This is a genomic window from Novosphingobium resinovorum, from assembly GCF_027922145.1.
Taxonomy (GTDB): domain Bacteria; phylum Pseudomonadota; class Alphaproteobacteria; order Sphingomonadales; family Sphingomonadaceae; genus Novosphingobium; species Novosphingobium resinovorum.
In genome coordinates, this window is the sequence record NZ_BSFC01000002.1 from 55,318 (window position 1) to 110,719 (window position 55,402).

Below are 55,402 nucleotides of genomic sequence, written 5' to 3' on the forward strand. Positions count from 1 at the left end.
AGCGCGGTGAAGCTGGGGCGCATCACGTAGGCGCCGTGGCCGATGGCGATGGCCGCCTCGCCGCGCAGGGGGTTGGGCGTCATGCCGGGACCACCTCGCCCGAGCTTTCGAGCTGGAGCGTGTAGTTGCGCTCGCCGTTGAAATCGCCCGCGTAGTCGAGGCGCTGGACGAGGAACTTGCCGCGCAGCCGTTCGCCGTCCTCGAAGCTGAGTTCGTAGTCGGCGAGCGTGCCCGCCATGGCGTTGGCGCGCACCTGTGCCTCCGCGGCGCTGCCGAGGAAGATCCCCGCCGCGCTCACCGAGACCGAGCGCACGCCTGCTCCGGACAGCAGTTCGCGCCAGCCGCCGCTGTCCTTGGAAGTGACGACGACGGCGTCGCCGGTGACCGACATCTGCGTGGTGCGCAGCCCGGCGACGGTCTGGTAGGCGGCGGGGACGCTGCCGTTGGAGATCTTGAGGAGGAAGGCGCTGCCTTTCTGGGCGGGCATGGTGAGGCTCCTTTGGTGAAAGAGAGGGGCGCGCCCAGAGATTCCAGTGCCACGTCCATTCGCGGCGATGCTCCGGATCGAGCGCGGCGATATGCTCCTCGATCTCGGCTTCGGTCGCCTCGCGCAGCCAGTCGTAATCAGCCATTCGCGGCGTCCTTCGTCTCCGCGCTGCGGCGGGCGACGACCTGGCGGCGCAGCTGTTCCAGCTTGGCGTCGATGGCGGCGCGCACGACCGCGACGTCTTCGTTTTCACGCATTGCCCTTTCGCGCGCCACGTTCTCGCGGTGGAGGCCGAGCAGGCGCAGGGCATTGGCGTTGTCGAACTTGACCGCGCCATCCTTGGCCTCGCCGAAGCGCAGGCGGTAGAGCACTTCGAGTTCGAGGTTCTGGTAGCCTTCGAGCAGCGCGGTCTGCCACTTGCGGGCGAACTCCGGGTCCAGCCGGCGCACCTTGTAGGCACGGCTGGGGTGAGCACCGGCGATGGCGGCCGCGGCGGTGACGTTCGAGGTTTCGGCCAGCGCGGCAAGGAAATACTTGCGCCAGTGCTTGTTGAGGTCGCCCTCTTCCTCTTCCATTAATGCGGCGCTGATCTTGGTTCGCGGACGGCGCGTCTTCGCGCCGGGCGAAGCCTGCTTCGGCTCGACCATGGGGGGGATCCTGTACTGGAGAGGCGGGCACGTCCGCGAACCGGAGAGAGCGGCGGGACGACTCGGGGGTGTCTGCGTTGTTCCTGTTATGTACCCAAATGGTGGAACAATGTCAACAAAAATAACCAAATTGGTTTTCGTGTTGATGCTTGCCGCGATGCAGCGCGGCTTCTAGATCACGATAACTTTACCGCGAACTCGTCATTGCGAGCGAAGCGAAGCAATCAAGGGCGTTCTGCACTGCCCTTGATTGCTTCGCTTCGCTCGCAATGACGAGGGGTGGTTGGATCCTATCATCGCGCCCTGACCAGGGTGCCGACTGTCTCCCGGGGGGAATTCTCGAATGCTGCGCGGCCTCTACGAATGGACCATGGCCAAGGCCTCGCACCGCCATGCCGGCTGGTGGCTGGCCGCTTTCGCCTTCATGGAGGCGAGCTTTTTCCCCGTCCCGCCGCACCCGCTGCTGGGCCTGATGTGCCTGGCCGAGCCGAAGAAGGCGATTCGCTATGCCGCGATCGCCACGGTGGCATCGGTGGCGGGCGGATTGCTGGGCTATGCGATCGGCCACTTCGCCTATGCCGCTTTCGGCGAAGCGCTGCTGCACGCGCTGCACTTGTCGGAGAGCTTCCCCAAGGCCGCCTGCTATCTGCGCGACTACGGCGCCGAGATCATCATCGTGAAGGGCGCGACGCCGATCCCGTTCAAGCTGCTGACGATCACGGCGGGCTTCATCGGCATGAACCTGCTGGTGTTCGTGGGCGCCTCGATCGTCTCGCGCTCGATCAGTTTCATGATCGTGGGCGTGCTGTTCCGCCTATTCGGTGCGCCGATCAAGGCGGTGATCGACAAGCATCTGGGCAAGGTGACGGTGGGTTTCGTGGTGCTGATCATCGCCGGGTTCCTCGCCGTCTCGCTGCTCGGCGGCGGATCGAAGCAGACCGACGAGAAGTGCGCTTCGGCGGTGGTGCAGACGGTCTGAGAGGCACACGACGCCGGCGGCCCATCATCTACGGAATTTTCCGCCCTTCGCAGTGACTTGACGGCTGTAACCATTGTGTCATCCTCTCCGTGCTGCACCGCAAGGTAGCGGTGCCGGAAGGAGGGCTATGGCTGGTCTACCGGTTGGAGCATCGTCGGATTTCCGCGCTTCCGCGGATTTCCTCAGGCAGCTTGAGGGCTATGGCCTTACGACTGTCGAGATCCACTATTTCCTGCCCGACCATCCCCGGTTCCTGCAGCTCTTCGCTTTCCAGCAATACGACGTGGCGCCGCGCTTCCCGGTGCTGCGCGATTTCCTCGACTACTGGACGCGCGAGATCGAGGGGCCGCTCCATTCGGTGCGGATCGCCCACAATCATCTGATCGGGCCGCAGGAATGGCGCGCGGTGGACGGGATCATCTCGATTCACTGACAGACCGGCCACTGACGGGGTCTTGCTCCTGACATGCTGCGGGTGGATACCCGGCGCATCCGCAAGAGGAGACAGCCATGTCCAAGATCGCCGTCGTCGTCGGCAGCCTGCGCGCCGAATCGTTCAACCGCAAGCTGGCCGAGGCGCTGATCCGCCTGCCCGCCGCCGAGGGGCATGACTTCACGTTCGCCGACATCGGCGCGCTGCCGCTCTACGATCAGGACGACGATGGCGATCAGGCGGAGAGCGTCAAGGCGCTGAAGGCGCTGATTTCGGGTTCGGACGGGGTGATGTTCGTGACGCCCGAATACAATCGCTCGATGCCGGGCGTACTCAAGAACGCGATCGACAATGCCTCGCGGCCTTATGGGCAGAGCGCCTGGGCGGGCAAGCCGGCGGGGGTGATCGGCGTATCGGTGGGCGCGATCGGGACGGCGCTGGCGCAGCAGCACTTGCGCAACGTGCTGGCCTATCTCGACATGCCGACGCTCGGCGCGCCCGAGGCGTTCCTGCAGTGGAAGGACGGGCTATTGAACGAGGACGGCACCGTGGGCGCGCAGTCGGCCGATTTCCTCGGCGGCTGGATGACGGCTTTCCTGAACTACGTGGCCATCCATAGCTGACGTAGTTCCTCCCCGAGCTTGCTCGGGGAGGAATGCGAGGTCAGATGATCCCCACCGCAGTCCCGGCGCGGGTGAACATGCCGATGATCTGCTGGACCTGCTCTGCCGAATGCTCGGCGCAGAGCGAGCAGCGCAGCAGCGTCATGTTCGCAGGCGTCGCCGGCGGGCGCGCGAGGTTCACGTAGAGGCCCTCGTGCAGCAGCGCTTCCCACATCATCGCGCCGCGTTCCAGATCGGGCATGATGACCGAGATGATCGCGCTCTGCGGTTCGGTGGTGCCGAGCTGGAAGCCCGCGTCGGTCAGGCCCTTGTGCAGCGTGCGCGAGCTGTCCCACAGATGCGCGCGCTTCTCGCCCGCGTTCATCAGCTTGCGGATCGAGGTGGTCGCGGTGGCGACGACGCTCGGCGGCAGGCTGGCGGTGAACACGTAGGGGCGGCAGACCAGGCGCATGATCTCGAACTTGGGATGGTTCGAGACGCAGAAGCCGCCGACGGTGCCGACCGACTTGGAGAACGTGCCGATCACGAAGTCGACGTCGTCGAGGCAGCCCTGCTCTTCGGCCACGCCGCGCCCGTTGGGGCCAATGAAGCCCATCGAGTGCGCCTCGTCGACCAGCACCATGGCGCCGTACTTCTTGGCGACCGCGATCATTTCCTTGAGCGGGGCGATGTCGCCCAGCATCGAGTAGACGCCCTCGAGGATCACCAGCTTGCCGGCGCCCTCGGGAATGCGCTTGAGGCGCTTTTCCATCGCCTCGATGTCGTTGTGCTTGAAGGGCACGACTTCGGCGTCGCCCATCTTGCAGCCGTCCCAGATCGAGGCGTGGCTGTCGATGTCGAGGACGATGTAATCGCCCTTGCCGGCGATGGTCGAGATGATCCCGAGGTTGGCCTGGTAGCCGGTCGAGAACACCATGGCGTGGTCCATGGCGTAGAAGTCGCAAAGCGCCTCTTCTACCGCCTTGTGGCCCGCGTAGGTGCCGTTGAGTACCCGGCTGCCGGTGGTGCCCGAGCCGAAGTCGTCGAGCGCCTGCTTGCCCGCCGCGATCACGTCGGGGTCGAAGGTCATGCCCATGTAGTTGTAAGTGCCCAGCAAAATCGTCTCGCGCCCGTTGCACAGGGCGACGGTGGGCGAGATCACCTTCTCCATGACCAGCCCGAACGGATCGGTCACGCCGGTGGCCAGAAGGTCGCTCCGCATCTTGATGAGCGGATCGAACTTGCTGAAAAGATCAGTAGTATCAGACATTTGCAATCAGCCCTTGAGCTTGACCACGGCATCGACGAGCTGGCCGTAGTTCTCGATCTCGGCCTGGGCATTCATCGAAATGATGATGTCGAACTCGTCCTCGATCGCGGCGACGAAGTCCATCACCGTCAGGCTGTCGAACTCCAGGTCGTCGGTGAAACGGGTGGCATCGGTCACTTCGACGCCCTTCTTGTTGAAGGGCTCGATCAGCGCGGCGATGCGGGCCGAAGTCTCTGCGCGGTCCATGGGTATCTAACTCCGAAAGCGTCGGGCGGCTCTCTGGCCGGGAATTGCGGCGCAAAAGCGGCGCGGGTGTAACATGTCAAGGGCGCGCTTACAGCAGCGCCCGTACCGCCTGCATGAACGGGCCGATCGAAACCGGCTTCGCCAGATAGCCTTCGGCGCCTGCCTCGCGGATGCGTTCCTCGTCGCCCTTGCCGGCGTAAGCGGTCACCGCGAGTACGGGAATCGTGCGCAGGACGGGGTCCTTCTTCGCCGCCTCGATCAGGTCCAGCCCCGAGACATTGGGCAGCTGGATGTCCATGATGACGAGATTCGGCACGAATTGCCGCGCCTTGTCGAGCGCATCGAGGCCATCGGCGCACGGCTCCACCGCGTAGCCCTGACTGCGAAGCACGTCGCAAAACAGCTTCCGGTTGAGATCGTTGTCCTCGACAATGAGGATTCGCTTTGCCATTCGACGCCCTGATGACCATCTGGGGTAATATACCCCGTCTATTCCGTCCGAGTGAGACTGACAATTCTTCGAGAGCCCTCATCCCCATCCGATCCGCAGGCGCTGGCCCTGAATGCCCTCGGCTGGGTCCTGAGCGATCAGGACCGTGCCGAGCGTTTCCTCTCGCTCACCGGCCTGATGCCGGAGGAACTGCGCGCCTCGCTGGGTGAACCCTCCACGCTGGGTGCGGTGATGGATTTCCTGTGCGCGCACGAGCCGGACCTGCTGGGCGCGGCCGATGCGCTGGGCGTCCAGCCCGAGGTGCTGGTTGCCGCACAAAGGAAGCTGGGCGCATGACGAAACCGCTGCTCATCACCGACTGCGATGAAGTGCTGCTCCACATGATCAAGCACTTCCGCGACTGGCTGGCCGAGGAAGAAGGCGTCCACTTCGACATCGAGAACGGCGAGTTCTACAAGTCGATGCGCCGGATCGGCAGCGACACGCCGCTGGAACAGGCGGAGATGTGGACGCTGCTCAACGGCTTCTTCGATTCGCAGATGCACCGCCAGACGCCGATCGAAGGCGCCGTCGATGCGATCGCCGCGATCCGCGAGCACGCCGACGTGGTGGTCCTCACCAACCTCATGGATTTCCGCCGCGAGGCGCGCGAGGCGCAGCTGATCGAACACGGCATGCCGCTGCGCGTCTTCACCAACCAGGGGCCGAAAGGCCCGGCGCTCCAGGCGATCCTCGACGAGTACCGGCCCAGCCGTGCGGTCTTCATCGACGACCTGTCGCAGCATCACGGGTCGGTCTTCGAGGTTTCCCCCCAAGTTCGCCGACTGCACTTGTGCGGTGAACCGAAGATCGCCCCCAACATCAAGTGCGCTCTCCAGCTCGGCCACGCCCACGCGCGGATCGATGACTGGAAGACCGCGCTCCCCTGGCTGCTGACCAATCTTACGGCCCCCAGCCTGACCCGCGAAGAAGAGGAATTCCATGAGCAAGATTGATGACCGTCTCGCCGAACTCGGCCTGACCCTGCCTGCGGCGGCGGCCCCGGTTGCCGCGTACGTTGCCGTGGTCGAGGCGGGTGGCCTGGCCCACGTTTCCGGCCAGTTGCCCTTCGTGGACGGCAAGCTCGTCACCGGCCGTCTGGGCGAGGACGTCTCGATCGAGGCGGGAACCGAGGCGGCGCAGGCCTGCGGCGTGATGATCCTGGCGCAGCTCAAGGCCGCGCTCGGCTCGCTCGACCGGGTGGAGCGGATCGTCAAGCTGGGCGGCTTCGTCAATTCCACCGGTGATTTCACCGACCAGCCCAAGGTCATCAACGGCGCCTCCGAGCTAATGGTCGCGGTATTCGGCGATGCGGGCAAGCATGCGCGCAGCGCGGTCGGCGTGCCGGTGCTGCCGCTGGGCGCCGCCGTCGAAGTGGACGCCATCGTTGCCGTTCGCCCTGCTTGATCGCTGGCGTGCACCTGCACCCGATCCGCGCAAGGTCGCGTGGATCGGGGCGCAGGACTATGCCCATCGCGGGCTACACGGTTCGGGCGTGCCGGAGAACTCGCGGGCGGCCTTTGCCAGGGCCATCGCGGCAGGCAACGGCATCGAACTGGACGTGCAGCGTTCCGGTGATGGGCAACCGGTCGTCTTCCATGACGATACGCTCGACCGCCTGACCGGCGAGAGCGGCCCCACCGAGCGCCGCAGCGCCGCGCAGCTGGGCACGATAACTCTGTCGGGCACGGCAGAGACCATTCCGACCCTGCGGCAGGTTCTGGCGCAAGTCGGCGGCAGGGTGCCGGTGCTCATCGAGATCAAGTCCGACCGCAAGGCGCGCATCGCCGCGCTGTGTCTGGCGGTGCGCCGGGTGCTGGAGGGCTATACCGGCAACCATGCCGTCATGAGTTTCGACCCGCGCGTATCGCGCTGGTACTGGCGCCATTCGCCCCACACCGTGCGCGGCCTCATCATTTCCGAGGGTGAGGATCGCGCGTTGGCGGGCAAGATCCGTCGCCGTCTGTGGCTCTGGCATGCGCGGCCGGATTTTCTCGCCTACGACGTGCGCGATCTGCCGAGCCGCTTCGCCGCCACCCAGCGCCGCCGGGGCCTGCCGGTCGCGACCTGGACGGTGCGCGCGCCCGAGCACGACGAGCGCGCCGCCGCTTACGCCGATGCGGCCATTTTCGAGATTCGCGAAGGGGACGCGTGAGCGAGGGCGCCTTCACCGCCCGCCTGCTCGGCGCCGTGGGCGATCTGCCCGCCGATCAGTGGGATGCGTTGACTGATGGGGCGAATCCCTTCGTCGCTCACGCCTTCCTCACTGCGATGGAGGAATCGGGCAGCGTCGGCGGCCGCAGCGGCTGGACGCCATTACCGCTGGTGATCGACGGTCCTGACGGCAGCCTCGCCGCCGCGCTTCCGGCCTACCTGAAGGAGCACTCGCAGGGCGAGTACGTCTTCGACCATGCCTGGGCCGATGCCTGGCACCGGGCCGGCGGCTCGTACTATCCCAAGCTGCAGATTGCGGTACCTTTCACCCCGGCCACCGGCCCGCGCCTGCTGACACCGCATCCCGAACTCATGCTGCCGCTACTGCGCGCGGCGGAGACGCTGTGCCGTGACAATGGCCTCTCCTCCGCCCACGCGACCTTCATCGAACCGGCGCAGGTCCCCGTGTTCCAGAACGCCGGGTGGCTGCTGCGCGAGGACATTCAGTTTCATTGGGAGAATCGCGGCTACGCGACTTTCGACGATTTCCTCGGGCAACTGTCGTCGCGCAAGCGCAAGGATCTGCGCAAGGAACGGGAGAAAGCGCAGGAGGGCGTCGAGATTCGCGCTCTGTCAGGCGAGGAGATCACCGAGGCGCACTGGGAAGCGTTCTGGGATTTCTACCAGGACACAGGCGCGCACAAATGGGGACGCCCCTATCTTACGCGCGAGGCGTTCAGCCTGCTGGGCGAGACGATGGCCGATCGCATCCTGATGGTGCTGGCCTTCCTAGACGGGCACCCGGTGGCGGGCGCGCTGAACTTCATCGGCGAGGAGGCGCTGTACGGACGCTATTGGGGCGCCGTCGTCGACAAGCCGTTCCTGCACTTCGAACTGTGCTACTATCAGGCGATCGATGTCGCGATCCGGCTGGGCCTAGGCCGTGTCGAAGCGGGCGCGCAGGGCGGGCACAAGCTGGCGCGAGGATACGAGCCGGTGCGCACGATCTCAGCGCACTACATCGTCCACGACGGCCTGCGATCCGCGATTGCCGAATATCTCGAGCAGGAGCGGGCAGGGATCGCCACCGACCAGCTCCGGCTTGGCGGGCATTCGCCCTTCCGCAAGGCCTAGCTCAGGCAGCCTTGCGGACCGTCGCGCCCAGCCACTGGCGCGCGCGGCGCTGGGCTTCGGCGATTTCACGGGCCGTCATGTCGTCGGCGACTTCAGCGCGGCAGACGGTAGCTTCCTCGTGCCCGCCCACGGCGGCGAGGTTGAACCACTTGTGCGCTTCGATGAGGTCGCAGGGGGCGCCGTGGCTGCCGGTCGAGAAGGCGACACCGAGATCGAAATAAGCCGAGGCATCGCCCTGCGCGGCGGCGGACAGCGCCTCGGCGATGAGCATGTCGCCTGCGAAGTCGTTCGCGGCGGCCGGCGTGGCGAGATCCTGGTTAATCCAGACAGTTTCCATCGTAATCCCCGTGCCTTCAAAAAGGGTTGTGACCGCGTGGACCTCAATCGTTTGCAAATGGCCCCTGCGTTCGATTTGGCCAATCTGTCCGACGGCGATCAAGAAATGGTTAACGGCGACTGCGCGCAGGCCCTTCCTGCGGATTAACTCTGTGTCACCCGGAGACGGCGTTAAGAATTTTGTGGATCGCCACGGATATACGCTTGTGCGGTCAAGAGTGCGGAATTATAGGCCGCCTCAACTGCGGATCGTTGTACGGTTACCGGAAAAAATTCGGGGCTGCAGGGCGTTGGCGATCTGTGGAAGCACTGCGGAGTTTCTCTGGATGGCAACGGCCCTAGCTGACGAAATCGATGTACTCGCCAAGGCAAAGCGTGCAATTGGCGGCGCCTACATTTCCGAACCTGACGAAGAATACATGAATGAGGCACAGCAGGATTATTTCCGGCGGCTGCTTCTGGCATGGAAAAAGTCGATCCTCGATGCGGCAGCGGGCACGCTGCAGCAGTTGCAGGACGGCCCGATTCGCGAACCCGACCTCAACGATCGCGCCTCGAGCGAGACCGACTGGGGTATCGAACTGCGCACCCGCGACCGCCAGCGCAAGCTGATCGCCAAGATCGATTCGGCCATGCGCCGCATCGAGGAAGGCGAATACGGCTACTGCGAGGTCACCGGCGAGCCGATCGGCCTCGGTCGTCTCGAAGCCCGTCCGATCGCGACGATGACCGTCGAGGCGCAGGAAGCGCACGAGCGTCGCGAAAAAGTCTCGCGCGACGACTGATTGTTGGAATCGCGGCACCGGTTTGGGCCGGTGGCGCAATTCCGCACGATCAGGTCAAGACCCGGCTCCGATCCTGTCCGGAGCCGGGACATTAAGCCTTTGTTTGCCATTGGCGGCTAGGATTATAGGCCAAAGCACGGTAGTTTGCCGCGCAATGGCGGCACGATCGTGACGTGCATTTCGAAACGCCCGGACGAAGATCGCATGAACCAAGGTGAAAATCGGCAGATCGCGCGCGACAGCCTGTTCCTCATGGCTGACCTTCGCGTGGACGGTCTCGACGGCGATTTCCGGATCAAGGTGCGCAACCTCTCGGCCGGCGGCATGATGGGCGAAGGCAACGTGCGCGTCGTGCGCGGTACCGTCGTCTCGGTCAACATCCGCAATATCGGCTGGGTCGAAGGCTCGGTCGCCTGGGTGCAGGAAAGCCGCTTCGGCGTCGCTTTCCGCGAGGACATCGATCCGCGCCTCGCCCGCGCTCAGGCCCGCCAGGCCGGGCAGGTCGAGCATATGACCCCCGATTACTTGCGCAACTACCAGGCCCCGACGACCGACGCGACGCTCCTGCGCAAGATCTGAGAGGGAAAGCGGAAAAATCCCGCGCGCCGGTTGCGAGGCGCGGGAAATCGGCTACTCCCTGTTCCATGCTGTCCAAGCGCCAAGCCTCGCGGGTGCTGGCCGTTGCGGCCGCCTTCATGCTCGTCTCCTGCAGTGGCTACGACAATTCGGCCCTGGGCGTTGCCGTGGTCGGGGAGCCGGATGATCCGTTTTCCGAAAGCGCCGGTCTGTCAGCCGGAGCCGTACTGGTTCGCGCCTCGACGGTGGAGGGGCTGGTTGCCTTCGACGATGCGGGCCGTGTCATCCCCGCCCTTGCGGATCGCTGGATCGTCACGGACGACGGCCAGAGCTACATCTTCCGCCTGCGCGACGGCAACTGGGCGACCGGAGAGCCTATAACCGCCGAATCTGCGCGCCGTGCGATCAATGCTGCACTTAAGGCGCTCGATGACGGGCCGCTGGCGCACGACCTTGCGGGCATCGACGAAGTCCGCGCCATGGCCGGGCGCGTGATTGAGATCCGCCTCACGCGGCCGATGCCTTACCTGCTCCAGCTTCTCGCCCAGCCGGAACTGGGGCTTTACCGCAAGGGGCAGGGCACCGGCCCGATGAGCGTGACCCGATCGGGCAGCATCGCCACGCTCAGCGCGATCGATCCGGCCAAGCTGGGCCTGCCGCCGATCGACAAGTGGGCCGAGCGCACGCGACAGATCCATTTGCACGCGCTGCCGGGCGCGCAGGCCGTGGCCGCGTTCAACGACGGCAGCGTCGATCTCGTGCTCGGCGGACGCATCCAGGATTTCCTGCAGACCCGCTCGGTCGGTATCCTGCGCGGGACGATCCAGCTCGACCCGGTGGTCGGTTTGTTCGGCCTGCACGTGATGAACGACAAGGGCTTCCTGTCCGAGCCCGCCAACCGCGAGGCGCTGGCCATGGCGGTGGACCGGGAGGGGTTGATCTCGCCTTTCGGCCTCGGCGGCTGGTCCGCGACCACGCGTATCGTTACCCCCAGCCTCGATGGCGACCTTGGGACCATCGGCGAACGCTGGGGCGAGCAGACGCTGGATCAGCGCCGCGCGATCGCGGCCGCGCGGGTGAGATCATGGCACGGGCCGGCGGGGACACCGTCCCAGGAGCGTGCGCCGGGCGCTCGACAGTCAGGAGCCCACCACGTCCGCTTGAGGGTCTGGCTTCCCGAGGGGAGTGGAGCCACCGTCCTGTTCAATCGACTGGTTGCCGACTTCGCGACGATCGGCGTCGGTCTCGATCGGGCGAAGGATGCCGATGGTGCCGATCTTGCGCTCGTCGACGACGTCGCCCGCTATCCGCGCGCGGGGTGGTATCTCAATCGCCTTTCGTGCCAGGCGGGCCGGGGGCTCTGCTCGCAAGAGGCCGATGCGCGCGTGGCCGAGGCTGCGAGCGCCGCCACGCCTGCCGAACGCGCCGCCCTGCTGACCGAGGCCGAGGCGGAACTGACCGGTGCCAACGTCTTCATCCCCTTCGGCACGCCGATCCGCTGGTCGCTGGTGCGCGGCAGCGTCGACGGGTTCTCGGTAAACCCGTGGGGCTGGCATCCCTTGATGCCGCTGGCCTGGCTCACCAAATAAGCGAAAGCGGCTCGTGAAGTCGCGGTTCGACAAGAGGCTGGAATACGTGGTCAACCCATCGGCGCGGCGCATGGATTATGAGCTTCCGTTCGGCAACGATCCGGTATCGGTGCGCCGCCGTGTGGAAGCGTTGGAGCGCGTGTTGGAGCGGGCCTTCACGGTGCCGGGCCTCCGCCGCCAGGTCGGTCTGGACGCGGTGGTCGGGCTGGTCCCGGTCGCAGGTGATCTCGTCGCGGCGGCCATGGGCCTCTACCTCGTTTGGGAGGCGCGCAATCTCGGCATGTCGAAATGGCAACTGGCGCGCATGACCGCCAATGTCGGGTTCGATACGCTGGTCGGCGCAATCCCCGTGGCGGGCGATCTGTTCGATTTCCTGTTCCGCTCGAACAGCCGCAATCTCAAGATCATCCGCAAGCATCTCGACAAGCATTACCCGCATACCCGGGTCATCGACGTCTGACGATCGAACGGCTATGGGCGGAAGCATGAGATCCGCCTTGTCCGCCATGGCCCTGCTTGCACTGGCCGCCTGTTCCAAGTCCGACACCGCGCCCGGTCCCGGCGGCGTGACGATGGGCGAGGCGCGCGCGCTCGACGAAGCCGCTGCGATGCTGGACGAGCGGCGGCCGCCTGTAGAGGCTGTCGCACCCTCCGAGGGGCAGGCTACAGAGGCTGCTCGATAGTCAGTCGAAGCTGACTTTGCCGCGCCCGGCCTTGACCGAGCCGCGCAGCTTCTTGCCTTTCAGGCGCTGTTCCTTGCCGACGCGGTTGAGGCGACTCTTGGCGCGTTTTTCAGGCAGCTTGTGGGCCTCGGTGATAAGGTCGGCGAGGCGTTCGCGGGCATCGGCGCGGTTCGCTTCCTGCGTGCGGAAGCGGCGCGCGGTCAGCACCAGTTCGCCGCGCGCTGTCATGCGGCTGCCGGCGAGTTCCTTGAAGCGGGCGAATACCGGCGGAGTGAGGCGCAGGGCGTAGACGTCGAGGCGCAGTTGCACCGCCGTCGCCACCTTGTTGACGTTCTGCCCGCCCGGGCCGGTCGAGGCGATGAAGCTCTCGGTCGCGAGAGCCCAGGCGCGCTCGACGACCTCGTCGCTCATTCGGGGGCTGCTTCCGGGGTTACGTCCTCGAAACCGAGGGCGGCGAAGTCGGCAGGCAGGGGCGCGGCCGCTACGATCGGGGCCTTGTCGCCGCGCGGGACGGTCAGGCCGGCCGCGTGAAGCATGGTGCGCGGGGCGCCGCCCTTGGTGCCGTAGACCGGATCGCCCAGCAGCGGGAAGCCGAGGCCCGAGGCGGCATGGACGCGAATCTGGTGGGTGCGGCCAGTCTCGGGGCGGAATTCCACGAGGGTCAGGCCGTTCCGTACATCCAGCTTGCGCCAGTGCGTGACGGCGGGCTTGCCCTTGCGCGCCGGGATCATGCGCCAGCCGTCCTTCGCGGTGCTGACCTTGGAGAGGTTCAGCGCGATGGTGCCTTCGTCCTCGCTGACCTCGCCCGCAACTACGCCGAGATAGCGCTTTTCGACTGTGCGCTCCTCGAAGGCGGCGGAGAAGCGCTTGAGCGCCTTCGGGTTGCGCGCCAACAGCAGGCAGCCCGATGTGTCGCGGTCGAGGCGGTGGACCGGCGCGGGTTCGCGGTGAAAGCCGAGCTTGAGTTCGTCGAGCCGGTCTTCCAGGCACTGGCCGCCCGCGCGGGGACGGTCGAGCGGAAGGCCCGCAGGCTTGTCGATGACGAGCGCTTCGCCGTCTTCGAAGAGGATTTCGAGTTGCATGGTGCTTTCTTTCATCGTCCCGTAATCTGCAGGACCATTCGCTTGATGCGTCTTTAGCCTAAATGTTCGTCATTGCGAGCGCAGCGAAGCAATCCAGGGCGGTTTGCTCGACTCTGGATTGCTTCGCTGCGCTCGCAATGACGAAGGAAAGGATTATCCCACCGCCTCGGCAATCCGCCTGCAGGCCTCGACCAACTGGGCCTCGTCGGCCGCGAAGCTGATGCGGAAGCCATCCTTCCCGCCGAAAGCCGAGGCCGGGACGATCGCCACGCCGTGGTCCAGCAGGTGCAGCGCCAGCTTCGCGTCGTCGCCGAAGCGCTCCATCAGCGGCGCGGCATCGACCATGCAGTAGAACGCGCCGTCGGGCACCGGCGTCGACAGGCCGGGGATCGCATTGATCGCCGAAACCACCAGGTCGCGCCGGGCGCGGAAGCGTTCGCACCATTCGGCGAGAAATTCCTGCGGTCCCTCGAACGCGGCCACGGCGGCGGCCTGACTGATCGAGCAGGGGTTGCCCGAGGAGTGCGACTGCAGCCGCTCCATCGCCTTGATGAGCCACTCCGGCCCGGCGGCGACGCCGATGCGGAAACCCGTCATCGCGTGGCTCTTGGAGACGCCCGAGACGGTCAGGATACGCTCGGCAAGGTCCGGGCACAGGTTCGCCAGCGTGGCATGCGGGCCGCCCGTATAGTTGATCGGCGCGTAGATATCGTCCGACATCACCAGCACGCGCGGATGATGGCGCAGCACCTCGCCGATGCCGAGCAGCGTTTCCGCGGGCAGGCAGGCGCCGGTCGGGTTGCCGGGGCTGTTGAGCAGCACCCACAAGGTATTCGGCCCGATCTGCGCTTCGAGGTCGGCCGGGGTGAAGCGGAAGTTGTCCTTGGCGTGCGTGTGCAGCGGGACCACCTTGCCACCGGCGAAGCGCACGATTTCCGGATAGCTGACCCACCATGGGGCTGGGACGATCACCTCATCGCCCTCGCTGATCGTGGCGAGCATGGCGTGGAAGATCGCTTGTTTGCCGCCCGCGCTGACAGTCACTTGCGACGTCGGAACCTCGATCCCGAGGTCGCGTGCGAAGTGCAGCGCGGCGGCCTGCTTGAGCCGCGAGGTGCCGCCCACGGGGGTGTACTTGGTCTGCCCGCCGTCGAGCGCGGCCTTGGCGGCTTCCAGCACATGCGGCGGGGTGGCGAAGTCGGGCTCGCCGACCGAGAGCGAGATGATGTCGCGCCCGGCTTCGCGAAGCTGGGTGGCGCGGTCGGTCATCGCCGTGGTCTGCGACGGGGCGATGCGGGAAAGGGCGGTGGACAGGTGCATTGTGGGGCGTCTCTTAGAACAGGAGCCGAGGATCGCAAAGCATCGTCCGGCGGGGGCTTCGACAAGATCAGCCTGAGCGGAATTTAAAGACCTGCTCTCAAAACCGCTCAGGCTGAGCTTGTCGAAGCCCCATCAGGCCATTTACAGCAGCCGCGCGGGGATCAGCCCACGCAGGGCATTGCCGATGAAAAACCCACCCGCCAGATCGTCCAGCGTCAGTTCGGCTTCCACCGCTCGGCCCGCGTCCAGCAGCGAGCGGCGCAGCACGCCCTGCAGTAGGCCCAGCGTCGCGGGCGGGGTCAGCAGCGTGCCGCCGCGCTCGACGAACAGGTTGGTGAAGCAGCCCTCGGTCACCAGGCCATCGTCGCGTAGCAGGATCGCCTCGTCAGCACCGTTCGCGCGCGCCACTTCGAGACCCTTGTCGTAGAAGCCGCGATCGGTGGTCTTGTGGGCGAGGCGCCAGTCGCCGCTGTCCACTGGCAGGCGCAGCACAGCGACGGTCGCGTGCTCGGCGAGAGTGTCGGGCAGATCGGTCAGTTCCAGCGAGAACGCCCCGGTACGACCGACGACGAGGCGCAGCTTCGACGGAGCTTCGGCCTCGAAACACAGCGCCTGGATGGCGTTGCGCACCGCATGCCGGTCGAACCCGAAGCCCAGCGCGGCGGCGCTCGCGGCGATGCGTTCGAGGTGCAGTTCGAGCAGCGCGATGCCCGCCTCGGGCGTGAAACGCATCGTCTCGATCAGATCGAAGCTTGCAGGCGACACAACTTCCCCGGCAACCTGCACTTGCGACTCTCGCACGAAACCCCCTTTGACCAGGCATTCCCGCCATTCGGGAAGCGCTTGCGAATCCGCGACCACGGCGGACCCGACCCCTAGGACAGCGCGACCGTCACGGTCGAGACGCAGAGTGCGGATTGCCACATTGAAAGCCGCATCGCCAGAGGGTTCGATATAGCCGATGGAGCCGCAGTAGACCCCGCGCGGTGTCCGCTCGACCTCGGCGATCAGTTCCATGGCGCGGATCTTGGGCGCGCCAGTGATCGAGCCGCACGGAAACAGCGCGCGCAAGAGGTCGAGCGCGCCGCGCCCCTCGGGCAGGGTGGCGCGCACCGTCGAGACCATCTGGTGGACGGTCGGATAACTTTCTATGGTGAAAGGATTTTCCACCCTTACACTGCCCGCCTCGGCCACGCGCGACAAGTCGTTGCGCATGAGGTCGAGGATCATCAGGTTCTCGGCGCGATCCTTGGTGCTGGCGGCGAGATCGACGGCGAATGCGGCGTCCTCGGCGGCGCTGCGGCCGCGCGGGCGAGTGCCTTTCATCGGCCGCACTTCGACTTCGCGGCCCGAAAGGGTGAAGAACAGTTCCGGCGAAAAGCTGAGATGCCAGCGCGCGCCGTCGTGGATCACCGCGCCGTATCCGGCCGCCGCGCGCGGGCGCAGCGCTGCGTAGAGCGCCAGCGGATCGCCGCTCCATGCCCCGACTAGCGGCAGGGTGAGGTTGGCCTGGTAAATGTCGCCAGCTTGAATCGCACCGTGGATCGCGGCGAAAGCCTGCTCGTAGTCGCCGAGGTCGATCCGGGGCTCGAGAGGGCCGATCGCGGGTCTTCCCGACCCGGCGCGACCGGAAAGCCAGAGCGGCACCTGGGCGGGCGAGAGCGCCTCGTAGCCTTCGAAGGCCCCGAACCATAGCAATGGGCCTCCAGTGTCGCGCTGGCGTCCGGCAAGGCGCGGTTCCAGCGCCAGTCCGGCCTCGTAGGCGAGGTAGCCGGCAAGGTGCAGGCCATCCCGCGAAAGCGCCTGCAGGCGTTCGAGGGCGGGCAGGACGTCGCCGCCGCGCATCGCCACGACGGTTTCGCGAGGCGCGCGGTAGAGCCGGGCTTCGGAGGCGCCTTCGCTGCGGGCGTCATCGAGGAGGACGAAGGGGGCGGTCATGGGATCGGGCGGCGCTTTAGCGGCAGTTTGTCCGCCCGTACACCTCGTCATCCCGGACGACGATATGTTGCTATGCGCTTCCATCGCGCTACACCGATGCTGCGACAGGGCTTGGAGATGACGGGATGAGCGAGATTTTCCTCGGACTTGGCGGCGGCAGCAATGGAGAGGGCGGAGAGCGGCAGGTGCTGCGGCTCGACCGCGCCAACCGGCATGGCCTGATCGCGGGGGCTACCGGCACCGGCAAGACCGTTACCCTGCAGACCATCGCCGAGCAGTTTTCCGCCGCCGGGGTGCCGGTGTTCCTGGCCGACGTGAAGGGTGACCTTTCGGGCGTGTGCATGGCCGGGAGCCCGCAGTTCAAGAACGCCGCCATCCTCGAATCGCGGGCCAGGGAGATCGGTATCGCCGACTATGCCTATGCCGACAACCCCGCGGTTTTCTGGGACATTTACGGCGAGCAGGGCCATCCGGTGCGCACTACCATCTCCGAGATGGGGCCGCTGCTGCTGGCCCGGCTGATGGACCTCAACGAGACGCAGGAGGGTGTGCTCAACATCGTCTTCCGGTTGGCCGACGACGAGGGACTGCTGCTGCTGGACCTCGAAGACCTGCAGGCGATGCTCGCTTACGTGGCACTCAACGGCACTCAACTGGCACTCAAGTACGGCAATGTGTCGAAAGCGAGCGTCGGAACCATCCAGCGCCAGCTCCTTGCGCTGGAAAGTCAGGGCGCGGCGCAGTTCTTCGGTGAGCCCGCGCTGGAGATCGCCGATTTCATCAAGTGCGACGATCAGGGACGCGGCTACATCAACGTGCTCGCCGCCGATAAGCTGATGCGCAGCCCGAAGCTCTACGCCACGTTCCTGCTGTGGCTGCTGTCCGAACTGTTCGAGGTGCTGCCCGAGGTCGGCGATCCCGAGAAGCCCAAGCTGGTGTTCTTCTTCGACGAGGCGCACCTGCTGTTCGACGACGCGCCCAAGGCGCTGCAGGACAAGGTCGAGCAGGTCGTCCGCCTCGTCCGTTCGAAGGGCGTGGGCGTCTACTTCGTGACGCAGAACCCGATCGACATTCCCGAGGAGATCGCCGGGCAGCTGGGCAACCGCGTCCAGCATGCGCTGCGTGCCTTCACTCCGCGTGACAAGCGCGCGATCAAGGCGGCGGCCGAGACCTTCCGCATCAACCCCAAGCTCGACGTCGAGGCGGCGATCACCGAGCTGAAGGTGGGTGAGGCGCTGGTCTCCACGCTGGGCGACGACGGCGCGCCTTCGGTGGTGCAGCGCACGCTGGTGGCGCCGCCGCGCTCGCGGCTGGGGCCGATCACCGACAAGGAGCGCGCGATCGTCCAGTCGATCAGCCCGTTCGAGGGCAAGTACGACACCCGCGTCGACCGCGAGAGCGCGGAGGAAGTGCTCGCCGCCAAGGCCGCCGATGCCGCCGCCACTGCGCAGGAGGTGGAGGAGAAAGGCCGCGACGAGGTCGCCAAGCAGGAGCGCAGGAGCCCCGGCTTGTGGGACGGCATCGGCGGCAAGGTCGCCAAGGCCGCCGCCGGGGCCGCCGCCGCCAGCGCCGGGTCGATCCTCGCGCAGACGATGCAGGGCAAGAAGAGCCGCGCCAGCCCCAAGGCCTCGGCCGCCAGCGCCGCTGCCGGGACGGTGGGTGATGCGCTGGGCAAGGCGATCGGCTTTCCCGGACTTGGCAGGTTCGCGCGCAATCTCATCGGCGGATTGATGCGATAGTGCGAAGGCTCGTCGTCCCGGACTTGATCCGGGACAGGTGGCGGTCTTTGGGCGGAAGCGTGTCGCGCGCGCTGCCCGGCGGGCGGGTCACGGCCAGCGGTCCCGGATCAAGTCCGGGACGACGTATCGTGATGCTGCTTGCCCTTCTGTTCGGCTGCATGACCGTAGCCGCGCAGGCGCAATCGGTCCCGCTCGGGCGGCTCGACGACACCGCCAAACCTGCGGCCTACCGGCTGGACCTCACCATCGATCCGTCCCGCCCGCGCTTTTCCGGGCATGCCGAGATCGACGTCATGCTCGCCGCGCCCGCCTCTTCCATCGTGCTGCACGGGCGCGGGCTCGACGTGTCGCGCGTCATTGCGCGGGCAGAGGGCCGGTCGATTGCCGGGCGCTGGCAGCAGATCGACCCCATCGGCGTCGCGCGAATCGAATTCCCGGAAGACCTGCCCGCCGGGCCGGTCACGCTGGCCTTCGATTACGGCGCCCCCTTTGCCGACGGACCTGCCGGACTTTTCCGCGAGCAGGTCGAAGGCGCATGGCATGTCTGGTCCCATTTCGAGGCGATCGATGCCCGCGCCGCGTTCCCCGGCTTCGACCAGCCCGGCTTCAAAACGCCCTTCACCCTCACCCTGCGGGTGCCCAAGGGCCTGACCGCGATAGGCAATGCGCCCGAAGCCGGGCCGCCGGTCATCGAGAACGGGCTGGAGGTGCACCGCTTCGCGCCCACCGCACCGCTGCCGACATACCTCGTCGCGATGATGGTCGGCCCGTTCGCATCGCTGGCGGGGGAGGCGAAGTCTTTGCCCCTGCGCATCGTCTCGACCCGGCAGAACGCCGACAGGCTGACTTTCGCGCTTGACGGTACGCGCCGCATCACCGGGTTGCTGGAGGATTATTTCGGCACGCCCTTTCCCTTCCCAAAGCTGGACCAGATCACCACGCCGGTCCTGCCCGGCGCCATGGAGAACGCGGGCGCGGCGCTCTATCGCGACGACCTGCTGGTGATGGATGCCGGGGCGCCGGTCACCCGGCAACGCGCCTTCGGCACGATCGTCGCGCACGAACTCGGCCATCAGTGGTTCGGCGATCTCGTCACTCCGGCATGGTGGGACGACTTGTGGCTGAACGAGAGCTTCGCCAACTGGATCGGCTACCGCATCGGTGACGCCTGGCGTCCGGACCTCGGCATCGCCGGAGATGCGCTGGGCACCGGATTCGAGGCGATGGAGACCGATGCTCTGCTCGCGGGTCGGCCGGTGCGCCAGCCCATCACGGACAGCCGCCGGATCGAAACTGCCTTCGATGCGATCACGTACGGCAAGGGCGGCCATGTTGTCGGCATGGTCGCTGCATGGCTGGGTGAAGAGCGGTTCCGCGAGGGCGTGCGCCGGTACATCGCCGCGCATGCGGGGGGCAGCGCCACCAGCGAGGACTTCTTCGCCGCGCTCGCCGAAGTCGCGGGCAATCCCAAGCTGGTGCCGGCGATGCGCAGCTTCGTCGAGCAGCAGGGCGTGCCGCTCCTTGCCATGCGGCGCGACGGGGACCGGGTCATGGTGACGCAATTGCGCTACACCACGGCGGGCGTCGCCCCGCCCGATACACGTTGGACGATCCCGCTGTGCCTGCGACGCCGGGATGGCAAAGGGGGAGAAGTGCGCCGCTGCTTCATCATGGACCAGCGCACGCAGAGCTTCACTCTGCCCGGAGAGGGGCCGGTGTTCCCCAACGCAGGCGGCACCGGCTATTACCGCTTCGAGCTGACTGCCGGGCACTGGCAGGAACTGATCGCCGGGGCCGACCGCCTGCCGGGCGGCGAGGCGCTGGCGCTGGTCGATTCGCTCTGGGCCTCGATCCGCGCCGGGCGCGGCACCATCGGCGAGATGGCGCGGCTGGAGCGCAAGCTCATCCGGCATCCCGATCCGCACGCCGCCGATGCCGCCGACAAGGCTCTGTCGAAGCTGGTGCGCGAGAACATCGTCGGCGCACCGGGACGGCGGGGGTTCCGGTTCCTGCGCGAGAAGCTCTACGGGCCGCTTCTGAAGGAGTATGGCTTCGACCCGCGCGCGGGCGTTTATGCGCGTGAGGGAGCGGCACGCGCGCAGCGGCGGGTGCAGGTGGTCAATGCGCTCGTCGGCACCGGCGCCGGGCGGCAGCTGCGAAAGCAGCTTGGCGCGGCTGCCGTGGCTTATCTGGCGGGTGATGGGGCTGCCCTCGACCCGGCGTGGTTCGACCATGCGTTCGATCTGTACCTCTACGATCGCGATGGAGCGGCGGTGCGCACGCTGGTGGACAAGGCGCTGGCTTCGGAGGACCCGGTATTCCGCCCGGCAGCGCTTGGCGCGGCGGCGCGCACGGGCTTTCCGGCGATGGCGGCGTGGCTGCTTTCGCTCGACGATCCGCGCCTGCGCGAGAGCGAGCGGCGCGATCTGCTCGACGGTATCATGGCGCGCAGTGCCAGCCGGGAATACGGGTATGGCTGGGCGCTGTCCCACGTCGGGGCGTTGCTCGGCGGGGCGGACGGGCAGGCGGTTTCGACGCGGTTGCCGCAGATGCTCGGGCGGTTCTGCTCGGTGGCCTGGGCGGACCGGATCGCGCGGGATTTCAAGGCGGCGTTCGCGGCGACGCCGGGGGCGCTCGAACTGGACCGCGCGGTCGAGCGGGTGCGCAATTGCGGGCTGCTCGACGACATGATGGGCGCGCAGATCGACGCGGAATTCGCGACGTTGCGGTAATTCCTCCCCCGACGGGGGAGGGGGACCATGCGAAGCATGGTGGAGGGGCACGCGGTGGATTGCCGGTCCTCGAAAGCTCGCGCGATCCCGCTTGTGCCCCTCCACCACCCTGCGGGTGGTCCCCCTCCCCGTTCCGGGGAGGAACTCAGCTCAGCGGCAGCTCCAGCCTCACCGTCAGACCCTCGACCTCGCCAGTTGCCGAAACCCGGTTCGCCAGCACCAGAGCGCCGCCGTGCTGGTCGGCGATAGCCCGCGCCAGAGCCAGGCCGAGGCCCGCCCCGCCGGTCGCCTTGTTGCGCGAAGGGTCGCCGCGCACGAAAGGATTGGTCATCGCCTCGATCTCGTCGTCGGGGATGCCGGGGCCGTCGTCCTCGATGCGGATCACGGCGCGATCGCCTTCCTTTTCCAGCCCCACCCGCGCGCCGCCGCCGTAGCGCAGCGCGTTGTCGATGAGGTTGCGCAAGGCGCGCCGCAGCCAGGTCGAGCGCAGTTCGAGGACGGTGCGCTGGGTGTCGCCGAGATCGACCGGCTCGCCCATGTCCTCGTATTCCTCGACGACCGAGGCGACGAGGGCGGACAGCTCGGTGCGTTCGCGCGGGTCGCTCGGGCGGCCGACGCGGGCGAGCGAGAGGATGTCGTCGAGCGTGCGCACGATGTCCTCGATCGTCGCGGCCATGCGGCCGCGCTCGATGTCGTCCTCGACCGATTCGATGCGCACGCGCAGGGCTGCGAGCGGGGTCTTGAGGTCGTGGCCGATGGCGCCCAGCATCACGTCCTTCTCATCCAGCATGGCGACGATGCGCGCTTCCATCGCGTTGTGCGCGACGATCAGGCGCTGCATGTCGTCCGGCCCGCTGGGATCGAGCTGGCCTGCCGAGCCGGGGCTGACCGCGAACTGCTCGACCCGCCGGGTGAGCGCGGCCAGCGGCCGGGTGATGCGCCGCAGGATCAGCGCGACGGCACCGACGAGCACGAGGTAGATGATCACCGTCTGCACGATCAGCGGGCGGATCATGACGCTGAAGGCGCGCGGACTGCGCACGCGGGCGACCATCCAGCTGGCCTTGCCGGGCTGCTTGACGCCGACCACCAGCAGGTGATCGTCCATCATCTCGCTGACTTCCGGCCCGTCGAGCCGTCCATGCGCGGCGCGCTTGTAGGTTTGGGTGCGGGCGAAGGCGTCGCGGCCGACGGTGCGGTGGACGACCACGATCTGCGAGGCGGGGAAGTCCTGTTCGGCCAGCGTGTGCTGCAGGCGGGCTTCCATGTCGTCATCGCGCTTCTCGCCGGTGCGCAGGGGCGAGCCATCGCTGAATTCCAGCGGAAAGCCGCGCAGGGGCGGCCCACCGAACGGCGTGCGATCCCGGTCCCGGTCATTCCCGCGCAGCATCCGGCCGAGCGCACCGCGTCCGCGCGTCTCGGCAATGAGCTTGAAGGCGACGGCATTGCTCATGCCCGCCTCGTAGCCCTCCAACTGGGCGCGGTAGACGAGCAGGGCGCCGATGCCCTGCACCAGCAGCAGCGCCGCCGCCACGGCGAGCAGCATCTGGCCCATCAGGCTGCGGGGCCTGAGCCTGGAAAGAATCGGAAGGTGCATCAGTCCTCTATCGGTACGCGGCGCACGTCCGCCGCCAGCATGTAGCCGCCGCCCCAGACCGTCTGGATGAGCTGGGCGTTGCGGCTGTCCTGCTCGATCTTGCGGCGCAGGCGGCTGACCTGGTTGTCCACCGCGCGGTCGAACAGGTGCGCCTCGCGGCCCTGCACCATGTCGAGCAGGCGGTCGCGGTTGAGCACTTGCCGGGGGTGTTCGAGGAAGGCCATCAGCAGCCGGTATTCCACCGAGGAAATGGCGACGACCGCGCCCTCGGAATCGATCAGGCGGCGCTTGAGCGGATCGAGCCGCCAGCCCTCGAATTCGAAGGCCTCGTTCTCGACCGGGGCGGGCGCAGCGCGCGAGGCGCGGCGCAGGACGCTGCGCACGCGGGCGACCAGTTCGCGCGGCTCGAACGGCTTCACGACATAGTCGTCGGCGCCGATCTCCAGCCCGACGATGCGGTCGGTCGCCTCGCCGCGCGCGGTGAGGAAGATCACCGGCACGTCCTGGGCCTCGACCAGATGGCGGCAGAGCGACAGGCCGTCCTCGCCGGGCATCATGATGTCCAGCAGGACGAGGTCGAATTTGGCGTCACGCAAGCGCGAGCGGGCCTCGGCCGCGCTCGATGCCTGGACGACGGCGAACCCCTGCCGCGACAGGTAGTCGCCCAGGGGTTCGCGAAGGGAAGCCTCGTCGTCGACGAGCAGCAGCTTGGCCGGAGAAGGAGCAGGCGCGGTATCGTTCATCTCTAAATCCATGGCGTTACCGCGCCTTCCTGTCAGTTCGCAGCCTTCTTGTCAGCCTTCTTGGTCTCCCAGCGGGCCTTGCGCTCGTCCATGTGCGCCTTGCGGGCCGCTGCGCGCTCTTCCTTGGTCACCTTGCCGTCGTGATTGGTGTCCTGCGCATCGAAGCGCTTGAGGGCAGCGGCAATGAACTCGGCCTGGGTGACGGCGCCGTCGTTGTTGGCGTCGGCCTGCTTCTCCATCATCATGCCGCCGCGCGGACCGCCGAAGCGACCGGGGCCGCCGCGGCCCATCTTGCCGCCGTGCATACCCCCGTGCATTCCGGCGCGCATGCCGTCATGCTCGCCGCCGGGAGGGGGCGGGGGAGGAGCGCCGTCTTCACCGGCGGGAGGCGGGGGCGGGGGGCCGTCCATGCCGTCAGGACCGGGGCCGCCGGGGCCACGCCCTTCAGGACCGCGATCGGCCATGAACTCGGCCTTGGAGATCGAGCCGTCGCCGTTGGTATCGAGCTTCGCGAACATTTTCTCGCGCATCTGCTGGTGCATCAGTTCGCGGTCGGCCTTGTCGAGCTTGCCGTCCTTGTTGACGTCGAGCTTCGCGAAGAGTTCGGTCGCGCGGGTCTGGGCCTCGGCGCGGGTGATCACGCCGTCGCCGTCGGCGTCCATCTTCGGACGCTCCATGCGGGGCTTTTGCGCGGCAGGGGCGTTGTTGGCAGGGGCCTGGGCGCAGGCCACGCCGCCGATCGTCAGTGCAGCAGCCGAAAGGCCGAGCAGCAGGGTCTTCATCGAGGTCATGTGTCTTGTCCCGTAACAATTGGATGAGAGCCACAGGACAGCAAGGGAAGGGAGGGGGAAAAACTGTCCTGCGGCTCTCTGTGATCCTGTCTAAACGCCGGTTGTCGCGCAGTTGTGCCGGGACATGCGTTTATTGTCGTCAATTGTCACAAGTAGAGCAGGGCGTTCATCTGCAAGCCATTCCTCCCCGAGCTTGTCTCCGGAGAGGGGGAGGATTTAGCGCGGGCGGCCCTGCGTGCCCATGCCCGCCGTCACGAACAGCGCGCTCGCGGGCTGCGAAACATCGGCGGTGTGCCACACGCCCGCCGGGTTCACGATGTACTGCCCCGCCAGCAAGGTCTCGGAATGGAGGCGGCCATCGGGGTATTCCTGGATCAGCGTGATCTCTCCGGACAGGCATACGACGAGTTCGTCGCCCTCCGGGTGCATCTCCCACGAATCCCAGCTGCTCGAGAAATCGTACATGCTGACGAGGCGGCCCTCCTTCCCATCGGCTGCGGTGCGCTCCCCATAGGCCGCGTACCAGTCCATCCCGGTGAAGGCGGGCTGGTCCGCGACCTTCGCGCCAAGGCCGAGGTGGACCGGAAAGGTGCGAAGGTCGCGCGCCGTCATGTCAGAGCGGCTCGCACTGGGCGTGCAGCCAGGTCAGCGCGTCTCCTTCCAGCTGCGGCGCGACGATCTCCAGCACCCGCGCGTGATAGTCGTTCCACCACGTGATTTCGGCTGGAGATAGCAGCGATGTGTCCACCAGGCGCCGCTCGATCGGCACGTGGGTGAGCGTCTCGAAGCCGTAGTATTCGCCGTCCGAGCCCGCGATCTCGCGCTTTTCGACGAGGATCAGGTTCTCGATGCGGATGCCGTATTCGCCGGTCTTGTAGTAGCCCGGCTCGTTCGAGAGGAACATGCCCGGCAGCAGCGGCTGGTCGGTGCCCGCTTGCCCGCCCGAAGACTTGGCGATGCGCTGCGGCCCTTCGTGAACGGCAAGGAAGCTGCCGACGCCGTGGCCGGTGCCGTGGGCATAATCGAGCCCGACCTGCCACAGCGCATGGCGCGCCAGCACGTCGAGCTGGCTGCCCGCCGTGCCCTTGGGGAACACCGCGAGGGCCAGCGCGATGTGGCCCTTGAGCACGCGGGTGAAGCGGTCCTTCACTTCGGCGAAGGGCGCATCAGGCCCGACCCAGACGGTGCGGGTGATGTCGGTGGTGCCGTCCGGATACTGCCCGCCCGAGTCGACGAGATAGACCGAGTTCGGCTCCAGCGTGAGGCTGGTTTCCTCCGACACGCGGTAGTGCGGGCTCGCGCCGTTCGGCCCGGCGCCGGAGATCGTGTCGAACGACAGGTCGCGCAAGGTCGGATCGAGCGCCCGGAAGTCCTGCAGCTTCGCGGCGGCCGACAGTTCGGTGACTTCGCCCTTGGGCGCCTCGACCGCGAGCCAGTGGAGGAAGCGCGTCACGGCGGCGGCATCGCGGCCCTGCGCGGCGCGGTGACCGGCCTGCTCGACCGGGTTCTTGACCGCCTTGGGCAGCACGGTGGGGTCGCGCTCTTCGACCAGCGTAGCGCCGACGCCGCGCAAGGTCTCGAAGATGGCGCTGACGGCCCGCTCGGGATCGATAGCGACGCGCTTGCCTGCCAGTTCACGCAGGCCCTCGACGAACGCGGTGCGCTCGCGGATGGTGACTGCGTTGCCGAGGTGGCGGCGGACTTCGTCGGTCACCTTTTCCCCGGCCATGAACAGGTCGACGGTGCCGTCCTTGCGCGCGATCACGTAGGACAGCGCGACGGGGGTGCGGTCCACGTCGGCGCCGCGGATGTTGAGCAGCCAGGCGATCGAATCGAGTGCGGTGATCACCGTCGCGTCGAGGTTCCGGGTCGCGAGCCATTCGGAAACGGCGGCGCGCTTGGCCTCGCTCGCCTCGCCGGTGAACGTGTCCGGGTGGACCACGGCGGGAGCGGCCGAAGGGGCGGGCTGGTCTTGCCACACGGCATCGATCGGGTTGCCCTCGACCGCGATCAGCGCGCCGCCCTTGGCCGCGAGCGTGGCTTCCACCGCCTGCGCCCACTTCGAGCCGTGAAGCCATGCGTCGTAGCCGATCCGCGCGCCCTTGGGCGTATGCTCGGCGAGCCATGCCGGAACGCTGGTCGTGGGCACGCTTTCGTAGGCATAGAGGCGGCCGTCCACCTGATCGCGCACCTGCAGGGTATAGCGTCCGTCCACGAACATGGCAGCGGCAGGCGAGCGGCCTGCGTCGGTCAGCACAACGGCGGTTCCGGCCGAGCCGCCGAAGCCGGTAAGCCATTCGAGCCGCTGGGCATAGGCGCCGACGTACTCGCTCATGTGCTCGTCGGAGATAGGGATCACGAAGCCATCGAGGCCGCGCGCCTTCAGTTCCTTGCGGAGCGCATCGAGGCGGGCTTCGTGGGTATTCATCAGCATGTCATGGGTTCCGGCTTGCGGGGGGTATTGAGCAATCATAGATGGTGCGCATGGCAGATTCCACCCCGACCCTCATCGGTCCCCCGCAGGCGGCGAAGAAGCCGCATTCCTTCACCCATCACGGCGTCACCGTCAGCGACGACTACGCCTGGCTGCGCGATCCCGGCTATCCCGAGGTGAAGGACAAGGAGGTCCTCGACCATCTCGAGGCCGAGAACCGCTGGTTCGAATCGAAGATGGACCAGCACAAGGGCCGCATCGACGCGCTGTTCAAGGAAATGCGCGGCCGCATCAAGGAAGCCGATTCGTCGGTCCCGCAGAAGGATGGCGACTGGCTCTACTGGATCGAGTTCGAGGAAGGCGCCGAATACAAGAAATGGTGGCGCAAACCCGTCGCGGGCGGCGAGCCCGAACTGATGCTCGACGAAGTGGCGCTCGCCGAGGGCAAGGACTACTTCCGCCTCGGCGCGATCTCGACGACGACGGACGGGCGGCTGCTCGCTTACGCGTATGACGACAACGGCTCGGAACGCTTCACCGCGCGGATCAAGGACCTGACCACCGGCGAACTGCTGCCGGACGAGATCCCCGGCACGCTGTCCTCGCTGGTCTGGGTGGCGAAGGACAAGGGCCTCGTCTACTCGCTGGCGAACGAGCAATGGCGTACCGACAATGCCCGCCTGCACTGGCTGGGCCAGCCGGTGGAAGACGACCTCGAACTGTTCCACGAGGATGACGAGGGTTTCCGCGTCGGCTCCTCGCTCTCCTCGAACGAGAAGTGGCTGCTGATCGGCACCAGCGACCATGAGACCAGCGAATGCCACATGGTCCTCGCCGACGATCCGCTGGGCGAGCAGATCCTGGTGAAGCCGCGCGTCAAGGGCGTGGAGTACGATGTCGATGAGCGCGGCGACGTGCTCTACATCCACACCAACGACACCCACGAGAACTTCCGCCTCGCCACCGCGCCGCTGGCGAACCCCGGCGAGTGGACGACGCTGATCGAGGGCACGAACGAGTTTTACCTGACGGGCTTCGATCTGTTCCGCGACTTCTACGTGATCGAGGGGCGCCGCGCCGGTCTCGACCAGATCGAGCTGCGCTATTATGACGATCCGACGCGGATCGAGCCGATCGCTTTTCCCGAGGCGAGCTATTCGGCGGGGCTCTCCAACAATCCCGAATGGCACATGGAGAAGCTGCGGCTGACGTACGAGTCGATGGTCGCTCCGTCCTCGGTGATGGACTACGATGTCGCCGCGCGCACGCTGGAGACGCTCAAGGTCCAGGAAATTCCTTCGGGCTACGACGGCTCGCTCTATGCCACCGAGCGGCTGGAGATACCTGCGCGCGACGGCACCGCGATCCCCGTTTCCATCGTCTATCGCAAGGACCGGACGGGAGCCGGGCCGCTGCACCTCTATGGCTACGGTGCTTACGGTATCGCCATCGATCCCGGCTTCTCGACCTCGCGCCTCAGCCTGGTCGATCGCGGGTTCGCCTATGCCATCGCGCATATCCGGGGCGGCGACGACCTTGGCCGCGCGTGGTACAAGGCGGGCAAGCTGGAGCGGCGTGAGAATACCTTCAACGACTTCGTCGATGTCGCCAAGGGCCTGATCGAGCGCGGCTTCACCGAGGCGGGCCGGATCAGCATCTCCGGCGGCTCGGCGGGCGGTGAACTGATGGGCGCGGTGATCAACTCCGACCCCGAGCTGTTCGGCGCGGTGGTGGCGCACGTGCCCTTCGTGGATGTGCTGAGCACCATGCTCGACGACACCCTGCCGCTGACGCCGGGCGAGTGGCCCGAATGGGGCAACCCGATCGAGGACAAGGCCGCCTTCGACCTGATCCTGAGCTACAGCCCCTACGATCAGGTCAAGCCGCAGGCCTACCCGCCGCTGATGGTGACCGCGGGCCTCAACGACCCGCGTGTAACCTACTGGGAGCCCGCGAAGTGGGTCGCGAAGCTGCGCGAGGTGAAGACCGACGGCAACGAACTGATCCTCAAGACCAACATGGGTGCGGGCCACGGCGGCAAGTCGGGCCGCTTCGAGAGCCTGAAGGAAACGGCGGAGGAGTTCGCCTTCATCCTGTGGCAGCTTGGGGTCGAAGGCTGATGTTCACCCTCACCTTCACCGCGCTGCCGGAGCACATCGATGTGATGGGCCACGTCAACAACGCGGTGTGGGTGCAGTGGATGGAGGCGATGGCGGGTGCGCACTGGGCCGCCGTCGCCCCGGCGGAGCATCAGGAAAAGTACGCGTGGCTCGTCACCCGCCACGAGATCGACTACCGCGGCAACATCCGCGAAGGCGAGAGCGTGACCGGCGAGACTTTCATCCCCGAAGGGCCGAGCGGTGCGCGCTTCGACCGGCGGGTGGATTTCCGTAACGCGGCGGGCAAGGTGATCGTCTCGGCCCGCACGACATGGGCGATGATCGACATCGCCTCCGGCCGGCTGATGCGTGTGCCACCGGAAGTGGCGGCGCCTTTCGTGGGCTGACCACCTTTCGTCACCCGCGAGCGCAGCGAAGCAATCCAGGGCGGCTTGATGCTGCTCTGGATTGCTTCGCTGCGCTTGCAATGACGACACCTAGCTACCGCCGGTCCCTCGGCCGCTGCGTGATGATGTGCTCCCGCGCGGCGCGCACGTCGCCGCCTTCGTACTGCACGGTCAGGCGTTCCTTGTCGCTCTTGCGGTACATCTGTTCGGCGCGGTCGATGTCGCCGAGCGCCACATCCAGCCCCTTGAGCGCCTTGCGCGCCAGCACCACCGCCGATTCCATCACCTCGCGCGCCATCGAGGCGATCGGCGCGTCCTTCAGCCGCACCAGCGCGCGGCGGTCGAACACGCGGGCGTGGACTTGCGCATTGGGGAACGCCTGGTGGACGGCCTGCAGGAACGGCTCGGTCAACTGGTCGCCGTCGATGCAGAAGACGATCAGTTCGGCCTCCGCCGCGCCCGCCTGGCGCAGCATGTCGATGCGAGTGCCGTCGCCGAACCAGACTTGCGCGCCGAAGTCCCGGGCGATGTCGATCATCTCGATGTCGGTGTCGATCATCGTTACCGGAATGTCGGCGGCGATCAGCATCTGCGCCACCGTCTGCCCGAAGCGGCCATAGCCCACGACGATCGCGTTGGCGCCGTCCTCGTGCGGGCCCTCGCGGACTTCCTTCTTGCCCTCGGGCCGCTCGCGGATGCCGCGCGTCGCCATCATCAGGAACGGCGTGGTGACCATGGAGAGAGTGACGATGGCGCTGAACAGGCTGGTCGCCTGCGCATCCACCAGCATCGCATTGCTGGCCTGCGCGAACAGGACGAAGGCGAACTCGCCCCCCTGGCTGAGTAGCAGGCCGAGCGCGAGGGCGCTGCGCCACTCCATCCGGAAGGCGAGGCCGAGCAGAAAGATGATCCCGCCCTTCACCGCGATCAGCGCCAGTGCCATCGCCATGACGAACAAGGGGCGTTCGGCGATGGCCGAGAGGTCCAGCATCATGCCCACCGACATGAAGAACAGCCCCAGCAGGATCGCGCGGAACGGTTCGACGTCGGCCTCGAGTTCATGGCGATAGGGCGAGTCGGCCAGCATGACGCCGGCGATGAAGGCGCCAAGCGCGGTCGAAAGGCCGAGCGCCTGCATCAAGGCGCCCGAGGCCATGACCGTGAACAGCGCGGCAAAGACGAACATCTCGCGCTCGCCGAGGTTGCCGATCAGGCCGAACAGCGGCCGGATGACGAAGCGCCCCGCGAGGATCAGGCCGACGATGGCGGCGACCGTCTCCAGCCCCAGCACCCATCCCGGCGGGCCGGAAGGCAGCGCCGGATTGCGGTTCATTGCCGCGATGATGGTGATCAGCGGGATGATCGACAGGTCCTGGAACAGCAGGATCGCGAAGGAGCGCTCGCCGAACGGCGTGTGCAGGCGCCCGGCGCTCTGCAGCATCGGCAGCACCTGCGCGGTAGACGACAGCCCCAGCGGCAGACCCAGCGCCAGCGAGGCCTGCAGGCTGAAGCCGGTGAAGAAGTAGATGACGGCGGACACCGCCAGTCCGCACAGCACCACCTGCAGCAAGCCGAGCCCGAATATCTCGTGCCGCATCTTCCACAGGCGCGCTGGCGCAAGTTCGAGACCGACGATGAACAGCAGCAGGGTGATGCCGAGTTCGGCGATCCCCATCTTGCTCTCCGGGTCGCCGACGAGGTTCAGGACGTAGGGGCCGAGCACCGCTCCGGTGGTGAGAAAACCCAGCGTCGCACCGATTCCCAGCCGCCGGAACAGCAGCACGAAGCCGAGCGCGGTTCCCAGCAGGAAAAATCCGTCGCGCAGCAGGAATGCCTGGGCATGTTCTTCCATCGGGGCCTTTCGAGGGTATTGCGTGGGGGAGGCGCGACTGTCTTAGCGGCGGGGTACGCCGGGGCCAACCATACAATGGTGGGGATGTTGTCGCATCAGGTAGGTGCGGTCGGCGGGGGCTTCTACAGGCTCAGGGTGAGCGGGATTGGGAGTACGATGCCATTTGATCAAAACCAATCCCTCGTCATTGCGAGCGCAGCAAAGCAATCCAGGGCCGCGCTGCACCGCCCTGGATTGCTTTGCTGCGCTCGCAATGACGAGGCAGAGAAAGTCTCAATCTTTGGAAAGCATGCTCTGAAATCCGCTCAGGCTGAGATTGTCGAAGCCCCCGCCCTCCAGAACCACGCCTTCGCCGCAGTTACCGCGGCAATATCCCCTGGCACACGTAGCGTATGACCAGCCCGTCCTCGTTATCCCAGCGCACCCGCTGCGTCGCGCCCGGCGTCGCCGAGCCGCCAAGCGGCGCGCCGCCCGGATTGAGCACCTGCCATTGCTCCACCCGCGTGGTTCCTGCGGTACAGTTCACGCTGCGCAGCATGAACTGCGTGGTGCCGCGCGGCATCTGGCCTTGCGCCTTGGTCAGAACATCCAGTTCGCGGAAGGTGCGGCCGAGACCGCCCGCCCTCATGCTCGCCGTGTCGATGCGGACGCTGCGGCCCACGGCGGTCTCGACCTCCTGCTTGAACACGCGCACCCAGTTGCCCGAGGTCGCGGTGAGCGTGGATGTCGCCGCGACGGAAACCACGGGGGCACCGGCCAGCACCAGCGCGACGATGAGCCTCAAAGCGGGCTCCCGTTCTCGTCGCGGTAGATGTCGCGGCGGCCGACGTGGTTGGCGGGGCCGACGTAGCCGTCCTGCTCCATGCGCTCGACCCACTTGGCGGCGGTATTGTAGCCCACGCCCATCTGGCGCTGCAGCCACGAGACCGAGACCTTCTGGTTCTCGAACACCAGCTGGCAAACCTGCCGGTACTTGCGCTCGTCGGGCTGGTCCGAGGCCGTCGCGTCGAGGTCGTCGAAGCCGAAGCTGCCTTCCTCAGGCTCGTTGGTGACGGCGTCGACGTAGTCGGGCTTGCCCTGCGAGCGCCAGTACGTGGCGACCTGCTCGACTTCCTCGTCCGAGACGAAGGGGCCGTGGACGCGCTTGATGGGGTCGGAGCTGGGCTTGTAGAGCATGTCGCCCTTGCCCAGCAGCTGCTCCGCGCCCTGTTCGCCAAGGATGGTGCGGCTGTCGATGCGGCTGGTGACGGCGAAGGACACGCGGGTCGGCAGGTTGGCCTTGATGACGCCGGTGATGACGTCCACCGATGGGCGCTGCGTCGCCATGATCAGGTGGATGCCCGCCGCGCGGCTCTTCTGCGAGAGGCGCTGGATCAGCACTTCGATTTCCTTGCCGACGGTGACCATGAGGTCGGCGAGTTCGTCAACGATCAGGACGATCTGCGGCAGAGCCTCATAGTCGAGCTGGCGGTCCTCGTAGAGTTCCTCGCCCGTCTCGGGGTCGAAACCGATCTGGATGCGGCGGCCCAGCGGCTTGCCCTTGGCGGCGGCGGTGCGGACCTTCTCGTTGAAGCTGGCGAGGTTGCGGACCGAAATCTCGCTCATCTGGCGATAGCGGCGCTCCATTTCCTCGACCGCCCACTTGAGCGCGCGGATCGCCTTGGGCGGTTCGGTGACCACGGGCGAGAGCAGGTGCGGGATGTCGTCGTAGCTCTTGAGTTCGAGCACCTTGGGATCGACGAGGATCAGACGGCACTGAGCGGGCGTCAGGCGGTACAGCAGGGACAGCAGGATCGCGTTGAGGCCGACCGACTTGCCCGAACCCGTCGTACCCGCGACGAGCAGGTGCGGCATCGTCGCCAGATCGGCGACGACCGGCTCGCCGGCGATGTCCTTGCCCAGGATGATCGGTAGCATGCCCTTGTGATGGGCGAAGGCTTCGGAGGCGACCATCTCCTTGAAGGAGACCATCTGGCGATCGGCGTTGGGCAGCTCGATACCCATGACGGTACGGCCGGGGATCGAGGACACGCGCGCGGAGATCGCCGACATGTTGCGGGCGATGTCGTCCGCCAGGCCGATGACGCGGCTGGCCTTGATACCGGGCGCCGGTTCCAGTTCGTACATGGTGACGACCGGGCCGGTGCGCACGGCGGTGATCTCGCCCTTGACGTTGAAGTCGTCGAGCACCGTTTCCAGCAGGCGCGCGTTGCGTTCCAGGCTGAGCTTGTCGATCTTGGGCTGCGAATTGGGCGCGGGGTCGGCCAGCAGGTCCAGCGAGGGCAGTTCGTACTTGTCGAACATGTCCTTCTGGCGGCTGTCCGAGCCGAACTGCGCGGGGATCGGCGCCGCCTTGGGGGCGCTGATCTCGGGCGCCTTGCGCGCGGGCGAAGAGGCGGCGGCGGGGATTTCCGCGACGCGAAGCGGGGCTTCGGCTTTCTCCGGCTTGTCCGCACGCTCGGCCTTGGGCTCCCGTTCCTTGCCGGGCTTGAACGGCAGGTCCTCGGCCGAGGGCAGGTTGATCGGGAGGCGGCCGATGCGGCCCGGCAGCGTGAGCAGGCGCGCCCAGTCGAAAGTGAAGACACGGCCCGCCAGCACAAGGCCGAGGCCGAGGCAGACTACCGCCAGCCCGAACTTGATCCCGCCATGTGCCGCCTCGGGCGCGAGGCCCGCCAGCGCGGTGATCGCCTTGGCGCCCAGCAGCCCGGAAATGCCGCCCATCGAGGCGGGCAGGGTACCGCCCGGCTTGGTGAACCACAGCGAGAGAACCGTGGCGATCAACAGCATCGACAGCGCCAGCACCCCGACCGGCACCCACCAGCGCTGGTCGGTATGCTCGACCTCGCCGTCGTCCTCCTCGACGAGCAACCACAGCTTGCGGCCGAAGACGTAGAGCAGCGGCACGAACAGCGCGGAAACCGGCCCGAACAGGAAGAGCGCGCGCTCGGCGGTCCAGGCGCCGGTCACGCCCATCCAGTTCTGCACGTCGCCGCCCGCGGCAGTGGAAGTGGAGGGGTCGGTCTGGTGGTAGCTCACCAGCGCGAGTGCGAGGAACACCATGCCCGCAAAGAGCACCAGCGCGCCGGACAGCTCTCCGGCACGGCGCAGCGAGCGCTTGAGTACGGCGCGCCAGTCCGGCTTGGCGATACGCCGACCGGGCGCGATGGGGCGGGTGGCCATTAAAATTTCCCTCGGGGTTTCCGGGGGCGATTATGCGTTCGCGGGGGACTCCGCGTCAAGAATGGACCGGGAACAGGGCTGTGGAGGCCGGTGAGCTGCATCGTCGTCCCGGACTTGATCCGGGATCGGTGGCTGTCTTCAGGTGTGAGCCATCAGCCGGGCACGCCGACGTGAGGTGGGCGGTTCATGGCCAGCGGTCCCGGATCAAGTCCGGGACGACGGGATCAACCGCCCCTCACTTCAGTTCACCGGCTCACGCGCCTCGAACGCCACGCCCGGCAGGTCGGGCGACAGGCGCCAGTCGGCCAGCATGTCGCGCCAGGCATCCCAGCCGGGCAGATACCCCTTGAACAAGGCCCACTTCAGTTCCTTGTCGCCCTCGTTGTTGAAGTAGCTGGGCGTGCACCCCTGCTGGAATTCGGACATGTCGACCTCGTTGGCGCGGCAGTGCGCCACGTAGCCAGCGACGCCCTCGGCGGTGGCGCAGAATTTGTCGGCGCCGCGCCGCACGGTTTCGCCGATCATGAAGGCGAGGTGTTCCGCCTGACGCCCGAACTGCTCGGTGGTGCTGGAGTTCGTCGCACCCTGGATGTAGCCCATGTAGAACATGCCGGGGAACTTGTCGGTGGTGACGCCGTGGAGAGTGGCGGGGCCATTCTCCCAGTGGTCGTAGATCGACAACCCGTTCTCGCCCTCGACGGTGGCGATGCCCCAGCGGCGTTTCAGGTCCGACGTCACCTCGAAGCCCGAGGCGAAGATCATCAGGTCGACTTCGTACTCCACGCCGTCGGCGACGAAGCCCTTCTCGGTCATGCGCTCCACGCCCTGCGTGGCGGAGACGTCGATGAGCTTGACGTTGGGCTGGTTGAAGGTGGGGTAGTAGTCGTTGTTCGACAGCGGCCGCTTGCACATGAAGCGGAACCACGGCTTTAGGCTTTCCGCCGTTTTCGGGTCCTCGACGATCGCATCGACGCGGCGGCGCAGGCGTTCCATGACCTGATAGTCCACCACGTCGCGCCGGGCCATGATCTGACCGATATCCAACTGGGGGAAGCCGTCCGCTTCCAGTTCGAGGTTCAGGTTGCGGCTGATCTCGGTCCAGATGTCGCAGATCTGGTCCGGCTCGCCGGGCAGGAAGAACTGTTGCGCGCCGCGATGGAAGTTCGCCATGCGCTCCTGCTGCCAGCCGGGCTGGAGCGAGGCCGCCCAGTCGGGATCGGTCGGCGGATTGGGCCGCTCGTCGATATTCGACGGCGTACGCTGGAGCACGTAGAGTTGCTTGGCGTACTTGCCGAGATAGGGCACCGCCTGGACCGAGGTGGCGCCGGTGCCGACGATGGCGACGCGCTTGTCACGCAGCTTTTCCAGCTCGGGTGCGGTCCACGATCCGCCGCTGTAGTCGTGCTCCCAGCGGCTGGTGTGGAACATCTTGCCCTTGAAGTCGTGGATGCCGGGGATGCCGGGCAGCTTGGGCATGTTCATCACGCCGCCCGCCATGACCACGAAGCGCGCGCGGATGTCGTCGCCGCGATTGGTCCTGACGTGCCAGCGCTTGATGGATTCGTCCCAGACGATCCCTTCCACCAGCGTGTGGAACAGCGCCTTGTCGGCCAGCTCGAAATCCTCGGCCATCTTCTGGCAATAGGCCTGGATTTCCCAGCCGTCGGAGAACTTCTTCGACGGCATGTAGCCCGTCTCTTCGAGCAGCGGCAGGTAGCAGTAGGCGTCGTTGTCGCACTGCACGCCGGGGTAGCGGTTCCAGTACCACACGCCGCCGAAACCGCCCGCGTGGTCGATGTTGCGCACGTTGGTCACGCCCTGCTTGCGCAAGTGATAGCCCGCAAGGATGCCGGAGAACCCGGCGCCGAGGATCGCCACATCGATGTCCTCGACCAGCGGCGCGCGCTCGGCAACAGGCGTGAAGGGATCATGGGCATAGTTGTCCGAGAAGTCCCCGGTCGGACGCACGTACTGTTCGCCGCCTTCGCGGCGCAGGCGCTTGTCGCGCTCGGCGAGGTACTTCGCCTTCAGCGCCGGAATGTCGAGTTCGTCCGGCGCGGGCACGTCGGTCTTAAGGCAGGTCATGTCGGGTCCCACTTCGTTCGAGGGCGCTGATCTGTGAGTGGCGGTGGCTCGCACGGCGACACAAGTCAACAGTGGTGTTGATTATCGCGCCTCGGCGATTTCGGAACGCGCCATGGCGAAGCTGTAGCCGAGGTGTTCGATGTATCCGTGCAGGCCGAGATCGAGCAGGCCGTCCTTGTCGTGCCACGCCTCGGCCGCGCTGCCGACGTCCTCGATCGTCCAGTGCGGGCGGTAGGTGCCCACGGTCTCGGCGATGAACATGCGCGAGATACGACCCGCCATCGATGAGACCAGCTCTCCCGAGACCGAGCAGCTTTCATGGCACAGCCAGCCCACCACCGGGGCGACCAATTCCGGTCCCATCGGCGGATACTGCGAGATGTCGAGGCCGTCGGCCATGCGGGTGACGGCGCCGGGAGCGATGATGTTGCACTTCACCCCGTGCGCCTCGCCCTCCAGCGCGGCGATGTTGTTGAGGCCGATCATGCCCGACTTCGACACGCCGTAGTTGACGCAGTTGACGTTGCCGTAGGCGCCGCCGATCGAGCTGGTCAGCACGATGCGCCCGTAGCCCGCGTCGCACATCGGCCCGAACGCGGCCTGCACGACGTGGAAGGCGCCGAGCAGGTGGACGTCCACCACTGCGCGGAAGTCCTCGTAGGGGATGTCGCGGATCGATCCGTAGCGCACGTTGCCCGCGTTGTGGATCAGCACGTCGATGCGGCCCCAGGTGTCAAGCGCGGCCTGGACGATGGCGCGGCCGCCTTCGGGCGTGGCGACGGTGTCGGCGTTGGCGATGGCTTCGCCGCCCGCCGCGACGATCTCGTCCACCACGCTCTGCGCGACGCTTGTATCCGGTCCGTCTCCCCGGATCACACCGCCCAGGTCGTTGACGACGACCTTGCAGCCGCGCTCGGCGAGCAGCAGGGCATAGGAACGGCCGAGGCCACGGCCGCCGCCGGTGACTACCGCGACGCGGCCGTCGAAACGCAGTTCAGGGGTAGGCATGGGGACTGTCCTCTCTCGGGGCGAGCGCGCCCGCCGGGAAAAACGGCGGCGTTCGAGGCTCGGCGTTCCGGTCGGGGCGCGTCTCAATGGGGTATTCGGTCTGGTGGACGAATATCTGCACGCAGCCGCGCTTGGCAACGGCGGGCACGTCGCTCAGGCGATGCTGTAAGCCTGCGGGCACATCGCGTTGCGCCCGTCCGCGCCCGCCTATACCGTCCAGCCAAAGACCCGGCTACGCGCCGGAAGAGAGGGATGTATACATGCTGGAAGCCGCTGGCCGTAATGCCAATGCCCAGAGTTCGACAGCGCCCGCCAAGCCGGGCGAGGGCTGGGGCCTGCACCGCATGACGCCCGCCAGCCGCCTCAACGGTGCCAACGGCATCCGCACCGGAGCGGATGGGCGCATCTACGTGGCGCAAGTCGCCGGCAGCAAGGTGAGCGCGATCGATGTCGATACCGGCGCGATCGAGACGATTTCTCCCAATGGCGGCGGCATCGTCGGGCCGGACGACCTTGCGTTCGACGAGGCGGGCAACCTCTATTGCACCGAGATCACCGAGGGGCGCGTCTCGATGATGACGCCTTCGGGGCAGTACAAGGTAATCTGCGGCGACATGCCCGTGGCGAACCCGATCACGTACCATCAGGGGCGCCTGATCGCGGGCGAGTTGCGCATCGGCGGGCGCATCATGGAACTCGACCGCGACGGCGGCGCACCGCGTGTGATCTTCGAGGGCGTGCCGATGGCCAATGCCTTCGAGGTCGGCCCGGACGGCAAGCTCTACTTTCCCGCGCAGGGCGCGAACGAGATCTGGCGCATCGGCCTCGACGGGGGCGAGCCGGAAGTCGTGGCGAAGGATCTCGGCGTGCCGGATTCGGTGAAGTTCCACCCGGACGGCTCGATCATTTCCACGCAGGTCTATTCGGGGCAGGTGCTCAAGATCGACCCGCGCACCGGCGCCAAGACGGTGCTGGCCGACATCGGGCCGGGGCTCGACAACGTGGCTTTCGTGAACGGGCGCACGTTCGTCAGCCACATCAACGGCTCGATCACTGAGATCGTCGCGCCGGGTCAGACGAAGCCGTTGGTGGAGAAGGGGCTGCAGTGGCCGCTCGGCCTTGCGGTCGATGCGAACGGGCACGTTCTGGTGGCGGACGGCGGGTTCACCTACCTGCTGCGCCCCGGCGAGCCGCTGCAGCTGGCGGGCATGCTGTTCTCGCCCGGCTTTCCGGGCTGGGTGCGCGATGTTGCGGCGAGCGGGCCGGACGAATGGATCGTCACCACCGCCAACGGCGACGTCGCCCGCTGGAACCCGGCCGCCGCGACCAGCGAAGTGCTGGCGAGCGGCCACGACCGGCTGATGGGCGTTGCCGTCACCCCCGGCGGCGTCGTCTTCGCCGAGTTCGGCACTGGCAAGGTCCATGCGATCGAGGGCGGCAAGGTCGCCGAACTGGCCAGCGGCCTCGACCGGCCGATGGGCGTCGCGGTGTCCGGCGACGGCACCGTCTACGTCGCCGAAAGCGGCGCGGGCCGCGTGGTGAAGCTGGTCGGCGGGCGCAAGGAAGTGGTGCTCGACGGTCTCGCCCGGCCCGAGGGGCTGGCGATCGCGGGGGGCACGCTGTTCGTCGCCGATCCGGGCGCCAATGCGCTTGTCGCCAGTGATCTGGCGGGCGGCGCGCGCGAGGTCGTCGCCAGTTACTTGCCGATGGGCGGGCCGGGCGGGTTGCAGCCGGTGCAGCTTGGCGGCGTGGGCGACATGTGCGGGCCGATGAACACCTTCACCGGCGTCGCCGTCGCGCCTGACGGCACCGTCTACCTCTCCGCCGATGCCGAGGGCAGCGTGCTCGCCCTTCGTCGCCTTTAGCGCGCCGTCTTTAAGGGAGCCCCTCGATGCTCAAGCAGATCTGCTTCTTCCGCAAGCGCGCGGACATGACCATGGACGAATTCATGGACTACTACGAGAACCAGCACTCGCAGCTGGCGAAGAAGTCCGGCGCCAAGCCTGCGATCCCCAATGCGGTGCGCTACGTGCGGCGCTATCTGGTGCCGGAGAAGAACCCGATCACCGGGCAGATCCACGATCCGGGCTACGACTGCATCATGGAAATCTGGTGGAACAGCCGCGAGGATTTCGAGCGCTCGCAGGCGATCATCTCCGCGCCCGAGCGTCTGCCGATGACCAAGGCGGACGAGGAGAGGCTGTTCGCGAGCCACGATAATCCGGTCGTGACCTGCATCGAGTACGATTCGCCGATGGGCCCGAACGGCGAGGCCACGCATGTGGACCTGCGGTACGAGAACTGAGATGCACGCACCCGCACCTCCGGCCGCGCGCGACGAATGGCGCGCGCATCCGCTGCTGCCGGTGGCGGCGGGGCTGGGTTATGCCACCAGCGTCATCCACATCTACGGCATCGGCCCGTTCTATGGCCCCGTCGCGGCCGAGTTTGGCTGGAGCCGCACCGAAGTCACTTTCGGCCTGACTCTGGCGACGCTGGTGCAGGCGGTGGGCGGGGTGTTCATCGGCCTTGCGGTGGACCGCTTCGGCCCGCGCCGCTTCGGCGTGATCGGGCTGGTGCTGCTGGGCCTCGCCTTCGCCCTGCTGGGCACGGCCGACGGATCGCTGCTGAACTGGTATCTGCTCTGGGGCCTCGTTGCGCTGGCGGCCCTGCCGGTGCAGGCTTCGGTATGGACGAGCGCGGTCGCCTCGCGCTTCACGGTGTCGCGGGGCATGGCCTTCGCGGTGACCTTGTGCGGCGCTTCGATCGCGGCGGGGGTGTTCCCGCCGATGGCGACATGGCTGATCGGCGCGCTGGGCTGGCGCGGAGCGTTTCCGGTGCAAGCGGCGATCTGGCTGGGGATCGCGTTTCCGGTGATCCTCATGTTCTTCCATGGCCGCTATGACCGGGGCCGCAGGCAGACCGTCGAGGACGCGGCCGCCCGCCCCGCCGATCTTCCCGGAGCGACCTTGCGCGAAGGGCTGACCTCCAGCGTCTACCACCGCCTGTTCGCCGCCAGTCTGCTGTTCACCTTCACCGTGATCGCGCTGGTGGTCCATTTCACCGCGATTCTCGGCGACGCGGGGGCGAGTCCGATGACGGCCGCTGCGATCGCGTCGTTCGTCGGCTGGTTCTCGCTGGCGGGGAGGCTCGGCACCGGAGCGCTGCTCGACCGGCTGCCTGCTTCGCTGGTGGGCGCGGCGGTGTTCATGCTGCCGGTAGCGGGGTGCCTGCTGCTGCTGCTCGGCGGCGGTTCATTGGTGGCGATGGGGGCGGCCTCGGCGCTGATCGGGCTGACTTTGGGGGCCGAGATCGACGTCGTCGTCTATCTCCTCACCCGGCATTTCGGGTTGCGGAACTTCGGCGGGCTCTATGGCGGACTGCTGGCGGCACTGTCGATCGGCACTGCGACCGGGCCGCTCGCCGCCGCGCAGTTCTACGACCGGACCGGCAGCTATGCGGGCTTCCTGTGGCTGGCGCTGGCCTTCATGGCCGCCAGCAGCGTGGCGATCGGCACGCTGCCAAGAGGCAAGGCCACCTATGCCGCACATTGAAGGAACGCCCCGGCGGTTTGCCCCGCCATGCCGATAATGAGATAACCGCCGCAAACCCGAACAAGCAGGAACGAGGATATCCATGGGCGAAATCGGCAAGATCGTTCAGGCGCCGGAGGAACTGGTCGCCCCGGTCAACGTGCCTGCCGAGGCTTACGTCTCCCCCGAATACGCGCGCGCCGAAGTGGACAAGCTGTGGCGCAAGGTCTGGCTGCAGGCTGGCCGGGTGGAGGACATTCCCGAAGTGGGCGACTTCATCACCTTCGACATCGTCCACGATTCGGTGATCGTGGTGCGCGCATCGGCGGATGAGATTCACGCATTCCACAACGTTTGCCCGCACCGGGGCCGCAAGCTGGTCGATACCCCTCCCGGCCAGCGCAATGCGCGCGGCAATCGCCGGACGCTGATCTGCGGCTACCACGGCTGGACCTTCGGCCTCGACGGCGCGAATACTTATGTCGAGCACGAGGCGGACTGGCAGGGGCACTTGTGCGCCGGCCGTGCCGATCTCGGCAAGGTGCGGGTGGAGACGTGGGGCGGCTGGCTCTGGATCACCCTCGATCCTGAGGCGATGCCGCTGGCGGACTATCTCAATCCGGCCGCGACGATGCTCGATCCCTACGGCCTTCAGAACATGCGCCCGCGCTGGCGCAAATGGGTGGTGTTCGAATGCAACTGGAAGGTCGCGATGGAGGCCTTCTGCGAGACCTACCACGTTTCCACCACGCACCCGGAATTCATGGAATTCGGCCAGTTCCGAGGCTGGGCGCGCAACCAGGGCCTGCATTCCAACATCGGCTACGAGGCGCCCAAGGGGCAGGAGGAAGATTCCGGCAAGCTGCGCCTCGGTGCCGGTGAAGACCCGCGCCTGACCACGGCGGACATGCAGAACTTCACCTGGGCCAACGCCAACACCAACACCACGATGACGCTGGTGGGCGTGGCGAACCGTCTCAAGGACGAACTGCCCGAGGGCACCCCGGCGGCCGAAGTCTCGAAATACTGGATACAGACCGCTAAGGCCGAGGACGCGGCGCGCGGCGTCGTCTGGGCGCAGGTCGATCCGCTGCACACCGCACAGGCGGGCACGGCCTGGCAGATCTTCCCGAACTTCCAGATCGGTCACGCGGTCAACAACATGCTGTGTTATCAGGCGCGGCCCTATGGCACCGACCCTGACAAGTGTATCTTCGAGGCGGCGGTCTACGAACTCTGGCCGGAAGGGGAGGCGCCGCAGACCGACTGGGAATACACCGAGCCCGCCGACTGGCCGCCGGTGCTTCAGCAGGACTTCGCCAACATGGCGGCGGTGCAGCAGGGGATGAAGAACGTCGGCTTCCGGGGTGCGCAGCCCAATCCCTACATGGAGCGCTCGGTCGCCTCGCTGCACATGAACCTCGCGAAGTTCATGGGGACGGGCGCGCCCAAGACGTACTGAGGTGCAGTTCCCCCTCGTCCATGTGAGCTGGGCGCTGGCCGACAACGCACAGCGCCCCGCCTGCGACGCCTTCTTCCGGGAGGTCTTCGGCGCGCAGACCGCTTACGAGATACTCGTCACGCCGGAGACGGAAAAGCTCGGCCTTGACCGTGAGGAATCGCTGCTGATGATCGGCGACACCATGGTCATCCCGATCGCGCCCGCTGGTCCCGGCACGGTGGAAGGCAACCCGCTGGGCGACATGCTGCGCCGTTCGGCGGCGCCGGGGCGCTGGATCGGGCTGGCGCTCAAGGTGGCCGATCTCGGCAAGGCGGATGCGTGGTTCGCCGCGCGCGGTTTCAAGCGGTTCTACGATCCCGGAATGGAAGCGCACTATTTCCTCGTGCCGAAGGGCCAGATGCTGGGAATGCGGCTGGAGATCGTGAAGCAGGACATGCCGAACGATCCGCGCCGCGATCCGGCATGGCGGCCTTCCGGGGATCATCCGCTCGGTATCGAGGGGCTGCAGGCGGTCGGTGTCAGCACCCCCTCGCTGGCCGAGGCGCGGGCGCTGTTCGGGAACGGGCTCGAATGGTCCGCGATCGGCGAACGCGACCTGCCCGAAGGGCGCTGCGCCGCCTTTGCCATGGGCGACACCGTGATCGAGGCGCTGGAAGGCGCACCCGGTTCATCCGCCGCGCGTCATGCTGCCGAGGTGAAGGGCATCTGCCATCTCGTCTTCAAGGTTCGCGATGCGGCAGCGGCGGCGGCCCGGCTGCGGAGCCGGGGCCTGCCGCTGATCGGCGAGGTAGAGGACCGTTTCGCCATACACCCCGATGCGGCGCACGGGCGGCTGATCTGGCTTACCGGCCAAATCCCGCCGGGCTATCCTCCGGTCGGATCGAAGCTGGGCACATTCTCCCTGCCGCCGAGTTGATTGACGGGCGCGGCATTCGGACCGAATGTCCCGCGTGCCTGTTGGAGACACGTGAGAATGCCATCTGCACATCTGGTGACCAGGCTGGCCTGCCTTGCCGTGGCGGCGCCGCTGGGGCTGCTTCCCGTCGCCGCCGACGCCAGCTTCTATACCGGCAACGAACTCTACAAGGTCTGCACTGCTGATCGCGGTAGCAACACGTACGTCGAGAACACCTACGAATGCATCGCCTATATCACCGGCGCCGTCGATGCGTTCAACACGGTTCGCCGGACCGACACGACGAGGACCTGCATCCCCGGGGATGTGACGATCGCCGAGTTGCGCCGTGCGACGGTGGCCTATCTTTCCGATAACCCGGACAAGCGCAGCGAATCCGCGTCGGACCTCGTCTTCGCGGCGACGCGCACGCAATGGCTCTGTGCCAGCAAGCCCGCGACATCGGTCAAGACCAAGAAGAAGGCGACCAAGAAGAAAAGGTAGCTGCGGTCCCGGTTTTACTTCGCTTCGGCGATCAGCTTGAGCGCCTCGGGCGAGGTCCAGTCGTTGCCGCCGGTATAGCGCCACACTTCCTTGCCCTGCCTGTCGAACATGATGGTGACCGGCAGGTTCCCGCCGTACTGGAAGCCGAGGTCGCCCTGCTCGTCCACCCAGGGCTGGATTTGCTCGAGTTCCCGGCGGCGCAGGATCTCGACGACCTTGTCGGTCTGACCCATGTCCTGCGAAATCGGCAGGATCGTCACGCCCAGTTCGCCCTCGCGGTCGATCAGCTTGTTCAGCGTGGGCATTTCCGCGATGCACGGTGCGCACCACGTGGCCCACAGGTTGACCAGCAGCGGCTTGCCCTTGAACGAGGAGAGGTCGAGGCTTTCGCCTGTGTTGTCGACCAGGCTGACGGTCGGCATCGGCTCGCCCTTGTGCGACCGATCGAGCTTGCCGCCTGCTTCGGGCGCCTGCGCCGGGCCGGCCTGTTTCGCTTCTTCGGAAGCCGCCGGTTGCGCGTCCTTGTTCCCTTTACTATCGCAGCCCGCAATCACGAGGGCCGAGGCCCCGGCCAGCGAACACAGGACGAGCGACTTGAGCGAACGGGAAGACAGCAAGGCGACAGGCTCCAATGCAATGTGGGGCGGACGGTTCGCACAGGGACCGTCGGCAATCATGCGCGAGATAAACGCCTCGATTCCCTTCGACAAGGCATTGTGGCGTCAGGACATCGCCGCCAGCAAGGCCCACGTCGCGATGCTGGGCGCCTGCGGTATCGTTTCGGACGCCGACGCGGTGACCATCCGCGATGGCCTCGATGCCGTCGCCGCCGAGTACGAAGCCGATGGCGTGCCCGAGGACTGGGACCTCGAGGACATCCACATGACCACCGAGTCGCGCCTCGCGCAGCTGATCGGTCCGGCGGCTGGGCGCCTCCACACCGCGCGCTCGCGCAACGACCAGGTCGCCACCGACTTCCGCCTCTGGGTGCGCGATGCGATGGACCAGGCCGATGCGGGCTTGCAGGCGCTGCAGGTTGCGCTGGTCACCCGCGCCGGCGAACATGCCGACAGCATCATGCCCGGCTTCACCCACCTGCAGACCGCGCAGCCGGTGACGCTGGGCCACCACCTGATGGCCTATTACGAGATGATCGGCCGTGATCGTTCGCGCTTCGCCGATGCGAGGAAGCGCATGAACCGCAGCCCGCTGGGCGCCGCCGCGCTGGCCGGGACCGGTTTCCCGATCGACCGCACGATGACCGCGCAGGCGCTGGGCTTCGACGCGCCGACCGACAACAGCCTCGATTCCGTGTCCGACCGCGACTTCGCGCTCGATTACCTGATGGCCGCGAGCCAGTGCTCGCTGCACCTCTCGCGTCTGGCCGAGGAGTTCATCATCTGGGCCAGCCAGCCCTTCGGCTTCGTGGCGCTGCCCGATGCGCTGTCCACCGGCAGCTCGATCATGCCGCAGAAGAAGAACCCGGACGCGGCCGAACTGGTGCGCGGGCACTCGGGCCGCATCTCCGGCTGCCTGATGTCGCTGATGATGACGATGAAAGGCCTGCCGCTCGCCTATTCGAAGGACATGCAGGACGACAAGCCGCCGGCGTTCGAGGCGGCGGGCTTGCTGGCGCTGTCGATCGCGGCGATGACCGGCATGGTCGCCGACACCCGCTTCAAGACCGACCGCATGCGCGCCGCCGCCGAACTCGGCTTCGCCACCGCGACCGATCTGGCCGACTGGCTGGTACGTCAGGCCGACATTCCCTTCCGCGAGGCGCACCATATCACCGGTGCCGCAGTCAAGCTGGCCGAGCAGCGGGGAGTGCCGCTCGATCAATTGCCGCTGGAGGACCTCAAGGCCATCGACAGCCGCATCGACGAGCGCGTATTCAAGGCGCTCTCGGTCGAGGCATCGGTCGCCGCGCGCAGTTCGCATGGCGGCACCGCGCCCGAGCAGGTGCGTCTGCGCGTGGCCGATGCCCGCGTTTCGCTCGGTCTGGAGTAAATAGGTTGATGAAGAAGGCCCCAGGGTATTCGGTTGGCGTCGTTCTGGTGCTCCTCAGCCTGGCCGCGTGCGGGCAGAAGTCGGCGCTCGGCCTGAAACCGGGGCAGCAGATGCCGCCTGCGCCTTACGGCCGCGCGGACAAACCGGCGGCCTCGGAACTTCTGACCACGCCGACCATCGCTATCCCCGAGCGCAGCGTCGAGCTGCGGACCCGCTCCGAGGAACGTCAGGACGACCCGTTCGACCTGCCGCCGCCCGAAGCCCCGCAGCCTGACCCGACTACAGCCGCATCCGGCCAGCCCGAGTAAGAAAATTCCATGGATCATTTTGCAATCACAGACGGCGCGATGAACGCCGAACAGGTCCCGCTGGCCGATATCGCCCGCGAAGTCGGCACCCCGGTCTACGTCTATTCCCGGGCGACCCTGTCGCGCCACGCCAGGGTCTTCCGCGAGGCGCTCTCCGCGCTGCCCAGCATCCACATTGCCTTCGCGGTGAAGTCCAACCCGAACCTCGCCGTCCTGCGCCTGCTGGCCAAGGAAGGCTACGGCGCGGACGTCGTATCCGAAGGCGAGATGAACCGCGCGCTGGCGGCGGGCATGAAGGCCGGGGACGTGGTGTTCTCCGGCGTTGGCAAGACGCGCGCCGAACTGGCCGCTGCCGTTCGCGCCGGGATCGGCCAGTTCAATCTCGAGAGTGAGGAAGAGGGCGTCGAACTCTCCGAGATCGCTGCGGAACTGGGCGCCAGGGCCACCTGCACCCTGCGCGTCAATCCGGACGTTGACGCACGCACGCACGCCAAGATCTCGACCGGCAAGGCCGAGAACAAGTTCGGCGTCGCTTACGACCGCGCGGCAGGGATCTACGAACGTCTCTCGGCGCTGCCGGGGCTGGAGATGCGCGGCCTTGCCGTCCACATCGGCAGCCAGATCAGCGACCTCGAACCCTCGCGCCAGGCGTTCATCAAGATGGGTGCGCTGATGGAGACGCTGCGTTCGCAGGGCCTGACCGTCACCCACATGGATCTCGGCGGCGGTCTCGGCGTGCCTTACAAGGCGACCGACGATCTGCCGACGCCTGCAGACTACGGCCGCATGGTGGCCGAGGTCGCCGGGGATTGGGGCGTCACCCTGATGTTCGAGCCGGGCCGCGTCATCACCGGCAATTCGGGCGTGCTCGTGACCGAAGTGGTGCGCGTCAAGCAGGGCACGACGAATCCGTGGATCGTCGTCGATGCGGCGATGAACGACCTCGCCCGCCCGGCGATGTACGATGCCTGGCACGACTTCGCGGCCGTGCACCCCTCGGGCGAGATGATGACCGCGAACATCGTCGGCCCCATCTGCGAAAGCTCCGACACGTTCGCCATGGCGCGCGAAATCGACGTGGTGAAGGCGGGCGACCTCGGCGTGTTCCGCACCGCCGGTGCCTATGGCGCGACGATGGCGAACACCTACAACAGCCGCGCGCTGGTGCCCGAGGTTATGGTCGATGGCGACAAGTGGGCGCTTGTCGCCAACCGCATCGAACCTGCCACGATCCTCGCCGCCGAGCAGGTTCCGGCCTGGCTGGACTGAAGGACAAAGGCCCACCCCCAACCCCTCCCGCTCATCCTGAGCTTGTCGAAGGGGGGAGGGGAGCGAGACTTGGCGATTTATCGCCTAGTCGCAGCGGGGTGGGCGGGCTACGCCTGAGTCATGATCGAAACCCTCCCCCTGTTCCACCGCATCGCCGACCGGCCGGTCGTGGTGCTGGGCGAGGGGGAGGCGGCCGAGGCCAAGCGTCGGCTGGTCGAGCGCGCGGGCGGGGTCGTCTTCCCTGGCCTCGACGAAGGGGTTGCTCGCGGGGCGAGACTGGCCTTCATTGCTCTTGAGGACGACGCTCTGGCCGAAATCGAAGTCGGCAGGGCGCGCGCGGCGGGGATGCTGGTGAACGCCACCGACCGCCCGGCATTATGCGACTTCACGGTGCCCTCGATCCTCGACCGTTCGCCAGTGCTGATCGCGGTGGGAACCGGAGGCGCTTCCGCCGGGCTGGCGAAGCAGTTGCGGCTGCGGCTGGAAGCGCTGCTACCCCAATCGCTGGGCGCACTGGCCGCCACCCTTTACCGTGCGAGGCGCAGGCTGCGCGAGCGGTTCCCCGAAGCGGGCGAGCGTCGCCGCGCGCTGGATGCGGCGCTGACGGCGGGAAGCGTGCTCGATCCGCTGTCGGACGAGAGCGCGGCGCGCGTTGATGCATGGCTGGACGGTGCGGTGGCCGGTGAAGGCCAACAGGTCGAGATCACTCTGCGCAGCGATGATCCGGACGACCTCACCTTGCGCGAGGCGAGGCTGCTGGGCGCGGCGGATGTGGTCATCCATGATCCGCGCGTGGCCGAAGCGATCCTGAACCGCGCCCGCGCCGATGCGGAGCGGCATGCTTCTCCATATGCTCCACCGTATGACGGACTGACGGTCGTGCTGAAACGGGACTAGAGGGCAATCCTCCTCATTGCTGCGCAATAGGGTGCATGCGCCTCCTTTCTAGAACATCCCGCCAGCCAGCGCATCGACGGCGCCCTGCAGGATCACGGCCGCGGCCGCCGAATCGATTCGCGTGGCGCGCTTGGCGCGGCTCATGTCCTGCTCGATGAGGCCGCGTTCGGCGCTGGAGGTGGACCAGCGTTCGTCCCACAGCAGGATCGGCAGGTCCAGTACCGACAGATTGCGGGCATAAGCCCGGCTCGACTGCGCGCGCGGGCCTTCCGAGCCGTCCATGTTGAGGGGCAGGCCGATGACGATGCCCTTGATCGAGCGTTCGCGGATCAGGTCCTCCATCAGCGCCTTGTCGGCCCCGAACTTGCCGCGCCTGATCGTCTTGCCCGGAGAGGCGATGCGCCAGCCCGCGTCGCAGAACGCGGTGCCGATGGTCTGCGTGCCGAGGTCGAGGCCGAGCAGCGCGCCCTTGTCCGGCAGGGTCTCGCGGAACTCCAGCGCACTGGTGGTGGGGGTCACTTTTGCTGCTTCGCCAGCCACGCTTGGGTGCGCCTTTCGAAATCGACCCTGAGGTTCGCCCAGAACAGGGTCATGTCATAGAGGTGATAGTTATTGCCCGGCAGCACATAGGCCCCGAGGTCGAGCTTGGGCGGCGGGCCGATGTGAAGGAAGTGGTCCGGGCCGCAGGTCGCAGGCACGACCTGCGCGGCCATCGTCCCGCTGCGCGCCTTGAAGTCGGGGACGAGAGTGCCGAGGTTCGCCTCGGCCCCTGCGGCGCTGCCGGGCACGCCCGTCAGCGGATTGGTGCACAGGAACGCGCTGCCCGCCACCGACTTCGCGTCGAGCCCGGTGCGCCGTGCATAGGCCTTGAGCAGCATCGCGGTATCCGCCGGGTCGGCGACCGAAAGCCAGCTGACGATGCAGCCGGACCCGTCCGCGCGCTCGCAGGCGGGGACGCCCATCTTCGGCAGGTCATGCTCCAGCGAGACCGGCCAGCCGATCACCCATGCCCCGACGAGGCGCTGCGCCAGCGGCGTCCCGGCGATGCGGTCGCGCATCAGGCGGCGCAGCAGGAACGCGCCCTGGCTATGGCCCGCCAGCGCGATCGGCTGGTCCGGCCTCAGGTTGCGCGTGAATATCTCGAACGAGGCGAGCACGTCGGCGTAGGCAAGGTCGATCGCCTGCGCGGCTTCGGGCTTTGCGGTCAGGAAGGTGCCGACGGCGGCCTGCCGGTAGCGCGGCGCCCAGACTTCGCCCTCGTTGAACGGGCTGGCCATGCCCTGCACGAAGAGGTTCGCGCGGTCGCGGCTGACTGTGTCGTCCAGCGCGGCGTTCCAGGCGTCACGTGCGATGTAGCTGGTGGGGTGGACGAAGAAGACCGCGACCGGGAGTTTTGTCTTGGGGGCCTCGATGCCGGGAGGGAGCCACGAGGAGGGATCGTCCTTCAGGCCCGGCCGCGCGACCCACATCGCCGGGTTGTTCCACGATTCGGGCGGCAGCGCCTGCTGTTCCGCAAAGGAAACGTTGGGCACGAAGGCCATCTCGGTCAGGTCCTCGGACCAGAACCACAGGGCCAGCATCAGCGCCAGCACCGCTACCGTCAGCCCCGCGATGACGTAGAGGAACTTGCGCGCCATGCCCGGTCAGTACGCCTTGGACGGATCGACGCGCGGACGCAGGCTGGTGAAGGCCCGTCCGTCGCGCATGGAACTCCACCAGGTCAGCGGGTTCCAGCTTTGCGAGCCATCGAGCGAGAAGGTGATGAACTCCGCCCGTCCGCCGATGTCGGACAGCGGCACCGGACCGCCGAGGCCGCCGTCGGGCTGGCCCTGCCAATTGGTGGTGAAGGGCGCGCGGCTGTCCGCCGAACGGTCGCGGTCGTCACCCATCAGGAAGACGTGGCCTGCGGGGATCGTGACCTCGGGATAGTTGTCGAGGCTCTGCGTGACATAGTCGATCACCTGATAGCTGGCCCCGTTGGGCAGCGTCTCGCGGTAGGTCGGCAGTTCGTAGACCTCGCGGCCGGAGGGCAGGCGGGTGCGGTATTGCTCGAAGCCGTCGTAGCAGTGGCCCGGCTCCTGCCCTTCGCAGGTCAGCTTGTCGTCGGCGGGGATCTGCACCGGCGGCTCGATCTCGCGCGGGATGAACTTGCCGTTGAGGCGGATGCGGCCGTCGATCACGGCGATGCGGTCTCCCGGACGGGCGACGACGCGCTTGATGAGGTCGGCCTTGCGATTGCCGGGCACGACGATGACGATGTCGCCATAGGCGGGCGTGGAGCCGAGGATGCGCGTGGTCGAGCGCGGCAGCAGGTGGAAGCTCAGCGACGACCAGTTCCAGCCGTAAGGATACTTCGACACGACCAGCCGGTCCCCCACCAGCAGCCCCGGCATCATCGAGATCGAGGGGATGTAGAACGGCTTGGCCACCAGCGAGTGGAATGCCAGCACGCCCAGCAGCATGAGGAAGAGGCCGCGTAGCTCCTGCCACCAGTTGGTGGTGCGGGGCTGCCTTGCCGGCTTGGCCTGTTCGAGGGAGTCTGGCCGGGCGGTCTGTTCGGTCATGCGGGGGGAAACTCGGCGATTAGGAGAGGGGGCGCGCTTCGATGATCACGAAGGCCTGCGCCCATGGGTGGTCGTCCGTGAGTGTCAGGTGAACCACGGCTTCATGGCCTGCGGGGATCATGGAATCCAGCCGTTCCTTCGCGCCGCCGGTCAGCGCCAGCGTCGGCGCGCCGGAGGGAGCGTTGACGACGCCGATGTCCTTCATGAACACGCCCGCCTTGAACCCGGTTCCGACCGCCTTGGAAAACGCCTCCTTGGCGGCGAAGCGCTTGGCCAGCGTGCCCGCGATGGTGTGCGGGCGGCGGGCGGCCTTGGCGCGCTCCACCTCGGTGAAGACGCGACCCAGAAAGCGGTCGCCGTAGCGTTCGAGCGAACTGGCGATTCGCTCGATGTTGCACAGGTCCGAGCCGAGACCGATGATCATGCCCGGGCTCCCGCTTGCTTCGTCATCACCGCACCTCGTCCATCAGCGCGCGCATCTTCTTCACGCTGGCTTCCAGCCCGATGAAGATCGCCTCGCCGATGAGGTAGTGACCGATGTTGAGTTCCGCCAGTTGCGGAATCGCCGCGATGGGCTGGACGTTCTCGTACGTCAGGCCATGCCCGGCGTGCGGCTCGATGCCGTTCTTGGCCGCGAGCGCCGACATGTCGACGATCCGGCGCAGCTCATGCGCGACCTGTTCGCCCTCGGCATGGGCATATTCGCCGGTGTGGAATTCCACCACCGGGGCGCCGAGCTTCATGGCCGCTTCGATCTGGCGCGGCTCGGGGGCGATGAACAGGCTGACGCGAATCCCTGCGTCCGACAGGCGCGAGACGATCGGCGCGAGGCGATTGTGCTGGCCCGCCGCGTCAAGGCCGCCCTCGGTCGTGCGCTCCTCGCGCCGCTCGGGCACGATGCAGGCGGCGTGAGGACGGTGGCGCAGGGCGATCTCGAGCATCTCGTCGGTTGCCGCCATCTCCAGGTTGATCGGCAGGCCGGTCGCCTCCGCGACGCGGAAGAGGTCGTCGTCGCGGATATGGCGGCGATCCTCGCGCAAGTGCACGGTGATGCCGTTGCCGCCCGCGCGCGCCACGATCTGGGCGGCGCGGGCCGGGTCCGGATGCTCGCCGCCGCGCGCGTTGCGGATCGTCGCGACATGGTCGATGTTGACGCCGAGACGCAGGCGGGCGGGCTTGAGCACGTTCATTCTATCATCCTGAGCTTGTCGAAGGATTGTCCGATCAGGGAGCGACGTTCCGAGATTTACTGGGCGCGGCTGCCGGGCTTCACCGCCTGCGAAGAGGCCAGTTCGGGCGGCAGTTCGTCCGGCGCGTACGTCGGGAAGTTGAGCGCCACGAGCGGGAAGAACGGCACGCCCAGATCCACCGACCCGGCCGAGCGATCGACCAGCGAGGCCGCCGCGATCACCGTGCCGCCGGCCTCCTCGATGGCCTTGATGGCTTCGCGGCTGGACAGGCCGGTGGTGACCACGTCCTCGACCATCAGCACCTTGTCGCCCGGTTCCAGCGAGAAGCCGCGGCGCAGTTCGAAAGTGCCGGTGGGGCGCTCGACGAACATCGCATCGACCTGCAGGGCGCGGCCCATCTCCTGGCCGATGATGACGCCGCCCATCGCGGGCGAGACGACCTTGGTGATCTGCTTGCGAATGTCGTGCGGCAGCTTGGATGCGATGGCGACGGCAAGACGCGCGGCGCGGTCGGGGTTCATCAGGACGCGGGCGCACTGAAGATAGTACGCGCTGTGGCGGCCGGACGACAGCAGGAAGTGTCCTTCCAGCAGCGCCTTGCAGGCGCGGAATTCGGCGAGGACCTCTTCTTCGAGCATTTGCAACTATACCTCTGGAGCGTTTTTCGAGTGTTCGCGCGCAGTTCGTCTGGCGCTTGCGGCAAAAATTCCCCTAGAGGCGCTTGAGACGGGCGGCAAGGCCGCGTATAGCCCGGCCCAAAGGGGGCGAAAAACGCCGCCATGACAGGGGTGCGCTTGAAGTCGTTGATACGGCACGGGCGTTCGAAGGAAGTGGAAGCGCAAAAAACCATGACATTGGGCAAGATTTCCATTGGTGCAGGAAGGGTTCGCAGAGCCCTTGGACTATCACTCGCCAGCGTGCTGACGTTCGCCGCGCCTGTAATGGCGCAGGACGCCGCCGCTCCTTCCGCCGGAAGTTATACCCCGATGAAGCCGACGCCGGGCATCGGCATGCCGGTCGACGGCGGTATCAACCTCCAGCAGCAGTTCTCGCCTACGGGTGAATACGGCGAATGGCTGCACCACGGCCTGCTGTGGATCTGCCTCATCATCTCGCTGTTCGTGCTGGCGCTGCTGGCCATCGTCATCGTGCGCTTCAACCGTCGCGCCAATCCGGTGCCGTCGAAAACCAGCCACAACACCGTGCTCGAAGTGGTGTGGACGCTGGCGCCGGTGCTGATCCTGATCGGCATCGCGGTGCCCTCGATCGACCTCATCGCCAAGCAGTACAAGCCCGCGCCCAAGACCGCGCTGACCGTCAAGGTCACCGGCAACCAGTGGTTCTGGACGTACGGCTACCCGGATAACGGCGACTTCGAGGTGATCTCGAACATGCTGAACATCCCCGGCCAGCCGGTGGTCAACAACGGCGTGCGCGAAGTCGGCTCCAAGCCCTGGGACGGTCCGTCGCACCTCGAGGTCGACAACCGCATGGTCGTGCCGGTCGGCGAACCGATCCGCCTGCAGATCACCGCCACCGACGTGATCCACTCGTTCGCGGTGCCCTCGCTGTGGTTCAAGCTGGACGCGGTGCCGGGCCGCATCAACGAGAAGGTCCTCTTCATCGAGAAGCCGGGCGTTTATTACGGCCAGTGCTCCGAACTGTGCGGCGCCAAGCACGGCTACATGCCGATCGCGGTCGAGGCGCTGCCGCGTGATAAGTATAATGCCTGGGTCCTGACCCATGCCGGCGCGGAGATCGACGGGCAGAAGAAGCCTGCGGCCGCCGCCGAATCCGCTGCGGCTCCTGCCGCCGCTCCCGCCGCAGACGCTTCCGAAGCGCCTGCCGGCGAAGCGACCGCCGAAGCCGAATAATAGCGATACGAGAGGACAGGGTCCCCACCATGGCAACCACCGCTGACCACTTCCAGGCTCACCCGGAAGACCACGGCCATCACGCCGAACACAAGCCCGCGTTCTTCGCGCGCTGGTTCATGTCGACCAACCACAAGGACATCGGCACGATGTATCTGATCTTCGCGATCTTCGCGGGGATCATCGGCGGTGCCTTCTCGGGCATGATGCGCGTCGAGTTGAACGAGCCGGGCATCCAGTATCTCGACACCTTCGCGCGCTGGTTCGGCGCGGTGAACCCGGACTTCAACACCACGCTGCACACCTGGAACGTGCTGATCACCGCGCATGGTCTGATCATGGTGTTCTTCATGGTGATGCCCGCGATCATCGGCGGCTTCGGCAACTGGTTCGTGCCGATCATGATCGGCGCGCCGGACATGGCGTTCCCGCGCATGAACAACATCTCGTTCTGGCTGACGGTGGCGGGCTTCTGCTCGCTGCTGTGCTCCGCCTTCGTGCCGGGCGGCACGGGTAACGGCGCGGGCACCGGCTGGACGGTCTATGCCCCGCTCTCGACCAGCGGTTCGCCCGGACCTGCGGTGGACTTCGGCATCTTCGCGCTGCACCTTGCCGGTGCCGGCTCGATCATGGGCGCTATCAACTTCATCACCACGATCTTCAACATGCGCGCGCCGGGGATGACCATCCACAAGATGCCGCTGTTCGTGTGGTCGGTGCTGGTGACCGCGTTCCTGCTGCTGCTCTCGCTGCCGGTCCTCGCCGCCGCGATCACCATGCTGCTGACCGACCGCAACTTCGGCACCACCTTCTTCGACGCTTCGGGCGGCGGTGATCCGGTGCTCTACCAGCACCTGTTCTGGTTCTTCGGCCACCCCGAAGTCTACATCATGATCCTGCCGGGCTTCGGCATCATCTCGCAGATCATCTCGACCTTCTCGAAGAAGCCGGTGTTCGGCTACCTCGGCATGGCTTACGCGATGGTCGCGATCGGCGTGGTCGGCTTCATCGTGTGGGCGCACCACATGTACGCCACCGGCCTTTCGGTGAACACCAAGATGTACTTCACCGCCGCCACCATGGTCATCGCGGTGCCGACCGGCGTGAAGATCTTCTCGTGGATCGCCACGATGTGGGGCGGTTCGGTGGAGTTCAAGTCGCCGATGGTATGGGCGATGGGCTTCATCTTCCTGTTCACCGTGGGCGGCGTCACCGGCGTATACCTTGCCAACGGCGGCATCGACGACGTGGTGCACGACACCTACTTCGTCGTCGCGCACTTCCACTACGTGTTGTCGCTGGGTGCGGTGACCGCGCTCTTCGCCGGGTTCTACTACTGGTTCCCGAAGATGAGCGGCCGCATGCACTCGGAGTTCCTGTCCCACGTCCACTTCTGGATCTTCTTCGTGGGCGTGAACATGATCTTCTTCCCGATGCACTTCCTGGGCCTGCAGGGCATGCCGCGCCGCTATCCGGAC

General features: G+C 66.8%; 57 protein-coding genes (2 of these 57 running past the window's edge). 29 read left to right on the forward strand and 28 right to left on the reverse strand.

Features of this window, described 5'->3' with window-relative positions:
- The 3 genes from PKE80_RS00405 to PKE80_RS00415 all read right to left on the reverse strand — a co-directional run.
- Window positions 1-83: the beginning of a gene transfer agent family protein gene (locus PKE80_RS00405; RefSeq protein ID WP_271180811.1), read on the reverse strand. It extends 226 nt beyond the left edge of the window; the window shows 83 of its 309 coding nt (coding positions 1-83); the start codon lies at window positions 81-83; its stop codon lies beyond the left edge, outside the window.
- Window positions 80-487 (reverse strand): phage major tail protein, TP901-1 family, encoded by a 408-nt coding sequence (locus PKE80_RS00410; RefSeq protein ID WP_271180812.1) that lies wholly within the window; start codon window positions 485-487, stop codon window positions 80-82. The genes PKE80_RS00405 and PKE80_RS00410 overlap by 4 nt, the downstream gene beginning before the upstream one ends.
- A gap of 137 nt (window positions 488-624) precedes the next feature.
- Entirely contained in the window at window positions 625-1,134 is a 510-nt protein-coding gene (locus tag PKE80_RS00415) for a hypothetical protein (protein ID WP_271180813.1), read from the reverse strand.
- Window positions 1,135-1,477: 343 nt separating this feature from the next.
- Here PKE80_RS00415 and PKE80_RS00420 point away from each other — a divergent pair, with 343 nt between their 5' ends.
- From PKE80_RS00420 to PKE80_RS00430, 3 genes are all read left to right on the forward strand, one after another.
- On the forward strand, window positions 1,478-2,113 hold the full coding sequence (locus PKE80_RS00420) for a YqaA family protein (RefSeq protein ID WP_271180814.1): 636 nt from the start codon (window positions 1,478-1,480) through the stop codon (window positions 2,111-2,113).
- Between the two features lie 127 nt (window positions 2,114-2,240).
- Window positions 2,241-2,546, forward strand: coding sequence for an usg protein (locus PKE80_RS00425; RefSeq protein WP_271180815.1), 306 nt, complete (start codon window positions 2,241-2,243; stop codon window positions 2,544-2,546).
- 77 nt (window positions 2,547-2,623) lie between these two features.
- Window positions 2,624-3,169, forward strand: coding sequence for an NADPH-dependent FMN reductase (locus PKE80_RS00430; protein WP_271180816.1), 546 nt, complete (start codon window positions 2,624-2,626; stop codon window positions 3,167-3,169).
- A gap of 40 nt (window positions 3,170-3,209) precedes the next feature.
- Here PKE80_RS00430 and spt read toward each other — a convergent pair whose 3' ends face one another.
- From spt to PKE80_RS00445, 3 genes are all read right to left on the reverse strand, one after another.
- Window positions 3,210-4,418: a serine palmitoyltransferase gene (gene spt, locus PKE80_RS00435; RefSeq protein WP_271180817.1), complete on the reverse strand. Its 1,209-nt coding sequence runs from the start codon at window positions 4,416-4,418 to the stop codon at window positions 3,210-3,212.
- A gap of 6 nt (window positions 4,419-4,424) precedes the next feature.
- Window positions 4,425-4,664: an acyl carrier protein gene (locus tag PKE80_RS00440; RefSeq protein WP_008827771.1), complete on the reverse strand. Its 240-nt coding sequence runs from the start codon at window positions 4,662-4,664 to the stop codon at window positions 4,425-4,427.
- Between the two features lie 88 nt (window positions 4,665-4,752).
- Window positions 4,753-5,115 (reverse strand): response regulator, encoded by a 363-nt coding sequence (locus PKE80_RS00445; protein WP_271180818.1) that lies wholly within the window; start codon window positions 5,113-5,115, stop codon window positions 4,753-4,755.
- Between the two features lie 51 nt (window positions 5,116-5,166).
- On the opposite strand from PKE80_RS00445, the gene PKE80_RS00450 reads away from it, so the two are divergent.
- The 5 genes from PKE80_RS00450 to PKE80_RS00470 are packed head-to-tail and all read left to right on the forward strand — an operon-like array spanning window position 5,167 to window position 8,442.
- Window positions 5,167-5,451, forward strand: coding sequence for a DUF3572 domain-containing protein (locus PKE80_RS00450; protein WP_271180819.1), 285 nt, complete (start codon window positions 5,167-5,169; stop codon window positions 5,449-5,451).
- Entirely contained in the window at window positions 5,448-6,110 is a 663-nt protein-coding gene (locus PKE80_RS00455; protein WP_271180820.1) for an HAD family hydrolase, read from the forward strand. The genes PKE80_RS00450 and PKE80_RS00455 overlap by 4 nt, the downstream gene beginning before the upstream one ends.
- A complete protein-coding gene (locus PKE80_RS00460) occupies window positions 6,097-6,561 on the forward strand; it encodes a RidA family protein (protein WP_008827775.1) in 465 nt (154 codons plus the stop codon). Before PKE80_RS00455 ends, PKE80_RS00460 begins: the two co-directional genes overlap by 14 nt.
- The gene (locus PKE80_RS00465; RefSeq protein WP_271180821.1) at window positions 6,542-7,309 is read left to right on the forward strand and encodes a glycerophosphodiester phosphodiesterase family protein; all 768 of its coding nucleotides are present in this window, start codon (window positions 6,542-6,544) and stop codon (window positions 7,307-7,309) included. Before PKE80_RS00460 ends, PKE80_RS00465 begins: the two co-directional genes overlap by 20 nt.
- Entirely contained in the window at window positions 7,306-8,442 is a 1,137-nt protein-coding gene (locus PKE80_RS00470; RefSeq protein ID WP_271180822.1) for a GNAT family N-acetyltransferase, read from the forward strand. The genes PKE80_RS00465 and PKE80_RS00470 overlap by 4 nt, the downstream gene beginning before the upstream one ends.
- A gap of 1 nt (window position 8,443) precedes the next feature.
- On the opposite strand, the gene PKE80_RS00475 is transcribed toward PKE80_RS00470, so the two are convergent.
- Window positions 8,444-8,779 (reverse strand): SEL1-like repeat protein, encoded by a 336-nt coding sequence (locus PKE80_RS00475; protein ID WP_036526870.1) that lies wholly within the window; start codon window positions 8,777-8,779, stop codon window positions 8,444-8,446.
- A gap of 325 nt (window positions 8,780-9,104) precedes the next feature.
- Between PKE80_RS00475 and dksA the strand changes: the two genes are divergently transcribed.
- The 5 genes from dksA (at window position 9,105) to PKE80_RS00500 (ending at window position 12,411) form a co-directional block, all read left to right on the forward strand.
- Window positions 9,105-9,563, forward strand: coding sequence for an RNA polymerase-binding protein DksA (dksA, locus tag PKE80_RS00480; protein ID WP_036526871.1), 459 nt, complete (start codon window positions 9,105-9,107; stop codon window positions 9,561-9,563).
- Between the two features lie 204 nt (window positions 9,564-9,767).
- Window positions 9,768-10,142 carry a PilZ domain-containing protein gene (locus PKE80_RS00485; protein ID WP_271180823.1) on the forward strand — a complete coding sequence of 125 codons (375 nt, stop codon included), beginning with the start codon at window positions 9,768-9,770 and terminating at the stop codon, window positions 10,140-10,142.
- 65 nt (window positions 10,143-10,207) lie between these two features.
- Window positions 10,208-11,728, forward strand: a complete 1,521-nt coding sequence (locus PKE80_RS00490; protein WP_271180824.1) for an ABC transporter substrate-binding protein — start codon at window positions 10,208-10,210, stop codon at window positions 11,726-11,728.
- A 70-nt stretch (window positions 11,729-11,798) separates the two neighbouring features.
- Window positions 11,799-12,188: a DUF4112 domain-containing protein gene (locus PKE80_RS00495; RefSeq protein WP_271180971.1), complete on the forward strand. Its 390-nt coding sequence runs from the start codon at window positions 11,799-11,801 to the stop codon at window positions 12,186-12,188.
- Between the two features lie 25 nt (window positions 12,189-12,213).
- A complete protein-coding gene (locus PKE80_RS00500; protein ID WP_271180825.1) occupies window positions 12,214-12,411 on the forward strand; it encodes a hypothetical protein in 198 nt (65 codons plus the stop codon).
- On the opposite strand, the gene arfB is transcribed toward PKE80_RS00500, so the two are convergent.
- From arfB to pabB, 4 genes are all read right to left on the reverse strand, one after another.
- Window positions 12,412-12,822 carry an alternative ribosome rescue aminoacyl-tRNA hydrolase ArfB gene (gene arfB, locus PKE80_RS00505; protein ID WP_271180826.1) on the reverse strand — a complete coding sequence of 137 codons (411 nt, stop codon included), beginning with the start codon at window positions 12,820-12,822 and terminating at the stop codon, window positions 12,412-12,414.
- Entirely contained in the window at window positions 12,819-13,493 is a 675-nt protein-coding gene (locus PKE80_RS00510) for an RluA family pseudouridine synthase (RefSeq protein ID WP_271180827.1), read from the reverse strand. Before PKE80_RS00510 ends, arfB begins: the two co-directional genes overlap by 4 nt.
- A gap of 153 nt (window positions 13,494-13,646) precedes the next feature.
- Window positions 13,647-14,813, reverse strand: a complete 1,167-nt coding sequence (locus PKE80_RS00515) for a pyridoxal phosphate-dependent aminotransferase (protein ID WP_271180828.1) — start codon at window positions 14,811-14,813, stop codon at window positions 13,647-13,649.
- Between the two features lie 141 nt (window positions 14,814-14,954).
- Window positions 14,955-16,751, reverse strand: a complete 1,797-nt coding sequence (gene pabB, locus PKE80_RS00520) for an aminodeoxychorismate synthase component I (protein ID WP_271180829.1) — start codon at window positions 16,749-16,751, stop codon at window positions 14,955-14,957.
- A gap of 125 nt (window positions 16,752-16,876) precedes the next feature.
- Between pabB and PKE80_RS00525 the strand changes: the two genes are divergently transcribed.
- Together PKE80_RS00525 and PKE80_RS00530 are read left to right on the forward strand one after the other, a co-directional pair.
- Window positions 16,877-18,490, forward strand: coding sequence for a helicase HerA-like domain-containing protein (locus tag PKE80_RS00525; protein WP_271180830.1), 1,614 nt, complete (start codon window positions 16,877-16,879; stop codon window positions 18,488-18,490).
- Window positions 18,491-18,621: 131 nt separating this feature from the next.
- Entirely contained in the window at window positions 18,622-21,222 is a 2,601-nt protein-coding gene (locus tag PKE80_RS00530; RefSeq protein WP_271180831.1) for a M1 family metallopeptidase, read from the forward strand.
- 145 nt (window positions 21,223-21,367) lie between these two features.
- On the opposite strand, the gene PKE80_RS00535 is transcribed toward PKE80_RS00530, so the two are convergent.
- The 5 genes from PKE80_RS00535 to PKE80_RS00555 form a co-directional block, all read right to left on the reverse strand.
- The gene (locus tag PKE80_RS00535) at window positions 21,368-22,768 is read right to left on the reverse strand and encodes a sensor histidine kinase (RefSeq protein WP_370425010.1); all 1,401 of its coding nucleotides are present in this window, start codon (window positions 22,766-22,768) and stop codon (window positions 21,368-21,370) included.
- 50 nt (window positions 22,769-22,818) lie between these two features.
- The gene (locus tag PKE80_RS00540; protein WP_271180833.1) at window positions 22,819-23,562 is read right to left on the reverse strand and encodes a response regulator; all 744 of its coding nucleotides are present in this window, start codon (window positions 23,560-23,562) and stop codon (window positions 22,819-22,821) included.
- A gap of 32 nt (window positions 23,563-23,594) precedes the next feature.
- The gene (locus tag PKE80_RS00545) at window positions 23,595-24,353 is read right to left on the reverse strand and encodes an EF-hand domain-containing protein (protein ID WP_271180834.1); all 759 of its coding nucleotides are present in this window, start codon (window positions 24,351-24,353) and stop codon (window positions 23,595-23,597) included.
- 216 nt (window positions 24,354-24,569) lie between these two features.
- Window positions 24,570-24,965, reverse strand: coding sequence for a cupin domain-containing protein (locus PKE80_RS00550; RefSeq protein ID WP_271180835.1), 396 nt, complete (start codon window positions 24,963-24,965; stop codon window positions 24,570-24,572).
- A gap of 1 nt (window position 24,966) precedes the next feature.
- Window positions 24,967-26,787 carry an aminopeptidase P family protein gene (locus PKE80_RS00555; protein ID WP_271180836.1) on the reverse strand — a complete coding sequence of 607 codons (1,821 nt, stop codon included), beginning with the start codon at window positions 26,785-26,787 and terminating at the stop codon, window positions 24,967-24,969.
- 50 nt (window positions 26,788-26,837) lie between these two features.
- Here PKE80_RS00555 and PKE80_RS00560 point away from each other — a divergent pair, with 50 nt between their 5' ends.
- Both PKE80_RS00560 and PKE80_RS00565 read left to right on the forward strand, forming a co-directional pair.
- A complete protein-coding gene (locus PKE80_RS00560) occupies window positions 26,838-28,907 on the forward strand; it encodes a S9 family peptidase (protein WP_370425349.1) in 2,070 nt (689 codons plus the stop codon).
- Entirely contained in the window at window positions 28,907-29,293 is a 387-nt protein-coding gene (locus tag PKE80_RS00565) for an acyl-CoA thioesterase (RefSeq protein ID WP_271180838.1), read from the forward strand. Before PKE80_RS00560 ends, PKE80_RS00565 begins: the two co-directional genes overlap by 1 nt.
- Before the next feature lie 94 nt (window positions 29,294-29,387).
- Here the strand turns inward: PKE80_RS00565 and PKE80_RS00570 are convergent, their stop codons facing one another.
- From PKE80_RS00570 to PKE80_RS00590, 5 genes are all read right to left on the reverse strand, one after another.
- Window positions 29,388-31,145, reverse strand: coding sequence for a cation:proton antiporter domain-containing protein (locus tag PKE80_RS00570; protein WP_271180839.1), 1,758 nt, complete (start codon window positions 31,143-31,145; stop codon window positions 29,388-29,390).
- Between the two features lie 358 nt (window positions 31,146-31,503).
- Window positions 31,504-31,929, reverse strand: a complete 426-nt coding sequence (locus PKE80_RS00575) for a hypothetical protein (RefSeq protein ID WP_271180840.1) — start codon at window positions 31,927-31,929, stop codon at window positions 31,504-31,506.
- Complete coding sequence (locus tag PKE80_RS00580) at window positions 31,926-34,325, reverse strand: DNA translocase FtsK (protein WP_271180841.1); 2,400 nt, start codon at window positions 34,323-34,325, stop codon at window positions 31,926-31,928. The genes PKE80_RS00575 and PKE80_RS00580 overlap by 4 nt, the downstream gene beginning before the upstream one ends.
- A gap of 240 nt (window positions 34,326-34,565) precedes the next feature.
- Window positions 34,566-36,410 carry a flavin-containing monooxygenase gene (locus PKE80_RS00585; RefSeq protein ID WP_271180842.1) on the reverse strand — a complete coding sequence of 615 codons (1,845 nt, stop codon included), beginning with the start codon at window positions 36,408-36,410 and terminating at the stop codon, window positions 34,566-34,568.
- Between the two features lie 81 nt (window positions 36,411-36,491).
- Complete coding sequence (locus PKE80_RS00590) at window positions 36,492-37,418, reverse strand: SDR family NAD(P)-dependent oxidoreductase (protein WP_271180843.1); 927 nt, start codon at window positions 37,416-37,418, stop codon at window positions 36,492-36,494.
- 260 nt (window positions 37,419-37,678) lie between these two features.
- Between PKE80_RS00590 and PKE80_RS00595 the strand changes: the two genes are divergently transcribed.
- From PKE80_RS00595 to PKE80_RS00620, 6 genes are all read left to right on the forward strand, one after another.
- Window positions 37,679-39,283 carry an NHL repeat-containing protein gene (locus PKE80_RS00595; protein ID WP_271180844.1) on the forward strand — a complete coding sequence of 535 codons (1,605 nt, stop codon included), beginning with the start codon at window positions 37,679-37,681 and terminating at the stop codon, window positions 39,281-39,283.
- A gap of 26 nt (window positions 39,284-39,309) precedes the next feature.
- Entirely contained in the window at window positions 39,310-39,723 is a 414-nt protein-coding gene (locus tag PKE80_RS00600; protein ID WP_271180845.1) for an EthD domain-containing protein, read from the forward strand.
- A 1-nt stretch (window position 39,724) separates the two neighbouring features.
- A complete protein-coding gene (locus PKE80_RS00605) occupies window positions 39,725-40,972 on the forward strand; it encodes an MFS transporter (RefSeq protein WP_271180846.1) in 1,248 nt (415 codons plus the stop codon).
- A gap of 82 nt (window positions 40,973-41,054) precedes the next feature.
- Window positions 41,055-42,413, forward strand: coding sequence for an aromatic ring-hydroxylating oxygenase subunit alpha (locus PKE80_RS00610; RefSeq protein ID WP_271180847.1), 1,359 nt, complete (start codon window positions 41,055-41,057; stop codon window positions 42,411-42,413).
- Between the two features lies 1 nt (window position 42,414).
- Window positions 42,415-43,329: a VOC family protein gene (locus tag PKE80_RS00615; protein WP_271180848.1), complete on the forward strand. Its 915-nt coding sequence runs from the start codon at window positions 42,415-42,417 to the stop codon at window positions 43,327-43,329.
- 57 nt (window positions 43,330-43,386) lie between these two features.
- Entirely contained in the window at window positions 43,387-43,812 is a 426-nt protein-coding gene (locus PKE80_RS00620) for a Rap1a/Tai family immunity protein (RefSeq protein WP_271180849.1), read from the forward strand.
- Between the two features lie 14 nt (window positions 43,813-43,826).
- Here the strand turns inward: PKE80_RS00620 and PKE80_RS00625 are convergent, their stop codons facing one another.
- A complete protein-coding gene (locus PKE80_RS00625) occupies window positions 43,827-44,429 on the reverse strand; it encodes a TlpA family protein disulfide reductase (protein ID WP_271180850.1) in 603 nt (200 codons plus the stop codon).
- Window positions 44,430-44,448: 19 nt separating this feature from the next.
- Between PKE80_RS00625 and argH the strand changes: the two genes are divergently transcribed.
- The 4 genes from argH to PKE80_RS00645 all read left to right on the forward strand — a co-directional run bounded on the left by argH (window position 44,449) and on the right by PKE80_RS00645 (window position 48,296).
- Window positions 44,449-45,822, forward strand: coding sequence for an argininosuccinate lyase (gene argH / locus PKE80_RS00630; RefSeq protein WP_271180972.1), 1,374 nt, complete (start codon window positions 44,449-44,451; stop codon window positions 45,820-45,822).
- An 8-nt stretch (window positions 45,823-45,830) separates the two neighbouring features.
- Window positions 45,831-46,130 (forward strand): hypothetical protein, encoded by a 300-nt coding sequence (locus tag PKE80_RS00635; protein WP_271180851.1) that lies wholly within the window; start codon window positions 45,831-45,833, stop codon window positions 46,128-46,130.
- A 9-nt stretch (window positions 46,131-46,139) separates the two neighbouring features.
- Window positions 46,140-47,399 (forward strand): diaminopimelate decarboxylase, encoded by a 1,260-nt coding sequence (gene lysA / locus PKE80_RS00640; protein ID WP_271180852.1) that lies wholly within the window; start codon window positions 46,140-46,142, stop codon window positions 47,397-47,399.
- A 120-nt stretch (window positions 47,400-47,519) separates the two neighbouring features.
- The gene (locus PKE80_RS00645) at window positions 47,520-48,296 is read left to right on the forward strand and encodes a precorrin-2 dehydrogenase/sirohydrochlorin ferrochelatase family protein (RefSeq protein WP_271180853.1); all 777 of its coding nucleotides are present in this window, start codon (window positions 47,520-47,522) and stop codon (window positions 48,294-48,296) included.
- A gap of 48 nt (window positions 48,297-48,344) precedes the next feature.
- On the opposite strand, the gene ruvX is transcribed toward PKE80_RS00645, so the two are convergent.
- From ruvX to pyrE, 6 genes are read right to left on the reverse strand one after another with little or no spacing between them, the layout of a single operon-like run.
- Window positions 48,345-48,815 (reverse strand): Holliday junction resolvase RuvX, encoded by a 471-nt coding sequence (gene ruvX / locus PKE80_RS00650; protein WP_271180854.1) that lies wholly within the window; start codon window positions 48,813-48,815, stop codon window positions 48,345-48,347.
- Window positions 48,812-49,933, reverse strand: a complete 1,122-nt coding sequence (locus PKE80_RS00655) for a DUF3089 domain-containing protein (RefSeq protein WP_271180855.1) — start codon at window positions 49,931-49,933, stop codon at window positions 48,812-48,814. Before PKE80_RS00655 ends, ruvX begins: the two co-directional genes overlap by 4 nt.
- A 6-nt stretch (window positions 49,934-49,939) precedes the next feature.
- Window positions 49,940-50,860 (reverse strand): signal peptidase I, encoded by a 921-nt coding sequence (lepB, locus tag PKE80_RS00660; RefSeq protein ID WP_271180856.1) that lies wholly within the window; start codon window positions 50,858-50,860, stop codon window positions 49,940-49,942.
- 19 nt (window positions 50,861-50,879) lie between these two features.
- Window positions 50,880-51,284: a holo-ACP synthase gene (gene acpS, locus PKE80_RS00665; protein WP_008831548.1), complete on the reverse strand. Its 405-nt coding sequence runs from the start codon at window positions 51,282-51,284 to the stop codon at window positions 50,880-50,882.
- 25 nt (window positions 51,285-51,309) lie between these two features.
- A complete protein-coding gene (locus PKE80_RS00670; protein ID WP_271180857.1) occupies window positions 51,310-52,050 on the reverse strand; it encodes a pyridoxine 5'-phosphate synthase in 741 nt (246 codons plus the stop codon).
- Window positions 52,051-52,106: 56 nt separating this feature from the next.
- Window positions 52,107-52,688, reverse strand: a complete 582-nt coding sequence (gene pyrE, locus PKE80_RS00675) for an orotate phosphoribosyltransferase (RefSeq protein WP_008831550.1) — start codon at window positions 52,686-52,688, stop codon at window positions 52,107-52,109.
- A gap of 210 nt (window positions 52,689-52,898) precedes the next feature.
- Here pyrE and coxB point away from each other — a divergent pair, with 210 nt between their 5' ends.
- Window positions 52,899-53,924 (forward strand): cytochrome c oxidase subunit II, encoded by a 1,026-nt coding sequence (gene coxB / locus PKE80_RS00680; protein ID WP_370425204.1) that lies wholly within the window; start codon window positions 52,899-52,901, stop codon window positions 53,922-53,924.
- A gap of 29 nt (window positions 53,925-53,953) precedes the next feature.
- A protein-coding gene (gene ctaD / locus PKE80_RS00685) for a cytochrome c oxidase subunit I (RefSeq protein ID WP_008831552.1) crosses the window boundary here: on the forward strand, window positions 53,954-55,402 show its 5' portion. The gene runs 234 nt beyond the window's last position; only the first 1,449 of its 1,683 coding nucleotides appear in the window; the start codon lies at window positions 53,954-53,956; its stop codon lies off the right edge, out of view.

Bases quoted from the DNA above. Each gene is read 5' to 3' on its own strand.
- lysA (WP_271180852.1), top strand. From the start codon at position 46,140: ATGGATCATTTTGCAATCACAGACGGCGCGATGAACGCCGAACAGGTC.
- PKE80_RS00495 (WP_271180971.1), top strand. From the start codon at position 11,799: ATGGATTATGAGCTTCCGTTCGGCAACGATCCGGTATCGGTGCGCCGC.
- PKE80_RS00580 (WP_271180841.1), bottom strand. From the start codon at position 34,325: ATGGCCACCCGCCCCATCGCGCCCGGTCGGCGTATCGCCAAGCCGGAC.
- pabB (WP_271180829.1), bottom strand. From the start codon at position 16,751: ATGACCGCCCCCTTCGTCCTCCTCGATGACGCCCGCAGCGAAGGCGCC.
- PKE80_RS00455 (WP_271180820.1), top strand. From the start codon at position 5,448: ATGACGAAACCGCTGCTCATCACCGACTGCGATGAAGTGCTGCTCCAC.
- pyrE (WP_008831550.1), bottom strand. From the start codon at position 52,688: ATGCTCGAAGAAGAGGTCCTCGCCGAATTCCGCGCCTGCAAGGCGCTG.
- PKE80_RS00585 (WP_271180842.1), bottom strand. From the start codon at position 36,410: ATGACCTGCCTTAAGACCGACGTGCCCGCGCCGGACGAACTCGACATT.
- PKE80_RS00500 (WP_271180825.1), top strand. From the start codon at position 12,214: ATGAGATCCGCCTTGTCCGCCATGGCCCTGCTTGCACTGGCCGCCTGT.
- PKE80_RS00555 (WP_271180836.1), bottom strand. From the start codon at position 26,787: ATGCTGATGAATACCCACGAAGCCCGCCTCGATGCGCTCCGCAAGGAA.
- PKE80_RS00485 (WP_271180823.1), top strand. From the start codon at position 9,768: ATGAACCAAGGTGAAAATCGGCAGATCGCGCGCGACAGCCTGTTCCTC.
- PKE80_RS00565 (WP_271180838.1), top strand. From the start codon at position 28,907: ATGTTCACCCTCACCTTCACCGCGCTGCCGGAGCACATCGATGTGATG.
- PKE80_RS00560 (WP_370425349.1), top strand. From the start codon at position 26,838: ATGGCAGATTCCACCCCGACCCTCATCGGTCCCCCGCAGGCGGCGAAG.
- PKE80_RS00570 (WP_271180839.1), bottom strand. From the start codon at position 31,145: ATGGAAGAACATGCCCAGGCATTCCTGCTGCGCGACGGATTTTTCCTG.
- argH (WP_271180972.1), top strand. From the start codon at position 44,449: ATGTGGGGCGGACGGTTCGCACAGGGACCGTCGGCAATCATGCGCGAG.
- PKE80_RS00415 (WP_271180813.1), bottom strand. From the start codon at position 1,134: ATGGTCGAGCCGAAGCAGGCTTCGCCCGGCGCGAAGACGCGCCGTCCG.
- acpS (WP_008831548.1), bottom strand. From the start codon at position 51,284: ATGATCATCGGTCTCGGCTCGGACCTGTGCAACATCGAGCGAATCGCC.
- PKE80_RS00590 (WP_271180843.1), bottom strand. From the start codon at position 37,418: ATGCCTACCCCTGAACTGCGTTTCGACGGCCGCGTCGCGGTAGTCACC.
- PKE80_RS00515 (WP_271180828.1), bottom strand. From the start codon at position 14,813: ATGCACCTGTCCACCGCCCTTTCCCGCATCGCCCCGTCGCAGACCACG.
- PKE80_RS00445 (WP_271180818.1), bottom strand. From the start codon at position 5,115: ATGGCAAAGCGAATCCTCATTGTCGAGGACAACGATCTCAACCGGAAG.
- PKE80_RS00540 (WP_271180833.1), bottom strand. From the start codon at position 23,562: ATGAACGATACCGCGCCTGCTCCTTCTCCGGCCAAGCTGCTGCTCGTC.
- PKE80_RS00410 (WP_271180812.1), bottom strand. From the start codon at position 487: ATGCCCGCCCAGAAAGGCAGCGCCTTCCTCCTCAAGATCTCCAACGGC.
- PKE80_RS00600 (WP_271180845.1), top strand. From the start codon at position 39,310: ATGCTCAAGCAGATCTGCTTCTTCCGCAAGCGCGCGGACATGACCATG.
- lepB (WP_271180856.1), bottom strand. From the start codon at position 50,860: ATGACCGAACAGACCGCCCGGCCAGACTCCCTCGAACAGGCCAAGCCG.
- PKE80_RS00620 (WP_271180849.1), top strand. From the start codon at position 43,387: ATGCCATCTGCACATCTGGTGACCAGGCTGGCCTGCCTTGCCGTGGCG.
- PKE80_RS00430 (WP_271180816.1), top strand. From the start codon at position 2,624: ATGTCCAAGATCGCCGTCGTCGTCGGCAGCCTGCGCGCCGAATCGTTC.
- PKE80_RS00530 (WP_271180831.1), top strand. From the start codon at position 18,622: ATGCTGCTTGCCCTTCTGTTCGGCTGCATGACCGTAGCCGCGCAGGCG.
- PKE80_RS00655 (WP_271180855.1), bottom strand. From the start codon at position 49,933: ATGGCGCGCAAGTTCCTCTACGTCATCGCGGGGCTGACGGTAGCGGTG.
- PKE80_RS00605 (WP_271180846.1), top strand. From the start codon at position 39,725: ATGCACGCACCCGCACCTCCGGCCGCGCGCGACGAATGGCGCGCGCAT.
- PKE80_RS00490 (WP_271180824.1), top strand. From the start codon at position 10,208: ATGCTGTCCAAGCGCCAAGCCTCGCGGGTGCTGGCCGTTGCGGCCGCC.
- PKE80_RS00510 (WP_271180827.1), bottom strand. From the start codon at position 13,493: ATGCAACTCGAAATCCTCTTCGAAGACGGCGAAGCGCTCGTCATCGAC.
- PKE80_RS00610 (WP_271180847.1), top strand. From the start codon at position 41,055: ATGGGCGAAATCGGCAAGATCGTTCAGGCGCCGGAGGAACTGGTCGCC.
- spt (WP_271180817.1), bottom strand. From the start codon at position 4,418: ATGTCTGATACTACTGATCTTTTCAGCAAGTTCGATCCGCTCATCAAG.
- PKE80_RS00420 (WP_271180814.1), top strand. From the start codon at position 1,478: ATGCTGCGCGGCCTCTACGAATGGACCATGGCCAAGGCCTCGCACCGC.
- PKE80_RS00525 (WP_271180830.1), top strand. From the start codon at position 16,877: ATGAGCGAGATTTTCCTCGGACTTGGCGGCGGCAGCAATGGAGAGGGC.
- PKE80_RS00460 (WP_008827775.1), top strand. From the start codon at position 6,097: ATGAGCAAGATTGATGACCGTCTCGCCGAACTCGGCCTGACCCTGCCT.
- PKE80_RS00425 (WP_271180815.1), top strand. From the start codon at position 2,241: ATGGCTGGTCTACCGGTTGGAGCATCGTCGGATTTCCGCGCTTCCGCG.
- PKE80_RS00635 (WP_271180851.1), top strand. From the start codon at position 45,831: ATGAAGAAGGCCCCAGGGTATTCGGTTGGCGTCGTTCTGGTGCTCCTC.
- dksA (WP_036526871.1), top strand. From the start codon at position 9,105: ATGGCAACGGCCCTAGCTGACGAAATCGATGTACTCGCCAAGGCAAAG.
- PKE80_RS00545 (WP_271180834.1), bottom strand. From the start codon at position 24,353: ATGACCTCGATGAAGACCCTGCTGCTCGGCCTTTCGGCTGCTGCACTG.
- PKE80_RS00535 (WP_370425010.1), bottom strand. From the start codon at position 22,768: ATGCTGCTCGCCGTGGCGGCGGCGCTGCTGCTGGTGCAGGGCATCGGC.
- arfB (WP_271180826.1), bottom strand. From the start codon at position 12,822: ATGAGCGACGAGGTCGTCGAGCGCGCCTGGGCTCTCGCGACCGAGAGC.
- PKE80_RS00475 (WP_036526870.1), bottom strand. From the start codon at position 8,779: ATGGAAACTGTCTGGATTAACCAGGATCTCGCCACGCCGGCCGCCGCG.
- PKE80_RS00670 (WP_271180857.1), bottom strand. From the start codon at position 52,050: ATGAACGTGCTCAAGCCCGCCCGCCTGCGTCTCGGCGTCAACATCGAC.
- PKE80_RS00440 (WP_008827771.1), bottom strand. From the start codon at position 4,664: ATGGACCGCGCAGAGACTTCGGCCCGCATCGCCGCGCTGATCGAGCCC.
- coxB (WP_370425204.1), top strand. From the start codon at position 52,899: ATGACATTGGGCAAGATTTCCATTGGTGCAGGAAGGGTTCGCAGAGCC.
- PKE80_RS00645 (WP_271180853.1), top strand. From the start codon at position 47,520: ATGATCGAAACCCTCCCCCTGTTCCACCGCATCGCCGACCGGCCGGTC.
- PKE80_RS00595 (WP_271180844.1), top strand. From the start codon at position 37,679: ATGCTGGAAGCCGCTGGCCGTAATGCCAATGCCCAGAGTTCGACAGCG.
- PKE80_RS00550 (WP_271180835.1), bottom strand. From the start codon at position 24,965: ATGACGGCGCGCGACCTTCGCACCTTTCCGGTCCACCTCGGCCTTGGC.